Origin of the sequence: Pedobacter sp. SYP-B3415, assembly GCF_004138205.1 — a bacterium.
In the GTDB taxonomy this organism is placed as follows: domain Bacteria; phylum Bacteroidota; class Bacteroidia; order Sphingobacteriales; family Sphingobacteriaceae; genus Pedobacter.
Genome location: NZ_RXNQ01000033.1, coordinates 1 through 56,878 on the forward strand (window position 1 = coordinate 1; position 56,878 = coordinate 56,878).

Sequence of the window (56,878 nt, forward strand, 5' to 3'; positions counted from 1 at the left end):
GAATGCTTCAGCGGAATCTTTCAACGCAAAGATCAAAGCACTAAGGGCTCAATTCAGAGGTGTCAGAAACGTGGAGTTCTTCATGTTCAGATTGATGAAAATCTATGCTTAATCCAACTTGCCCCCCCAGATTATTTGCTTGATCCCTTTCTTTGTTTATGTGCTGGGCGAGAAGCCTGTGCCGAACAAACGGCGGAGCAGGTTTGGAGGTAAGCCCAGCCTCAGGAGCACAAAGCCAACTTGAAAAAGTTGGCTTTCTTTGTTTATGTGCTGGGCGAGAAGCCTGTGCCGAACAAACGGCGGAGCAGGTTTGGAGGTAAGCCCAGCCTCAGGAGCACAAAGCCAACTTGAAAAAGTTGGCTTTCTTTGTTTATGTGCCGGGCGAGAAGCCTGTGCGAACAAACGGCGGAGCAGGTTTGGAGGTAAGCTCAGCCTCAGGAGCATAAAGTCAACTTGAAAAAGATGGCTTTCTTTGTTTATGTGCCGGGCGGGAAGCCTGTGCCGAACAAACAGCGGAGCAGGTTTGGCGGAAGGCCTAGCCTCAAGAACATAAATGGATCAAGCGGAATTCTTGGGGAGTAGAGGTGTTAAGCGTAGATTTTAGCTATTCTGAACAAGAAGAACTTTACATCTCTGACACCTCTGGATGTGGCTTTGAAAGCTTTGATTTTTGCATTGAAAGATTCCGCAGATGCATTCGTGCTTCGATTCATGAAGAAGTTTAGGATGGACAGGTAGTGGTTTTCAACCGATCAATGGTATTGATTCTTATAGGAAAGATATTTCATTTTTGCTAAATAGAGATTATCAGATGTAATATTCGTTTCGAACTTGATAAATTACGACCAAATCAAGCCAAGATGAAACAGGTGAATGTTGTAGAAGCGCTTACTAAGATCTTGGATGCACACAAGAAAAATGGTCAATAAATAATAAACTGTACTCATATTTATCACAAGAAAAGGCTATTTTCTTTGGTTGATTGAAAATATTTTGAAAATATTTTTGCTGACACATTAATCCTCATATCTTTGTACTAACAGAACCCGTCTGCATACCATAAGAACTGCATTCGGGTCATTTTTTTTAAAAGTGTCCAATAACAAACCAGCATTTAGCATATCCGATCAAATTAATCTGCTTAAACAGCGAGGGATGTTATTTAAAGACGAAGCCGCAGCTCATCATTTTTTTGCCAATATAAGCTATTACCGTCTTAAGGGTTATTGGTGGGATATGCAGGATGATTTACAGAGTCATGTTTTTAAAAAAAACACCTACTTCGAAGATATACTAGACAGGTATAACTTCGATAGGCATTTAAGACTTATTCTTTTCGACGCAATTGAACGTATTGAAATTGCCCTTAGAACAAAAATGATTTACGTTCTATCCATGAAATTTGGTGGACTATGGTATCTGGATACCTCTATTTTTCAGAGTGCAACACTAGAAATGAGAGGTAATACAAAAACATTGCATTTGCACACGCTGGATGAGCTTCAAAAAGAATTTAATCGTAGTCAGGAAATATTTATCAAAGATCAAAAGCATAGATTTCCCGGGCAAGATGCTGATGCATGGAAAATATTGGAAGTTGCTTCATTGGGCACCTTATCAAAGCTCTATAAAAGTTTAAATCACCAATTGCCTGAAAAGGCACAAATTGCAAATGAAATGGGCCTAAACTTGCATAATGAATTATCTAGTTGGCTGGAAGCAATTACTTATCTAAGGAATATAATAGCACACCATTCTAGGCTTTGGAGCAGAAGTATGGTCAAGACTCCACTAATGTTAAATAACCCCTCTGGTGCTTGGTTTAATAATATTTTAACACCTGTTCAGATTAAAAAACCCTTCCTTCTCATTTCTTGTTTAGTTTATCTATGTAACGAAGTTACTCCGGGACATCAGATCAAAATTAAAATTTTATCGCTTTTTCATGACTTTCCCACAATCCAAGTTTACAAACTTGGCTTTGTAAATAATTGGAACAAGACACCAATTTGGAGCTAGAAGAATGTTTACTATTGCTTAGCTAACTTCACATTGTGTTAGATAATCAACAGCAAAAGCTAAATATTTTTAAATTATGCCAAATCATTTTCATTAAATTTTCCCATTCTAGTCCATTCATCCAACAAATTTCTTGAAAAGCACCGGCCTCAGGAGCACAAAGCCAGCTTTTTCAAGTAGTTTTTTGTTATTATCTGGGCGAGAAGCTGTGCCGAACGACATAGCGGAGCCTGTTGCAGGTAAGCCAAGCCTCAGGAGCAAAGAAGCCAACTTTTTCGAGTTGGCTTCTCTCGTTTATGTGCCAGGGGAGCCTGTGCCGAATGTAAGCCCAGCCTCAGAAGCACAAAAACAACAGCCTCAGCCCGTAATCTTAAGCGACTGAATAAGGTCTTCCCGAGTGGTCAGATGAAATTTAAGCACTGCCGGGCTTCCAGGGAAATTGCCTGAAACCTCTGCGGTCAGTACGCTCTGCTGATCAGTTTCTTCATAGCTAAGCGGCTTCATTACGCTCTGGTATTGCTGGTTTGATTGTTCAATCCATTGCCTGATCGCCGCTTTGCCGGTATGGATCTTACCTTCGTCATGGACAATTGCTGTGTATGCAAAACAGTCCGCGTACTTCTCGCTGTCATGGTTGTTCTGAGCCTCTATCAGGCTCGCTACTACATTGGGTACATTCATTTGTTTATTCTTTTAGATGTTTAAATTGTTGGGGTTGTTCCTCCGTCTATAACAAACTGGCTTCCCGTCAGGTAATTTGCCCGCGGCGAGACCAGGAAACCGACCAGTTCTGCTACCTCTTCCGGCTGCGCAGGCCTGCCCATAGGGATTCCGCCCAGGGCGTCCATTACGGTTGCTGCGGCCTGCTCTACAGTAATGTCTGCGCTTTTTGCTATTCGTTCCATCATACGTTCTGATGCATCTGTCATGATCCAGCCCGGCGAAACTGTAAGTACACGCACCCCCTTGGGTGCAACTTCGTTCGATAGGCCCTTGCTGTAGTTGATCACGGCGGCTTTCGCAGCTGCATAGGGAAGTGTGGATTCATACAAAGGAAGTTTTCCCTGGATCGACGCAATATGAACGATCACGCCGCTTCCGCGCTCAAGCATCTGGGGGAGAAAGCCACGGTCCAGGCTTACCGGCGCCAGGAGGTTTGTACGAATCGATAATTCCCAGTCTTCTGCAGTCAAAGCGGCAAATCCTCCGCCTGGCGTCTCAGAACCGCCGAGGTTATTGATGAGCAAATCCAGTCTGCCAAATTTGCCCAGAACCTGGTTCACAAGAGCAGCAGCGTTCTCTGGCCGGCTTAAATCTGCCGGTATAAAGTTGAGTGACTCATCGGGTTCTTCCGGTTGATTTCTGGCGGTGATCATAACAGTTGCGCCGGCCGCCTGTAAGCGTTTGGCGATAGCCAGGCCGGTACCTTTTGTACCTCCGGTTACGAGTGCGGTTTTTCCTGCTAGTTCGTTACTTTTTGTTTGGGTGTGTTTCATACGTGTTGTTCTTTATGCGAATTTCAGCACTACCTAAAGGACTAACAAGTACGGGGTTACGAATCAGATACGGACAAATTTATCCGTATTGTTCAGGTTCGGAAGCAATCATATCTTTGTATTATGTACGAGAGAAAAATCCAGCCGCAGCTTAACTGCGGGTTAGATCTGGTGGGCGAAGTGCTGTACGGAAAATGGAAAATAAGGATATTGTGGTTCATCAGCGAAGGACATAAACGCCCCGGCGAATTGCAGCGCAAAATTCCTGATGTATCCAGAAGGGTTCTGAATGTACAATTGAAGGAACTTGAAAGCCATGAGCTCGTTACCAGGAAGATCTACCCGGTTATGCCACCAAAGGTTGAATACGATCTGACTGAATTCGGCAGCACACTTATTCCACTCATTCACGCGATCGGTCTCTGGGGAGATGAGCACCAGGATCGTTTGCGCGATGTCATAGCGAGACAGTATGCCGGCGGCATGACGGCCGAAGCAACTGAATAGGTTCGTGACGTTTTCTTTAGATTACGAAACGGCTTTCTCAGGCCGGTAGAAATGTGTTTAACATTTTACCGTTTTTATATGCTAGCGAGTCAATCAGTTTTAGCCGGGTCGTATCTGTGAAAATCGGTAACCCACTACCAATAGCTACAGGATTGCTAAAAATATAATACTCGTCAATCAGGTTTGCATTGATCAACGAACTGACGAAAGCGGCGCCGCCATAAACAATCAGATCCTTGTCTGCCTGTTCTTTCAGTTTTTGAACAGCGGCTACAAAATCTCCGTTTTCAACTTCAACATTTTTTCCATTTACCACGGCTTGCGAGCGGCTAAATACAATTTTCCGCATTTCGACCATACGCCTGGCAAGCACATATTCATGACTTTCGGGCATGTTGGCATAGACATTTTCCCAGTGATCAATAAACTCGTCTGTCATTTTCCGGCCGAGCAAAATGGCTTCACATTGTTCTGCAAGTTCAATCACTTTATCATATACGGCGTGATCTGCCTCCGCATCAAGCCACATCCAATCCAGCCGACCGTCGGGGCGGGCAACAAATCCATCCAGCGTCATTTGTACCTGTAGTTTTAGTTTTTTCATCGTATGGGTATCTGTGTTACGGATGCCAATATCAGTAAGTTGCAGAACAGTTTGCGGGCCTGTTCGCGACAAATGACAGTGTTGTTTACGATAGACGGATATGGCTAAGGGCGTCGCTTTGAACCCAAAAGGAACTCAGACGGTATTTGAAAGGAAGTTAACGCCAAAAATGATACATCAAAGACCTTAAGATCCGTTTCGCGTTAATTTTTATCCGTTTCGCGTTGGCGACCGAATCTATCTTCTCCGCACATTTGTAAACTACTCTTCCTTAGTTTAATAATGATCAAATGCTTTCAGTACTGCGTTTAGCGCCTGACAAATTTGTTGTACCGGTCAGCATAGCGTCGTTGACCCAGGTTCTGGAACAAGCCTTATAAGGGCATCGAAATCATGGCTCTTACAGGCAACAAAGCCTGTATTCAGATCCATACCGGTTTCGTTAGCCGGCTAGGTTGAAAGCGGCCACGGCTTAATGTGCCCGACCATGGTTTTAACAGGGATCTCAGGTTGGATGGGATAGACAATATAGCTGGTGAAAAAACCAACGAAAGATGGATTTGTGTATAGTATTGAAGTTTTTGACCGCAAAGGCTGGCTCACTGTTCATTTTTTGGAATACGGAAACCGGACATTCCTAAAAGCGAAGAATAGCGTAGCATTTAAACACCTCTCAGTTAAACCGCTCATGTGCGCCCCGGTTTGCACATGAGGTATCGGCGGTGCATACCAGTCTGCATGCCCGCTCTCTCCGGCACGCATATGCGCGGCCATGTACCGAGCCAACTGCTTCGTCATGGTCGCGGCGGCCGGAATATTATTCACCAATCTTAAGCTGCTGACGACCTTTTTTGGTCGCCTTGAGCTGTACAAGCTGAACATTAATCAGTTCACGTACGACAAAGCGCGCTTTGTTATGACCAAGATGGCCATAACCATTTGGGCAACGGTCCTCATAGGTTCCCACCGCATCAATGATCACGGAACTGTTCCAGTAGCTTTCGTGAACTTTTCGGAACAGGTCTGCCATTGCCTCTGAAAATTTAGCTGAATCGATATCCAGTTCCATGTCGGGTACATGGCAAGCCCGGTTTTCGGTTCTGATACTCCAGTATTCTTCAATCCCGCTATAGATGAGCCGGGTGTAAATCAGCCTGTCTGTATGTTTTGCAGAAAAACAGCATGTAAATTCCGCGAGGCCATTGTTGAGAACCGGCGGCGGTATTACAGATCGTGTTGTTTTCTGGCCGTAAGCAAACGAAACGCAGCTGTTAATGAAAAGAAAAATGCTTACACAAATAAATAGCCAGGCCTTCATCGCGTCAAGTTATGCTTTTCTCTTCATAATAAGGCCATTGGGCACTTTAAACGCCCTGCAGGGTTTTATTGATGCAGAAATGCGTGAACTATCGGTGATTTTCGCATATTCGGAGGAAAAGATTGCGGTATTTTCGGTTGATATTCAGTCTTTTGCTTATGGATTTAACATATTCTTAAAAGTTTTTTTACCATATTTACCTAAGACAGCTAGCAGGCTGCCATCAACCTAAAACCAAACTTTAATTTCATGAAAAAAAAACTACTCCTAGTTTTTGCGGCGATGTTGTTGCTGATCATGCAAGGCATGGCGCAGCAATTAACCGTAACCGGAAGGGTAACTTCTGCTGATGACGGCAGCGGTATGCCGAGCGTTTCTGTCTGGGTTAAAGGAAGTACCTCCGGAATCTCGACAGATTCAGAAGGCCGGTATTCTATCCGGGCTAAACAGGGCGATGTGCTCGTATTTTCATTCATTGGTGCGCTGACGCAGGAACGTACCGTGACCGGTGCCGGACCAATTAATATCCAGCTGGTGTCAGATTCGAAAACCCTTGATGAGGTTGCGGTAACGGCCTTTGGCATCAAACAGGAAGTGCGCAGCCTTGGCTTTGCCACACAAAATGTAAAGGCCCGGGAAATTGTTGAATCCCAACAGCCGAACCTGGTAAATGCACTTCAGGGAAAAGTTGCCGGTGTGCAAATTACCAATTCAAGCGGTGCAGCAGGTGCTTCTGCAAATATCATGATTCGCGGGGGTAGTTCGCTGAGCGGGAATAATCAGCCGCTTTTTGTCGTAGACGGTATCCCGATAGACAACACCACGCCGGTTAGTCAGGGTAACCTGGTCGCCGGGGTTGCACCGGGTTCTAACCGGGCTATAGACCTCAATCCCGAAGATATAGCAACTGTAACCGTGCTGAAGGGACCTGCAGCAGCTGCGCTGTATGGTATCAGGGCAGCTTCGGGCGCTATTGTTATCACAACAAAAAAAGGGGCGGGCGGCGCTGCACAGTTAACTTATACCAATACGTTTTCCCTTGATAATGTAAATAAACTGCCTGAACTCCAGTCGACCTTTAAACAGGGCGAGCTGGGTGTGTACAGTCCGAATGCCCAGATTTCCTTTGGCCCGGCTTTCGCAGCCGGTGAACAGGTTTATGATAACCTGGGAAATTTCTTTAAAACCGCGTTTACACAGAGTCATGACTTGTCCGTCAGCGGGAGCTCGGAAAAAACAACGTACTATACATCTGCCTCTCTGTTTGATCAGGGATCAATCGTTGACAATATCAACTTTGGACGTAAGTCTTTCCGCCTCAATGCCGACACCAAGATCGGTGAAAAACTTACGGTAGGCGGCTCTGCAAATTATGTGCGCACAGACCGGGAATTTGTGCCGCAGGGAAGCGCCAACGGAACCATGGGTGCGATCTACTGGCCACGTAATGATGACATGAGCAACTTTCTGAACCCCGATGGTTCCCAGCGTATTCTGAGTCCGTCAGGAACAGATAACCCATACTGGACCATTCAGAATAAGCCGATTACAAGTGCGCTGAACCGCCTGATCGGCATTGCGAACATCGATTATAATCCTTTCAGTTTTCTTAACCTGAGTTACCGTCTCGGTACAGACTTTTATACCGAACATTTCAAGGCGGTGAGGATGCCCGGCACCCGCGAGGCTGATGCGCTGCGCGGCGCGATTGGCCAGAATACAAATACCAATCAGATCACTACCTCGACCTTTATAGCAACTTTCAAAAAAGACTTTGGCGATTATCACTTTAGTCTTGCCGCCGGTCAGAATCTTGAGAATCTTCGTACACAAACGCTGACCGCTTCAGCTATCAACTTTATTGACCCGACATTTCCAAGCATCAACAATACCGTGGCCACAGATCGCAGTTTGTCTGAAACAATAAGCCGCCGCCGAATTGTGGGCGTATTCGGAGATCTGAACGTAGATTGGAAAAACATTATTTATCTGAATGCCCGTGGCAGAAATGACTGGACATCTACCATTCCGGTTGAAGATTATTCATTTTTTTATCCCTCGGTCGGCGCTTCTGTAGTCGTTTCAGATCTGTTAAAAGAACTTAAGCTTAAAACAGATGATAAGGTGTTTTCATATGGCAAGTTCCGGTTCGCCTATTCAGATGCGGGCAAAGATGCCCCGCCGCACCAGACGCGTGTTTCACTGGCATCCGTTACAAATACCTTTACCATCAATCCGCGCGGCTTTATCATAAACTCAAATAACCCATTTGGCAACCCGCTGCTTGTTCCTGAATTTACGCGTTCAATTGAAGCGGGTCTGGATTTCCGGTTTTTAAAAAACCGGTTCGGGGTCGATTTTACCTGGTATAGAAGTAAATCAGATAACCAGATCCTTGCCACGCGGCTTCCGCCGTCGTCGGGCGCATTTCTCGGTTATTTAAACGGAGGGTCAATCGAAAATAAGGGTGTAGAATTCGTTGTGAATGCGCGTCCTGTTGTATCGCAGGATTTTAACTGGTCTATCGATATCAATTTCTCGAGCAACAAGTCAATTGTAAAAGAACTGCCCGGCGCGCTCGACCGCGTAGAATTGTCTGATGCCTGGGTGGCCAGTAATGCTGCGCAGGGTGCTGCTTTCGTAGGCGGAAGTCTGTTTGGTATAAACGGTAACGTCTGGAAAAGAAACGCACAGGGCCAGTTGCTCCTGGGTACAAATGGTTATCCACAGGTGCAGACAGCCCTGGCCAATATCGGAGACCGCAATCCGGATTTCATTTCCGGTATTACAAATACGTTCAATTACAAGAATTTCAACTTTTCCTTTATGGTTGATATCCGGGTAGGTGGTGATGTATTTAACGCAACTGAGAATTCGCTGGTTCGATCAGGCCTGAGTATGAAAACGCTTGATCGTGGTACACGGGTTTTCGAAGGCATTATCGAGTCTACCGGTCAGCCGAATACGCTTGCCGTTCCGCTAAACCAGAACTATTACCAGACCATCTACGCCAATCAGGGTTATGATTTTGTGGAAGACGGAAGCTGGTACCGTTTGCGTTATGCAACGCTGTCTTACGCGATGCCGAAGGCCGTGTTAAATAAACTGAAGCTGAAAGGCTTGATGTTTACCCTTACGGGCAGAAACCTGGTGCTCATTACCGACTATTCCGGAGTTGATCCGGAGGTTTCAGGAAGCGGAGCCGGCGTAGGCGGAACCGGTTCATTTGGATTTGATAATCTGGGTGTTCCGGCTACCCGCGGTTTTGATCTTGGTTTGAAGTTAACATTATAAGTATTCCATGAAAACGATACATAACAAAATAGCAGGGCTGGCTGTGGCCGCTCTGATAAGTGCTGCAGGCTGTAAAAACTATCTTGATGTAAATCAGGACCCGAATAATCCCACAAAAATAGCTGCGGCAAACCGGCTTGTGGGGGCAATTACAACGACCAATGGTGCCGCCATGTGGCGTGGAGCGCGCGAAGTAGCCGGCGTAACGCAATACGGTACAACCAAATTACTTACAGGCACGAACAGAAATGCTGAGCAGTGGCGTTTCACTTCGGGATACTTTTTCTGGCAGAATGCCTATGTATTTACGATGCCCAATTGTGTGGATCTGATCAACCTCGGGCAGGAGGAAGGCAGTCCTTACTTTACAGGGGCGGGCAAGACACTTCTGGCGTTGAACTTTGGCATGCTGACCGATCAGTACGGCGCCATCGTGGTCGACGATTTTTACAATGGCACCAGTCAGCTTAACCTTTTGCCAAAAATGCAAACGCAGCAGGAGGTGTACCAGCGCATAGACAAAATGCTTGATGAAGCGATTGCAGCCTTCGATAATCCAACGAATAATACCGGTCTGAATGCAGCGAACGGCGACATCCTGTACAGAGGCGATGTGCAAAAATGGAAACGTTTTGCCTGGGCGTTAAAGGCGCGGTATCTAAACCACCTGTCAAAAAAAGGGTCGCTTTATAACCCGGCAAAGATTATTGAAGCCTGTACCAATGCCTTCAATGCAGACGGCATGGATGCGGAATTTCCGTACCTGGCCGGCGGCATACAAACTGACGAGAATCCCTGGTTCAGCTGGGGCGGATTTGTTACAACGGGAACCGATCCGAATGCCGCCACATATGATCCGCGGTATTTTGCCTGGAGCCAGTTCTTTGTTAATATGCTGAGCTCATTCCCCGTAACCAATACAACCTTTCGGGATCCGCGGATCAGCAGAATCATGCAGCCAGCGGCTTCAGATGGCCAATACCGGGGACTGCGTTCTGGTGCCGGGCTTGCCGCGGGTCAAGGTCTTCTGGCAAACGGACAGCCCGGCGATGCGACTAAAACCAATGGAAACGATTATGGCAGGTTCAGCAACAGCGGATTTTACACCAGCCGCACTTCGCCCTTTCCGTTCATCACATATTCTGAAGTGAAACTGATCGAAGCCGAGGCCCGTCTTCGTTCCGGCGATGTTCCCGGCGCGCTGCTCGCTTATGAAGAAGGAGTAAAGTCGAACATGCGAAAACTTGGCGTAACTGCTGCTGAGATCAATACATACTGGACAGCCCAGCTTGCAGATGGTCTGGCTGCGCATTTCGCGAGCCTGACCGGCGGATTGAGCCATATTATGCGACAGAAATACATCAGCCTGTGCCTGAACCCGGAAACTTGGGTAGACATGCGCCGAAGCGACTTCAGTCAGACCATTTACGGACCATCGCTTGTACGTCCTGTAAATATTAATAATGTGGTGTTCGATCAAAATAACGCTAACCAATGGATCAGGGGGATGGTGTACGAATCAAATGAACAAACCCGTAATCCGGAGGCGGTGGGCGACAACTCTGAACGGACGAGGCTGTTGACACCCCTGTGGTGGGACAGGGAATAAATCCCGGAGTGTAGATGCTAGGCTATGGACCATCAGCTTCCCGGCTATGGTCCATAGTCAGCTCCCTGACTGGCACGCGCATTAATGCTGGCAACAGCTTCATCAAGCTCCTTGCAGGATTGGGCTACCAGTTCGGTGAGTTCCTGCACGTCGCCGCCTGTGCGGGCGGCATCGGTAAGCAGAGCTGTCAGGCCAAGCAGGTTGCTAAGCGGCCGCCTTACCTCGTGCGAATTGGTCCAGGCTATATCGCGCAGCTGTTTATTCTGCTCCAGCAGCTGCTGCTCGTAACGTTTTTGTCGGTCGATGTCCTGCATGGCGCCGATTAGCCTGACCGGTTTCCCCTCTGCATCAGACAGCAGGCAGCCTTTGTCGCGTACATATTTCCAGGTGCCATCAGCACAAATGTAGCGGTATTCGACAATCCAGTCGGGTCGGCAGTTGCTGACAATGGCACGGAATTCAGAAATGGTCTTGGCACGGTCGTCAGGATGCACACGTTCCATGCTCCAGAAGTCGGCCGGGCTTAGTGCTTTGCTATAACCGTAAGTTTCTTCGAAACCCTGCATCCAATACAGTTTTCCTTCAGCCAGATTGAATTCCCAGATCACATCGTTCGTCGCTTTGTTAACCGCTTCATACAGCGATAGCAAATCGCCGATGCGGGCTTTATCTTTTAGTGTCTGGTCTATGTCGGTAATGGTTACAAGCACGGCCTGACTGCTTGCAGGCGGCAGCCGGTGAAAGGTGTAGTTTACTGTGAAGCAGCTACCGTCTTTTTTACAATGAATGGCCTGTCCGCCCTGGTTCTCAGGCTTATTTTTCTGATTCACAAAGGCCTTAAACCGCTCGCGGTCTTCGGGTGGCCGGATATCAAGTGCGGTCATGTTCAGAAATTCGCTTTCGGTGTATCCATACAAGTTGCACATAGCCGGGTTAACGGCCAAAATGCGCAAGGTTTCGCGATGCAGTACGTATATGGGAAGCGGATTGTTGTCGAAGAGTTTCTGGTAAGTGATGCGAAGTTTTTTGAGGTTTTCGCGATAGATACCGGCAAATATGATAACAGCGATGGCCGATGCAGCAAGAAGCGTCACGAATAGTTGAGATACGTTTTCCATAGAAAGTTAATATGGTGCGGTGGCAGATAATTGGCTAAAATTAAGATTTCCTGCGAGATAGGCAGTTCTAATGACAGGAAGTCTGCTGAATTTTTTATGCACCGGCCGGTTAACCGGTAGCGTGTGTATGAGGGTGATATCCGGGGGTCAAACTCAGGTGTTCACGAGATACGCGGGTTTGATCATATTGAAAAGCAGTTCTGGTGGTACTTCGGTCAGTGCAGCCCCGCCCTTCGCTATAGCCTTCGTACCTCAGGGCTGCCGCTGCGGTCGGGTTTATCAAACGAAGGCACTGCGTATAGGTGAGGTCCGCTCCCTGCACGCGGCACTTATCTGTACGAAAATGTAAGCCCGTTAGCTTTACAAGACTTAGTATCATAGGCAGAAAGTTTGAGTCAATGATCTTCGAATAAAAGCCTGTAAATAGTTTGTAGGAGGAGTAGAGTGTTTGTCCGACCACAAACAAATTGATTTTATGTGTGTTTTTTCGTTGGCATGACCCGGGAAAATTCAGTTAATGGTAGGAGATACGATGGAGGCGCCATAGTACATGAGATCATTTGAAATCAATCTGACCGTCTATCACCTGCGCAAGCTCAGCGGTGGTAGTGTTACAAGTAGCAGGTTATTATACAGAAAGATTAAGACCTTTTTTAAACTCGAAGCCCATCAGTGGCTCGGACTAATTCACTTTTGTAGGTATGCCGGTGTAGACTATCATGATGCCTACCGGGTACTTGCAGATGATTAGACTTTTTTCATTTTTGCCTTGACAAAAATGAAAATGTCTCTATATTTGCACTCCGTTCAGGAAAAGCATATGCTTTTTACAACGGACAACCGGAATTCCTGAGTAGCTCAGCCGGTTAGAGCATCTGACTGTTAATCAGAGGGTCGCTGGTTCGAGCCCAGCCTCAGGAGCGCAAAGCCAACTTGAAAAAGTTGGCTTTTTTATTTATGTGCTGGGCGAGAAGCCTGTGCCGAACAAACGGCGGAGCAGGTTTGGAGGTAAGCCCAGCCTCAGGAGCGCAAAGCCAACTTCCAGATTTACTTTATTTATTGTTCCCGAAATTATTGTGATCAATACATTCGGGCGGGTTCTTACCAACAAACTGTATTGATGATCCAGTACCAAGCTTGTTGATATATCATAAGATAAACGAATTTTAGTCGTTTATCTTATCTAAATTTGACAAGGTTAATTTCTTTCTGTATCTTTAGTATAAGATAAACGATAGTTAGCCGTTTATCTTATAATTATTTTACAATGGATATGTACGCTGCACTAAGGAAGTTCGCAAATCAACCGCTGACTCACCAGCTTTTGGCAAATCTTCTAAAAGACTATAAACGCCCCAATGATAAAATATTAGCTTTAAAAGCAGCTGACCTCATAGAACCTATAAAAAAAGGACTTTACATTACAGGGAAGTCTCTCGGATCTGAACGGCCGGAAAGCGCATTGCTGGCTAACCATATACTTGGACCAAGTTACGTTTCAATGGAAAGTGCGCTAGCGTATTATGGACTCATTCCAGAAAAAGTTTTTGCGGTCACTTCAATGACCACCAAAGCATCAAGAAAATTTCAGACCAGCATAGGATTATATACTTATATTAATCTGCCATTACCATATTATGCATTCGGTCTTACCACAGTGAAACTATCTGAGGGTCAGCAAGCCATAATTGCAACGCAGGAAAAGGCCTTATGCGATAAAATAGCCGGAACAGCAGGCATAACTTTAAGAAGCCATTCTTCTGCAAGGGATTATGTTTTTGGAAACCTTCGAATGGAAGAAGAGGATGTCGCCAGATTTGATCCAGATGTTATTCGAAGCTGGCTCGAACATGCACCCAAAAAGGAAAGCCTGAAAATGGTAATCAAAATGATCGAAAAAATATGATAAAAGAATGGCTTGAAGATTATCATCCTGCAAACAGGGAAGAAGCGAAAGATGCGTTGAGGGAAATCATGCAGGAAATCGCATTGGCAGGACTTAATCGGGCTGGTTTTTTTGAGAAGGCAGCTTTCTATGGTGGAACTGCACTTAGAATATTTTACGGCTTGGATCGGTTTTCTGAAGATCTCGATTTTTCTTTGCTCGCTGCTGACCCACACTTTTCAATGGATAAATATCAGGATGCTATCATTATTGAATTCGCTGCCTTAGGAATGAAAGTGTCAATTTCAGAAAAACAAAAGGCAGTAAAAAGCAATATCAATTCAGCATTTCTCAAGTCGGAAACCATATGGAAGGAACTTTTACTGGAAGGAATCATCCCGCAGAACGGTCTCAAGGAAGTGGCCAATATTAAAATTAAGATAGAAGTGGATAAAGCGCCGCCGCTCGGCTTTTCAACTGAGGAGAAGTTATTGCTCAGGCCATTCTCGTTTTATGTGAAATGCCTGTCGCTTCCCGACCTTTTCGCCGGGAAGATGCATGCACTGCTTTTTCGGAAATGGGGGAAAAATGTAAAAGGGCGCGATTGGTATGATATGGAATGGTACATTAAAAAAGGGTATCCGCTAAATCTCAATCATTTCCTGCTAAGGGCGAATGATAGCGGAGACTGGAAGAAAAAAACGATCAGCAAAGATGAATTCAGGAAATTGTTGAGTGAAAGAATTGACAGTGTGAACATGGAGTTCGTTAAAGCGGACATCTCCAGATTTACAAAGGATCCGAAGGTTCTTGAAATATGGTCCAGACGTTATTTCCACGACTTAAGTGCAAAATTAAAGATCAGCGAATCCTGATCCTGATACTAAAACAAGAAGTGATCGTTTCAAATGCTACGCTCCTTACAGAGATACGCGCCAACAACCGAAGTTTGCCTATTCTCCCGCACGAACATCCATGTCTGCTTCAATAGCAATCCCGGCCCGATGCAGAACAACCTGTGCATTTTCTTGATCGGTACTGAGCTCAAGCCAGCCTGTATGATATTTTCCTGCCTGCAGCAACTGTATCGGCAGGTAGCGGCGGTCGGTTGATGAAAAGGGTCCGGTCCAGTTACCGGCTCCACCGTCCAGATTTTTTTCTGAAAGAACATTGATAATTGCCGGGTACCATTCGAAGCCTGAAAAATTATCTATGGATACCTGCTGCCCTTTCGTGAATACTGGGACCGCCTCAGTGCCCGTATTTACGGCGATCCGGCTTGTGGATGTGCTGTACACCAAAAAAGAAAACTTGACTTTGGTGTTCAGGTCGTATGCTACATGATTAACTTTAAAAAGCAAATCATTTCTACCGTCTGCATTGAGGTCAAGATTAAAATCTTTGCCATATTTCAGTGGTTTGTGAGCCAGCTCGATAACTTTGGCTGCTGAAATCCGGGGGGCTTCCGGTGTTTGTTCGGCCGGCGTCTTCTTGCAGGCTGTCATTGCTAATAAAAGCCAAGCCGGCAGAAGCAACAGAAAGTGCCGCGTAAAACCGGTCAGATAACGAAATTCCATTTGAGCGTTTCAAATTAGATCAAAAAGCCTGGTTTTGTTACAGCGGGCTGCTGATTTTACGATCTTAGCTTACACAGGATCCATTTCATGTCTTCAGGTGTCTTGGCCTGCAAAAGCCTGTATTGCTTTGATTTTGAATCGAAGGTACATGTGCGGCATTTCCCGGGCGTCTTATCTTTCAGATACCTGATCACCCGGTCTTCGCTGATGTATGACCTGTATTCATTCTTTTTAATGCAGCCTTCACAAGCTGGCCCGCCTTCAACGAATTCGTATGTAAAGATCAGTTTTCCAGCACTATAATAATAATCCTCTCGCGCGTAGACATCACCAACCGTGCCATAGTCGACAGTTATTTTTGCGATTTCTCCATCCAGATAAAAGTAATCGACCTTCATCTGCTCATCACAGGTAAATTCAAAGTGTTTCTGTTCAAGAGTGGCGGTGTTGATACCTTCTACGCGTTGTCTGATAGACGCAATGGGGTCGGCAGGTTCAACTTTGTCGGGTTTAACTGGGGTAGCCTGTTCCTTTAATACAGTATCTGGCGCGTGTGTTTTACTTTGCGGTTCGGGGCGGCTGCATGCAAGCAGCAGCGCGGTTAGAAAAAGAAAAGATAAATGTTTCATCGCAAGCCACATTGCAAGAAGCAGGCCAACCTACCTGTTTACGCCAGTTGGTCTGTACGCCATGCCGGGGGGCTTTGTATGATGCGCAGAACCATGCCACCTAAACCTGATGGGCGTGGCGGCCCGGAGGCACGACGGCCATAACAGACAGCAGGGCGGCAGTAACGGGGAAGCTTCAGGCTTTGCTTTGCAACAAAAGACCATAGCCCATTCAGAAAATTGCAAAGCTTACGCTAAATTCTCTGCCAGTACTTTGGGCTATGCGCGTATAACCCTATTTTTGGCACCCCGAAGTACACAGATAATTGCCAGACATGAAGATCGCCCTCATTACCTATCAGCCTCCTGAAGGTGCCTCATACGAAATACTGTTTAGTGAAGAAGAACATTTGGCATCGGTTATACGCGACAGGGGTTATGATGTTGTACGTACGGCCTGGGATGATGCGGCTGTGAACTGGGGTCAATTCGATCTTGGGATTATCCGGTCGCCGTGGGACTACTTTGAGCGGTATGCGGAGTTTATGAACTGGCTGGACAGGCTGCAGAAGACAGGCTTACGGTTAATGAACGATTATGAGGTGCTGCGCTGGAACAGCGATAAGCATTACCTGAACGATATCTCTCAGGCCGGCTTTGCTGTGATACCTTCTGTTTTTATCGAACAGGGCACAGTGCCTGATATTGACAAAATTTTTGAAGAGCTTGGTCGCGATAAACTGATCGTTAAACCCTGCGTGAGTGGCGGCGCCCGAAATACCCGTATCCTTACCCGGGAACAAGCCGGAGAAGCAAAAACTCAACTTAGCTCATGGCTGAGCAGCGAGAGTTATATGGTGCAGCCATTTGTGGAGGAGATTAATGCCGGCGAATGGTCCTTTATCTTTTTTAATGGAAAGTTCAGTCATTCGTTGCTAAAGGTGCCGAGGCGCGGAGATTTCAGGGTGCAGCATGTCCATGGCGGCTCAATCCTTTGTCCCGATACTGATCCCGCTCATATCAAAGAGGCTTCATCGTTGGTCAAGCATTTTGCTGCAGACTGTCTCTATGCACGGGTAGATGCTGTTGTTGTGCAGGACAGACTGCAGTTAATGGAACTTGAACTGATCGAGCCTTATCTTTTTCTCGATACTGCACCCGGCTCGGCAGAGGCCTTTGCCGATGCGTTGCAGGCGCTTCTCGGTACGAAAGCCTGATCGGAATAGCTTAGCATTTCCTTTTATTTTGGCCGGCGCATGATTAACTAACCATTGTTGTCCGTTAAACATTTGCAGAACCAAATAAGATCTTTCTGAAAATCTTAAAGCAAGATCTGCCTGAGTCTTCGGAATCAAGCCTCCTGAATTTGATGTTTGTGGGTTTTACGTACAGGCGGTGGTTTTGATGACGGTTTTGCCTGCTTACTGTCACTGATAGTTGCGAACCGGCCTTGTATCTTCTCGCCGCAGAAAAGTATTAAAAGTCTTGCACTGTTTTAAGGAGGTTGGGAAGAACCAAGGAGGGGAACCAGCCCGGAACGGAATGGCGCAGGGATAATCCGGGCCTTTTCCCGCCGCCGTCGGACTTTTGATGCTTTTATGCAAGAAGAGATACACAGCCGGAGCGGTTTGTTCGTCTCTTTTATGTTATTTCAAATGGTACGAACGCTTTCGGCTATGCCTCAGGTGCTTCTTTTCCAAGAAAAAGAAGGAGCCCACGCGGCGGTGAGCGGTCCGATACCACAGTTTCAGATTTATTGAAAACCGAAGGGCTAAGACTATCGCAAAACTTTCCCGGGACAACAATGATTCACTAAAGGTTAGTCAGAACTGCCGCCGCTTTACGTCCATAGCATGCTGTGCACTTGTCTGTTTCGCAGTAGGGGCAGGCAGCAAAACATCTTCCATATAAAAAAAACTATATAATCTACCTATTTGGTAGTTTAATATTAAGTTTTTACATTTGGCCTATCATGAAAGCAATAAACCAAGCCCAAAGAAAACATCTCCCATTAAAATTCAAAAATCTGTATTCCTCCTGTTGTCAGTTTGTTATAGAATGATGAATACTGATCATTAACATTCTTCACTGTATAGTATGCCTATGCAGCGCGAATTATAAAATAAAAAAGGGAAGCCGAAGCTTCCCGGGAATACAAATAATAAACAGGACTCAGATTGGCGTCGGGCCTGCTTACGCTTACCTATAAACCCATTCAAAAATATGCATATTCAGGAAGAAAACCGAAGGGTTTTCATTCCGGCCGTCCGCATGCCGGAGAAGATACGTGTAACCTGCTTTTTGCTGTTGCTGCTGATCGCACCAAACCTTTACGCTCAGAACCAGCCTATGATCAACGCGAATCTCAGGGGACAAGTCATAGATTCAAAAACCAAAGAACCGCTGATCGGTGCGACAGTTCGGATAAAAGGTACAACCAACGGTGCGACCACTGATGTTGAGGGCAAATTCGCCCTGGTTACCGGTCAGAAACTTCCTTTTATTTTACAGGTAAACTATGTTGGTTATGAAGCAGCCGAAGTTGAAGTGGCTACCAGTCCGGCAACGATCAGTTTACGTGAACTTAACCAGGATCTGAACGATGTTGTGGTTGTTGGTTATGGGACGCAGAAAAAAGTAAATCTTACAGGGTCTGTTTCAACTATCGAGCAAAAGACGCTGGCAAACCGGCCGATTACAAACTCGACACAAGCCTTACAGAACGTTCCGGGTGTGTTTACGAACCAGACAAAGGGCAGGCCGGGGGCTGATGGGGCAAGCATCAGAATTCGTGGGAGCGGCACGCTGAACAACAACAATCCGCTTGTGCTGGTAGACGGTATCGAGTATCCGCTTGGCGATGTGAATCCGGGCGATATTGAAAGTATCACCGTATTGAAAGATGCCGCTTCTGCAGCTATATACGGGAACCGGGCGGCCAACGGCGTCATACTTGTCAAAACGAAAGGTGGCAGGAAGGGCGTATTCAGTCTTGATTATAGTTTTTATGCCGGTTCTCAGCAGGCTACACAATTCCCGGATGTTGTCACGAATACCGTCGAATACATGGAAGGAAAAAACCGGGCATTGGCGAACGAAGGTAAACCTGCCGAAAGCAGTCAGGCGCTTATCAACGAATTCAGAACCGGAACCGATCCCTTCATTTATCCGAACACAAACTGGTTCGATCTGATGTTCCGCAACGCTGCTATACAGGAACATAACCTGCGTCTTTCAGGCGGCAGTGAAAAAACCACATTTTCTGTTTCGCTCGGGTATCTTGATCAGGAAGGTATTATGATCGAGACCCTGGGTAAACGGTACTCGCTGAACGCAAACGTAAACGCAGATATTACTAAAAAACTTCGGGTGGGAGCTGCCATAACGGGTAATTTCTGGCACAGCAAGGAAAGCGCCTACAGCGCTGACGATGGTAACGGAGAGGGCGGGCTAATGGGTTTGACGTACCGTGGCCTTCCATTTCAGACAGCATATGCGCAGGATGGCAGCTACGCTGATCAGTGGATTCGCGTACCCGGCCATAACTTTTTTCGTAACACGGTCGCTTTATCAAAAGAGGGTTTCAATAAGAGGGACCAGTTCCGCACGCTGGCCAATCTGTTTGGCGAATATCAGTTGCCATTTAATATCCGCTACAAGACAACTTTGGCGGCAAACCTGATGTACGGGATAAACAAATACAACTATCCGGCTATCAATCTGACAAATCCGAAAACAGGTGTGATAACGCCCATTGGAAATACGCCCGCACGTGGTGTAAGGCAGGCAAGTGAAAACGCAATTAATCTGACAAATTTCCATACCCTGACCTGGGAGCAGCGTTTTGGACAGCATAATTTCAATGCGTTGGCTGGCTTTAGTATAGAGAGTTTCAGGGATGCAGATTTTTCGGCCTATAATCAGGGCTATCTGGGTAACGACCTTGAAGAGCTGAATGCAGGAAGCACCTCACCGCAGGTTACCGGTCGTTCGGGTTTGTCGAAGCTGCAATCTTACTTTGGGCGAATCAATTACAATTACCGGGAAAGATACCTGTTTGAGGCAAATTTCAGGTATGATGGCTCCTCCCGCTTTGCCGAAGGCAACCGCTGGGGTTTCTTTCCCTCATTCTCTGCGGGCTGGCGACTGAGCGAAGAAAGCTTTTTAAAAGGTACCGGTATATTCGATAACCTGAAACTGCGCGCTTCGTACGGGCAATTGGGTAACCAGAATCTTCCGCTGTTTAGTTATGTCGATGCGATCAGCCTCGGGCAGAATTATAATTTTAACGGTTCGGTTGTAAGTGGCGCAGCCATTACCCAGGTTGCAGATCCAAATATTACCTGGGAAACCACAGCGATGACCGATGTAGGGATTGAAGGCTCATTTCTTCGCGGCCGGATGAATTTTGAATTCGATTGGTTCAGTAAACAGACGACCAATATTCTTCGCCAGATCAGCATTCCCGGACAGGTAGGGAACCTTGCCGGACCGGTACGAAACATAGGAGCGGTGTCTAACCGTGGTTTTGAACTCACGCTCGGCTGGAAAGATGCATTTAAGCACTTCAGATACAATATTGATGCGAACATTACGAAGGTTACAAACCAGGTAACCAATCTGAACGGGCAGCGCTACTTCAGCGGAAACACAATTATCCAGGAAGGTTCACCGATTGATTCTTTTTTTGGTCTTGAAGCCGAAGGTATATTCCAGTCGGCCGCCGAAGTGGCTGCCAGCCCGTTTCAGAACACCGGCACACAGCCGGGCGATCTCAGGTACAGGGATGTTGACGGAAACAATATCATTGACAACAACGACCGTGTCGTGATCGGCAACAGTATTCCAAAGTATGTGTACGGTTTTTCGGGTGGAATAGGCTGGAAGAACTTCGACTTCAGTTTCATTTTTCAGGGTCTGCAGGATGTTGATACCTACCTGACCGGAAACCTGGCACAACCATTTAAAAACGGTGCCGGCGTAACACGCGACTGGTTAACAGATTCGTGGACGCCGCAGAACCCCTTTGCACGGCTGCCGCGGCTCACAACCTCGAATGGATATCCTCAAAATTTTCAGACCTCGGGGTTCTGGGTGCGCGACGCATCTTACCTGAGACTTAAAAATGTTCAGCTGGCCTACACACTCCCGCAAAAATGGACCTTAAAAGCCGGCGTGAGTTTGCTGAAAGTTTTTATGAACGCGCAGAATTACCTGACTATCACCAATTTTAAATTCAGCGATCCGGAGCGGAATTTAACCCGTGCTGATCTCATTGAATACCCAAACGCGAAAACCATTACTGCCGGTCTTAATCTATCTTTAAAATAACATGAACATGAAAAAATATCTGTACCTGCTGTTCCTGTTGCCTGTGTTGCCGGCCTGCCAAAATTTTCTCGATGTTACGCCAACAGACCGGTTTACCCAGGATACGTATTGGCGAACAAAAGACCAGGCCGAAGCTGCGCTGAATGCAACTTATGCCGCGCTGTTTTATAACGTATATGCAGCCGGCTCGGTTTATACCGATGCACTTACCCCCAATTCTTATCAGTACAATAACGAGTACAACCTTATCTCACGCGGATTGCACAACGCGGCAACCGGATTCTTTAATGACGCATGGAATGGCTCCTACCGCGGAATCGGCCGGGCAAACAACCTGCTGGCAAACATTGACCAGGTGCCTATGGATGTGGCACTTAAAGAACGCTTTAAGGCCGAAGCTAAATTTCTCCGGGCACTATTTTATCTGCCCCTGTGGAACTATTTTGGCGGCGCGCCACTGATTACCTCAGCGACTGATTTTGAAAACCAGGCATCATTACCGCGAAATAAACCCGAAGAGCTGCTCGCACAGATTCTGAAAGACCTCGATGAGGCAGGCAGCGGCACTGCACTTCCGTTGAGTTATTCAGGAACTGACAAAGGCAGGGCAACCCGGGGTGCAGCGCTTGCCCTGAAAGCACGGGTATTATTGTATGCTTCGCGCTGGGCGGAAGCAGCTGATGCGGCGAAACAAATGATGGATTTGAAGTCGCATAACCTGTTTCCCGATTATCGCGGTATTTTTTTTCTGGAGAATGAAGGCAATACCGAGGTGATCTTCGATTTACAGTACCGCTTCCCGGAGTTTACCCACTCGCTTGACATCAGCCTGGACCAGCAGTTGGGTTCGGCACCGCTGCCTGACCTGCTGAATGATTATTACGCAACAGATGGCAGGCCTATTTCCAGCTCGGCGGTTTACAATGCACAGCGCCCATATGAGAACCGCGATTCACGGCTGCAGGCAACCATCATCGTGCCTGGGAGCCAGTTTAAGGGCGCTACCGTAACGCCTGTCCAGTACCCCAGTACCGGTCTTGGAATGAAAAAATACACTATATTTAAGGACAATGAGCGGCCGGTAGCAGCACCCACCAGCGGAACCTCTGAGCTTAACTATATTCTGTTGCGTTATGCAGATGTCCTGCTTATGTATGCAGAAGCAAAAAACGAGGCCACCGGACCGGAGCAAAGCATCTATGATGCGCTGAACCTGATCCGTACACGTGCAAAAATGCCGGCTGTATCTGCCGGTCAGAGCCGGGACCAGTTGCGTGAGGAAATCAGGCATGAACGCCGAATTGAGCTTGCCGGGGAAGGTTTATACTACAATGATCTGCGCCGCTGGCGGAAGGCTGACCAGCTGCTGAACGGTGACGTACGGAACCTTGCCGGTAACCGCATCGACAGCCGGCAGTTCAATGCCGCCCGGGATTACCTGTGGCCTGTCCCTTCAATAGCAATTCAAAATAATCCGGCGCTTAGTCAGAATCCCGGCTATAATAAATAAAACCATGAAAAATCTTACACTCCTGATTCTCATTCTTCTTTTTGCCACCGCCGTTCCGGTTGCAGCCCAGCAAGGCAAGAAGCCAAATATCATTTTCATCCTGGCAGATGACCTCGGTTATGGCAACCTGACCAGTTACCAGTCTGATTCAAAGACACCCACGCCGAATATTGACCGGCTGGCGAAAGAGGGCTTAAAGTTCACCCGCTTTTACTCAGGCAATACGGTTTGTGCACCCTCGCGCTGTGCACTGATGACCGGAAAACACATGGGGAATGCATGGGTTCGCGGTAACGCCAAGGCCAAAGATGGCCTCGCCGCGCTCCGCCCTCAGGATACTACACTGAGCCAGCGTCTTAAAGCGGCAGGTTACGCCACCGGCATGTATGGTAAATGGGGTCTTGGCGATGAGGATAGCCAGGGTGCTCCGCATCTGAAGGGTTTTGATTCCTTTTTTGGATATTTAGACCAGTCGCACGCCCATGATTACTTTACGAAACGCCTGTACGAAACTGCCAATGGAAAGACCTTCAAAGTACAGGTAGATTCGGCATCTTACGCTCAGGATCTGATTATGAACAAGGCTCTGCAGTTCATCGGCGATCATCGTGATGAACCATTTTTCTTATACCTGCCGCTGACGCTCCCGCATGCCGAACTCCGGGTAACTGATAGCCTGATGAAACGTTTCCGCAATGCTGACGGATCCAGCAAGTTTCCACCTGAAACACCATTCGAGAAGAAAAACAATTACGACAGCCAGGCTCAGCCGCATGCTGCGTTCGCCGCCATGATTCACCGCCTGGACGCTGATGTAGGACGGGTGCTGGAACAGGTCAAAAAGCTCGGACTTGACGATAACACCTATATTTTCTTTTCGAGCGACAATGGGCCGCATGCGGAAGGTGGAGCAGATCCGGAATTCTTTAACAGTGCCGGCGGTTTACGTGGTATTAAACGGGATCTCTATGAAGGCGGTATCCGTGTGCCGATGCTTGTGCGTGCGCCCGGTAAGATTGCTGCTGGTAAAGTGACTAACCAACCCTGGGCTTTCTGGGATGTGCTGCCCACTTTCACGCGGTTAGTTGGCACAACCACACCGGCAGACATTGATGGTTTGCCTTTCAATGCTGTGCTTCAGGGGAGGCCAGCTGAAAAAACACACGATTACCTTTATTGGCAATTTAATGAGAAGGGCCTGAAAGAGGCAATTACACAGGGCCCATGGAAACTGATCCGTTTCAAACAGCAGGGCGAACCTGAAAGATTTGAACTTTACAACATTCAGCAGGACCGGGCGGAAGCACGTAACCTGGCGGCGCAGGAGCGTGAAAAAGTGACCGCCCTGCGTAAACTGATGCTCGCTGCCAAAACACCGGCAGAAAACCCCAGGTTCCGCTGGGATGATGTGGAAAAATAGCACCGATGATGAAAACCCAAACGAATTTTGTACAGGGATGAGTACGATACTTGATACGGCCACCACAACGGCTACCCGGAACGACCGGATATTAGTAATAGGCTATGATCAGGCAGTAGCTGCTCTGATCAAAGGCCTTAGCGACCAGGCTGCTGCTGCAAGGATTGATGTGCTTGCGCAGGATGCTCCTGAAGATTTACGTGAGCTTGAAACGGTCAATGAAACGGTAAAAATTGTGCCCTCGGGGTATGAAAGCCGGACAATTGACCGTTACGCGCTGATTATCGTGTCTGCCGGTGAGCCGGAGGCCGCGCGTATTTTCAAAGAAGCAAGCCTGGCGGGAAAGTTGGTCTTCAGTCCGGAGCGCCCTGCATTCAGCAACATCAGTCTGCCATTGCCGCCTGCTGCCGAGCCGGACCGCATCAGGCCCGAGCAGAAATGGAGAAGGCTGGCAAACTGGTCGCTTTTTGGATTGGCCTGCATGTTTATCGGTCATGCGCTATTTAGTTATATCGGCCTGAACCCCCTGCTTTACGGACTTGCCGATGTCTGGAACCGTACAGAGCCCGCATTCTTATGGATGCTTGCCGCCGGATTTTTTGCCCAATTGGTAGATGGGGCTTTGGGTATGGGTTATGGGGTCATTTCGACCTCTGTTTTATTGACAGCCGGGGTAAATCCCGCTGCTATAAGCGGCAGTATCCATACTGCTGAAATGTTTTCGAGCGGGGCCTCAGGCTACAGCCACTATAAATTTGGAAATGTAAACAAGAAGCTCTTCAGACACATGCTGATTCCGGGTGTGATTGGGGCCATTTTAGGTGCAGTGCTGTTGAGTTTACTGGGTGAAGCTCAGGCCTGGTTTATCAGGCCCCTGCTTTCCGTTTATACACTGTTTCTTGGTATCAGGATCCTGGTTAATGCGTTCCGCAAACTGTCGAAACCAAAAAAGGTAAAAAATGTAGGTCTTCTGGCCTGGGCTGGCGGGTTCCTTGACTCGTTTGGCGGGGGCGGGTGGGGACCTTTGGTAACAAGTACCCTGATCTCAAAAGGCCGGAGCCCTAAATATGTGATCGGTTCTGTTAGCGTAACCGAATTTTTTGTAACGCTGGCAAGTGCGGTTACTTTTTTTATTATGCTTGGACTGAGCCACATTCAGGCTATTGCCGGTCTAATTATCGGCGGTCTGATTGCCGCACCGCTCGCCGCCCGGCTGGTTGGCAGGCTCCCGGTTAAGAAAGTTTTTATTGGCGTTGGTGTGATCGTGATTTTATCAAGCATCCGTACACTTTGGAGCGTCGTTTCAAAACTATAAGCAAATAAAAAAGTGACAGTTTTTGCTGTCACCTTCAGATCACCTGCTGCATCAGATCCCTTCGCAGATCGTTACAGGTATATTTTAGCGGGCTGCAACCTTTTGTCCGTCTGCCTGAATCGGATAAGCACTTGAGCGCAGAGAATTGAACTTGTCCATTGTAATGCTTGCTATGCTGCTCATATTCAGGCTGTGGTCGCGGGCAGTACCGCTTAATTTCAATGAAGAACTGTCCTGCAGCATGGTAAAGAGACCCTCGACATTTGCACCGACTTCAGCTTTTGCGTCATCTTTGAGAATGATCTGCAGGAACTGCATGTTCAGATCACGTGGTGTTATCACTTTTACAGAGCCTGATGCCTGAATCCGGTAAATGTCTTTTACGCTCACTTCAATACGTTCAGGTGTGGCCTGCGTTGAAACAATATGTAATACATCACCTTTTTGCGTAACCCGCGCCCTGCAGGTCTCCTCACTCAGGTTCTTCACGCTTTCTGATTTTCCCTGCACAAGTACGATCTCTACGTTGCCTTCTGCGACGATTTTTCTGACGCCTTTTGGATGTGCGGCTTTTTCAATTTTTAAGAGTTTTGCATCTGCAGTTGCGGCAAAGGCGCCTGAAGTACAAATGATGGCTGACATGGCAGCAACAAATAAGGTTTTAATCGAGGTTTTCATGATTTTATAATTAAAGTTTTCTTGTTCCTTGTTTTGCTATTAAGACGCCCTGTACCGGGAAACGTTGCAGGGCTTTCGACGCTTTTATACCACCCGGATGTACACATCGACCAACGCCTGATAATTCCAGACGAACAGCCTGCTCAACTTTCAGGTGGTTCAAGTGGCTGATAAACAGACAGAAAGATGATGTCGGTGTATGGTCAGCTGTTGAGTTTGAATCGTTTACGGACGTGTTCCACCGCTGATTAACAAGTGTCAATTGAGTGGTATTCGCATATCAATCCGGTGCGTTCCATCTGACACATGACCGCACAATACCTGCGGATCGAGGGCTGGGCGCCAGTCGTAGTTTCTGTCGTTCACTGAAAATCTTTAATTTTAAGCCATTCATGAAAAACTATGTTTTGGCGGGACTGATGTTTATGCATCTGGCTGTTTTCGCTCAGCACAAAACCGGCATCAGCGTGCCTCAGCGGTTTAACAGCAGGCAAGCTATGGTGCGGCCGTATGTTATTCTGATCTCAGCAGACGGCTTTCGCTGGGACCTTGCCGAGAAATTTCAGGCCAGTAACCTGCTGGCCCTCCGAAAAAACGGTGTTCACGCCAAATACCTTCAATCCGCTTATCCGAGCCTGACCTTCCCGAACCATTACAGCATTGTGACCGGGATGTATCCTTCCCGGCACGGCATTGTAGACAACAATTTTTTTGATCCGAAACTGAATCGCTTCTATGCCTCGAACGACACTGCAGCCGTTCGCGATGCGAGTTTTTATGGGGGTGTACCACTATGGACACTGGCCGAACAGCAACAAATGCTTGCTGCCAGTTATTTCTGGGTCGGTTCGGAAGCGCCTGTTGGCGGGATGTTCCAAACGTATTATTATCCGTTTACCACCGCCGGTTCGATCGCTCAGCGCATAGCCGGTGTTAAGGCCTGGCTGCAGTTGCCGCCACCTCAAAGGCCGCATTTGCTTACCTTCTATTTTCGCGAGGTAGATCATGCTGCCCACTATTACGGGGCAGATTCGCCGGAAACCGGGGCTGCGGTACATTTTGTTGATCAGGCCGTAGGCGATCTGGTTCGCACTGTCGACTCGCTGAAGCTTGATGTCAATTACATCTTTGTGTCAGACCATGGAATGACCTCGGTATTAACAGACCGCTCGCTCGGTTTACCATCAGCAGTAGACACAGCACAGTTTATCGTACCACCGGGCGAGGCGCTCGTGCACCTTTACGCAAAAGACCCCAAAAATGTTCAGCCTGTTTACAGTAAACTGAAGGCAGAGGCGCGGCATTACAAGGTCTATCTGGCAGGGGAACTTCCACGACGCTGGCATTACGCGAAACAAGACGACACCTACAACCGGATCGGCGATATTGTGCTGGTACCTGATCATCCGTACATATTTAACCTGAGCGGAAAAATGGTTACACCGGGCAAACATGGTTACGACCCTGAATTGCGCGATATGCGCGGCGTTTTTTACGCCTGGGGGCCGGCGTTCAAAACCAAAAAACGTATTGCGGGGTTCGAAAACATACATATCTATCCGCTCATTGCCCGGATTCTTGGCCTTACAATTTCTCAGCCTGTAGACGGACGGATTGAGGTTCTGAAATCAATTTTACGTTAATAGCACTTCTCGGTCCGGCTATACAACATGCACCCTGCCACTACGTGTAAGACGATGTTTTGGCCAGGAACCGATGGTAATAAACCTGTTATCATCGCCCTTAAAGCCGGTATAAATTTGCCCACTTTCACGTTTTTTCGAATCTTTAGACACTAAACCAAACCGACATGAAAAAAGGATCCTTGTTCCTCTTGCTGACATTGTTTGCAACCGGCGTAATTGCCCAGGAAGGTGGACGGCAACGCAATGCCGGCACATCAACAGCAGCTCAGCCACAGCAAAAGGAAAGTTTGAAAGAAGCGTCTCCCAGCCGCAGCATCCAGACAGAAAGCGCGACGGTTACGCAGCACACTGTAAATATCAACGGAAAGTCTGTGCCGTATAAGGCTACCGCCGGAACATTGCCTGTATGGGATGAGGAAGGCAAACCGATCGCCGGTCTGTTCTATACATATTACGAGCGTTCTGATGTCCAGAACAAGGAAAAACGGCCGCTGGTTATCTCTTTCAACGGGGGTCCGGGATCTGCATCCGTATGGATGCACATTGCCTATACCGGCCCGGTCGTACTCAAAATTGATGATGAGGGTTATCCGGTTCAGCCCTACGGCTACAAGGAGAACCCGTATTCAATTCTGGATGTGGCTGACATTGTTTACATTGATCCGGTAAATACCGGTTATAGCCGGGCGGTTTCGAAAGATGTTCCTGGCAATAAGTTTTTCGGCGTCCGGGCAGACATAAAATATTTGGCCGAATGGCTCAATACTTTTGTAACCCGCACAAACCGCTGGGCTTCACCAAAGTTTTTGATCGGTGAAAGTTACGGCACCACGCGTGTTAGTGGTCTGGCGCTCGAGCTTCAGAACTCACAATGGATGTACCTGAATGGGGTAATCCTCGTATCGCCCACAGAGCTTGGTATTGAGCGGGGCGGCCCGGTCGATGCTGCCCTGCGCTGGCCATACTTTGCGGCGGCAGCCTGGTACCACAAAGCATTGCCTGCAGATCTGCAGAATAAAGACCTGACAGCCATGCTGCCGGAAGTTGAAGAATTTACGATGAACGAGTTGATCCCTGCCATTTCCCGTGGCAGCACGCTTGATGAAACAAAGCGCAAAGCGATTGCCGCAAAAATGGCGCGGTACTCGGGGCTGTCAGAAAAGGTCATCATTCAAAATAACCTTGTCGTATCTACCAATCTTTTTTGGAAAGAACTGCTCCGTGAGCGTGGTTACACAATCGGGCGTCTCGATTCTAGATATCTGGGCATAGACCGTCAGGACGCAGGCGATAGCCCTGACTACAATGCGGAGCTTACATCATGGCTGCATTCGTTTACACCGGCCATCAACATGTATCTGCGAAACGAACTGAATTACAAAACGGACCTTAAATACAACATGTTCGGGTCTGTACATCCCTGGGACAACAGCGGAAATAACACTGGCGAAAACCTGCGACAGGCTATGGCACAAAACCCATATCTGCATGTACTTGTGCAATCGGGGTATTACGACGGGGCCTGCGATTACTTTAACGCAAAGTATAACTTATGGCAGCTTGATGCATCAGGGCGACTTAAAGACAGGCTAAGCTGGGAAGGATACAGAAGCGGCCATATGATGTATTTGCGTAAAGAAGATCTGAAGAAGGGTAACGAGAATATCCGCGCGTTTATTCAGAAAGCGCTGCCTAAAGAGGGCCAGGCTGCTAAATTTTAAATAAGGCATTGAACAAAAAAGCCGGCCTTAATAAAGCCGGCTTTTTTGTTTAAATGAGGTTGCTTTTGATGTAATTGCAACTTGTTTTTATCGAATCCAGCTCAGTGGGCTGATAATTGCTTTCCTGTTCTACAAAAAAATGCTCAAGACCAGCCTCGCGCGATTTTGAAAATATCGCCTTGAAATCAATATCTCCGTGTCCGATCTCGGTGTTGTCCTGCGGTTTGCCTTTAGCCATGTCCTTTACATGCCACATGGGGAAACGCCCGGGGTGCGCAGCAAATAGTTTTGACGGATGATTGCCTGAACGTACAGCCCAATAAAGATCAAGTTCAAACTTCACCAGCTGGGGATCGGTTTCTCCGAGCATAATATCATAACCGGTGGTATCGCCCAGTTTATGAAACTCGAAGTCATGATTGTGATAAGCAAAGCCAAGGCCTGATGCCTTTGCCAGGCGGGCAGCCTCATTGAATTTAGCTGCGATCTTTTTAAAGTCATCTGCCGATTTGCGCACCTGCTCACCAAGCCAGGCAACGGTTACATAATTGGCATCAAGTGTGCGCATCGCCTCTATGTTGGCCTTTAACTCATCACTATTACCGCTTTCAATGTAACTGTCAAAACCCATATGACCACTCACTGCCTGTAAGCCATTGTCTGTAAGCAGGCTTTTAAAGTCTTTTACAGAAAGGCCCCAGAATCCCGTCTTTGGATCAAAACCATAGGTTTCTACCTCTTTATATCCGGCGGCTGCAACCCGTCCGATTATGCCTTTCACATCTTTCGGCAACAGATCCCGTAAGGTATACAGTTGCAGACCGACTGCCTTTTGCGCAGCGGAGCACGCAAATGACGGCAACAGGAGGGTTCCCGCGCCGGCAACACCTGCCTGTTTAATAAATGTTCTCCTCGTACTCATATATTCTCTTCGTTTATAACACTCCTAAACGTCGCAGATCATGATCCCTTGCTTCAGTGATGCGAGTTTATCTGATGCTTTAGGGATAAACTCCTGTGCTACATATCCTTTAAATCCTGTAGCCACAATAGCTTTCATAATGGCCGGATAATTTAGTTCCTGCGTATTGTCAATTTCATTTCTTCCGGGTACGCCTGCCGTATGGTAATGACCCAGGTACTTATGGTGTTTACGTATTGTAGCAATCACGTCACCTTCATCTACCTGCATGTGGTAAATGTCATAAAGCAGTTTGAAATTTTCTGAACCGAGGCGTTTTGCAAGCTCAACGCCCCATTCAGTGTGGTGACACTGGTAATCGGGATGATCTACGCGGCTATTTAATAATTCCATCACCAAAATAACGCCATGTTTTTCAGCTAAGGGCAATACCTGCTTCAAACCGGTCACGCAATTTTGCCATCCTTCTTCATCAGTTTTTCCCCGGGTATTGCCGCTGAAGCAGATCAGATTTTTATAACCCGCTTCTGCCACCTTCGGAATCATATCGGTGTAGTTTTTAATCAAGGTAGCATGGAATTTCTGATCATTCCAGCCATCGACCAGGTTAATTTCCGCGCCGTTACACATAGAAGAGTCTATGCCGTGCCTCTTCAGCACCGGCCAGTCTTTAGGGCCTGCAAGGTCAATTGCTTTCAGACCCAGTTTTTTTCCCTCGATGCACAGTGTGTCGAGGTCGAGTTCTCCATAACACCAACGGCATACGGAATGATTGATATTTCCTTTCAATGTAGCTGTTTTTGTTGAATCAGATGCAAATACGGGCACCTGCGAAAGCGGACCGATTGCCATAGCACCTACAGTGAGTTGCCTGACAACGGTCCGCCTGCTGATTTTCTTTTTCACCGGTCCGGTTTAAATGGTAGCGGGAATTTCTTTAGTTTTTTTGTCGTTGAAGAGCAGGGCAAATAACAGGAACACGACTGCAGCGATACCGGCAGGAATAAGCCATACCATTTCCCATTGTACAGCCCCGTCTGCAGCCTTATACGTATCAGTGATCTTTCCGGCAACTTCAAACCCGATGAGCATACCGACACCATAGGTTGCAAGCGTGATAAGTCCTTGAGCCGAACTCTTGTAACGATCGCCTGCTTTCGAGTTGGTATAGATTTGTCCGGACACGAAGAAGAAGTCGTAGCAGATACCGTGAAGCGCAATCCCGATCAGCAGCATAAACGCAAGTTCACCCGCGTTGCCATATGCAAATAGCACGTAACGAACTGCCCAGGCAAGCATTCCAACAAGGATGGTCTTTTTGAAGCCATACTTTTTGAAAAAGACTGGAATAAGCAGCAGGAAAGCAGCCTCAGAAATCTGGCCGATTGCCATTTTGCCAGTCGGGTTACCAACGCCGATGCTTGCCAGATACAAACCTGCATTCTGATAGTAGAAAGCGAGTGGTATGCAGATCAGAATAGCGGATATAAAGAATATTGCAAAATTCTTGTCTTTCAGAAGTTTTAGCGCATCCAGGCCAAGCAGTTCGCTCACTTTCACTTTTTCGCCTTTCACTGCTTTAGGCGGAGTAGCGGGAAGTGCAAAGCTAAACAGTCCGAGCAGGGCGGAGGCCACGCCTGCAAGGAGGAACGTATTTTTCAGCATGCCGCCCTGAATATTTTCCGGGGAGTCCCAGTGAAACAGGAAACTGATAGATAAGCCGGCTATGATCCAGCCTATGGTACCGAAAACGCGGATATTAGAGAACTCTTTCTCAGGGTCTTTCATTTGATTAAAAGACACAGAATTAACCAGCGCAAGCGTAGGCATATACAGGATCATATACACCAGTACATAAGGATAAAATACGCTCACATCTGTGGCCTGATACATCTGGTACATCAGGAAGGCGCCTGCAAGGTGCAGGATACCTAAAATCTTTTCAGCGTTGAAGTACCGGTCGGCGATGAGCCCGATAATGAACGGGGCAATGATAGCTCCCCAGGATTGTGTCGAAAATACGGTTGCACTCTCGGATCCTGTCGCCTTCAGATTATTGGCCAGGAAAGTTCCCAGAGTAACAAACCAGGCTCCCCAGATAAAAAACTCGAGGAACATCATAAATGACAGTTTGAAACGTATTGAAGAATTCATTTGGTTTGTAGAGTTAGGTTCTAAAAATAAAAAAAAATGGACAACAATCGTTGTCCATTTTCTTAAAACTTTGGCTGCTTAAAGCTCTTTAATTACGATGTTGCGGTACCAAACCTTGTCGCCGTGGTCCTGCAGCGCAATCTTTCCGCTTTTGTAAGCGCCGAAACCTTCCCATTTTGCAAACTTGCTGCCTGCAATAAGAGCCTTCCAGTTGTCATCCCACATCGTGGTTTTCACAACACTTTTGCCATTCAGTTTCAGTTCGAGTTTGCCGTTTTTGGCAATGATCTCTGCCAGGTTCCATTCGCCTACCGGTTTTACAGCACGTGTACTGCTTTTAATCAGGTCATAAAGGTCGCCTGAATTGTGTTTGTTGATTTTTCCGTCAGGATGACGTTCATCATCCAGAACCTGCATTTCAGGGCCGGTTGCATACGTTGCACGGTACTTCGGTTCTTCATGCACGAAGAAGATGATGCCGCTGTTTGCACCTTCAGCAACTTTCCATTCAAGTTTCAGGTGGAAATTGCTGTATTCTTTGTCTGTAACCAGGTCTCCGCGGCCTTCTTTAGTTTCAGAATTCATCATCAGGGCGCCATTATCGACAACCCATGCGCTTCCCGCTTCGGTTTTGTTATAGGTGTGCCAACCTGCAGTGGTTTTTCCGTCGAAAAGAGGTTTAAAACCCTTCTGAGCCTGCGCACCGAAGGTTGCAGCCATTAAAAACGCAGCTGCTACAAATGATTTTTTCATATTGATAGTTCTTAAAACCGGTTGCACAAAGGTTTTAGCTCAGGCAACCGGTAAATTTTATTACAATTTCAGATCGTTCCAGCCCTGTCTGTACTGACGTTTTACAAACTGGTTGGCAGCGTCCAGGTTGGTTACTTTCATGTTGTCATTATCCCACAACAATTTAACGTAACGGCCAGGGTATGTATCTCTGCCATTTTTGGTTTCTTTGATATCAAAGCCGCGGATAGCCAGGTTGGCCATAAGTAACGCTTCGGTAAGCGGGCCGGCAATCTCGAACGGAGAACTGACTTCCTGTTTACCATAACCGGCAATAGCAGCCTCAACCCATTGAGCATAGTGACCATCTGCACCGCCCGGTACGCGTTTGTATTTCGCAGGAACTTTGATGTCTTTGTTACGCGTAAGCGGAAGCAACTTAGGGTTCGCACTATAGGTTTCAGACATCATTTTGCCTTTTGTACCGATAAACAGCGTTCCGTTACCACCATCGCCGAAGGTCTCGTTAGCCTGCAGTTCTTCAGGGCGTTCAGGCTGTATACCGCCGTCCATCCAGTGTACGGTTACTTCGCCTTTTGTTTTGTTTGTTTTCGGGAATTTCAGGGTTACGTGGCTCGACGGCGGGCAGCTTTCAGGGAAATAGCCGCGTTTAAATTCGTCAACATATACAGAGCCAACGCTGGCTTCCACTTCACTTGCGTATTTCAGGTTTAACACACTGAAAGGTGCTTCGAGCAGGTGACAGCCCATATCGCCAAGAGCGCCGGTGCCGTAATCCCACCAACCGCGCCAGTTGAAAGGTACAAGCTTGTCTACATAATCTCTGTAAGGAGCGGTGCCTAACCACAGATCCCAGTCAAGTTCTGCAGGGACCTGTCCTTTAGTTGTCGGCCATGGAATACCCTGTGGCCACACGGGCCTGTTGGTCCATGCATAAACCGTATGTACATCGCCGATCAGGCCGGCATCATACCATTCTTTCATCTGGCGGGGACCGTCGTTAGAAGCTCCCTGGTTACCCATCTGCGTAACAACCTTGTATTTTTTGGCTGCTGCTGTCAGGATACGAGCTTCGTAGATATCGTGCGTAAGCGGTTTCTGTACGTAGACGTGTTTACCGAGCTGCATGGCTGCAAGTGCCTGAACGGCGTGGTTGTGATCCGGCGTTGATACAGAAACAGCGTCAAAGTTTTTGTGCTCTTTGTCGAGCATTTCGCGGTAGTCCTTATAAAACTTAGCTTTCGGGAAGTTTTTCACGCTGTTTGCAGCGCGGCGGGTGTCAACGTCGCAAAGAAAAGCGATATCCGCTTTTCCGCTTTTTGCAAACATGGCAATGTCTGACTGGCCTTTGCCACCGGCACCGATACCTGCTACGAGCAGTTTATCGCTGGGTGCAAGAAAACCCGGACCGCCCAGCACATGCCGGGGTACGATCATAAAAGCGGCTGCCGCTACTGCTGTAGTTTTGAGGAAGTCGCGCCGGCCACTGGTATTGGCCTTTTGTGGTTCTTTTTCCATGATTTTTTTTGGTTATAAGAGGTGTTCTTTGGGTGTTTTACTTCTTCAGGGAAAGGATATACTTAACCATTTCTTTCGCATCATCCTGGCTAACGGTCGGGTGCGGAGTCATCGGGATTTCGCCCCAAACACCTTTGCCGCCCTTAATGATTTTGCCTGCCAGATCATTGATGTTTTTGTCATTGGCTTCATACTTCGCCGCAACATCCTGATATGATGGCCCGATCACTTTCTGGGTTTTGTTATGACAGCCGATACAGTCTGATTTCGCAATCAGTTTTTCGCCCGGCATAGCAGGACCAGATGGTGCGGCGCTTCCTGCAGCCGAACTCTCTGTAGAGCCTGAGGTTTGTTCTTCCTGGCCTATGGCCGTCGTTTCTTCTTTTTTCTCTTCCCCACCGCCACAAGCATACAGCGAAATGGCGACAAATGATATCAGGGTAAAAATTGTCTTTTTCATGTGTTGTCTGTTTTTGGTCTTCTGCCTGCGCTTACAGACCGAGTACTTTTCTGTTAAATGCATCGTCACCGCCCGAAGCTGCAAAGTCGTCGAATGCGCGCTCGGTCACTTTGATGATGTTTTTCTTTATAAATTCTGCGCCTTCTCTGGCACCGACGTTTGAATCTTTAATACTGCATTCCCACTCCATAACGGCCCAGCCCTGATAATCGTACTGGGCAAGTTTGCTAAAAATGGTTTTGAAATCAACCTGGCCGTCGCCGGGAGATCGGTAACGCCCCGCACGGTTTGCCCAGTTCTGATAACCGCCAAAGGTTCCCTGTCTGCCAGTCGGATTAAACTCTGAATCTTTCACATGGAAGGCTTTAATGCGTTCGTGGTAAAGATCGATATACTGAATATAATCCAGTTGCTGAAGCACGAAGTGAGACGGGTCATACAACAAACAGGCCCTGGGATGTTCATTTACTTCTTCGAGGAACATTTCATAGGTCTGGCCGTCGAACAGATCCTCGCCGGGATGAATTTCGTAACAAACATCGACACCTGACTCATCAAAAGCATTCAGGATCGGTGTCCAGCGTTTGCCAAGTTCCCTGAAACCTTCTTCAACAAGCCCCGCCGGGCGCTGAGGCCAGGGATGAAAATACTGCCACAGCAGCGAACCGCTGAATGTAGCATGCGCTTTCAGACCAAGGTTTTCAGATGCTTTTGCGGCGTATTTCATTTGCTGTACCGCCCACTTTTGACGCTCGGCAGGATTGCCATGAAGACTTTTTGGCGCAAAGGCGTCAAACATATCATCGTACGCCGGGTGCACAGCAACCAATTGTCCCTGAAGATGTGTCGACAGCTCGCTGATCTCCAGCCCGAAGCCGGCAATCTTTCCTTTAAGTTCATCCGCATAGGTCTTGCTTTCTGCAGCAAGCTGCAGATTGATGAACCGTTCATCAAGTGTAGGCATCTGGATGCCTTTAAAGCCCAATTCGGCTGCCCAGCCACAAATACCCTCGAGCGAATTGAACGGGGCGCTGTCGCCAATAAACTGCGCAAGAAATACGGCAGGTCCTTTTATTGTCGTCATTTCTTAAATTTTATGGTCGTACCATTTCTGATCTGAATGATTCGAAGCTACAACATTGTCTATAAATGCCATACCGCGAATACCGTCATCTACAGACGGGAAGTCAAGCATCTCAGCAGTCGGTGTATTGCCTGCGGCTTTGGCCTGGAGGGTAAGTGCAAAATTGCGGTAAATATTAGCGAATGCTTCGAGGTAACCTTCAGGATGCCCGCCGGGTACCCGGACGTTGTGTTTTGCCACGTCAGACAGGTAAGCCTGCCCTGCGCGGTAAATCTGTGCCGGTTCGTCCAGCCATTTCACGATCAGCGTATTTGGTTCCATCTGGTGCCATTCCAGGCCGCCATGTTCGCCATATACTTTGATCTTAAGTGCGTTCTCTTCGCCGGCGGCAATCTGAGTAGCAACCAGTACACCGCTTGCTCCGTTATCAAACTTCAGCAATACATTGCCGTCGTCATCGAGCGCGCGACCGGGAACAACGATATTCAGATCAGCGCATACCTGCGTAATCTGTAAGCCGGTAATATATTCGGACAGGTGAGCGGCATGTGTGCCGATATCGCCCATGGAACCGCTTTTCCCGCTTTTGGAAGGGTCGGTACGCCATGCTGCCTGGGCATTTCCCTCGCGTTCGCTCAGCCGGCTCAACCAGCCTTGCGGGTATTCGACCATCACCTTACGGATCTTGCCGAATTTACCGTCTTTTACCATCTGCCGGGCCTGTTTCACCATCGGGTAACCCGAGTAGGTATGGGTAAGGCAGAGAGTCAGTCCGGTTTCTTCGACCTTTTGTTTAAGCTGTTTTGCCTGTTCAAGGTTTAGTGTAATCGGTTTTTCGATCACTACGTTGAAGCCCTTGTCAAGCGCCATCATAGCAGGTTCGAAGTGCGCGAAGTTCGGCGTAACGATGGTAACAAAGTCCATCCGGTCTTCTGCCGGGCGCTGGCTTTCTTTTTCAAACAGCTCCTGGTAAGTGGTATAAATGCGATCAGCAGGGAGATACAGTTCTTCCCCTGATTCTTTTGCAATGTCGGCATGTGCGCTCAGCGCGCCGCAGCATAATTCGATCTGTCCGTCAATATTGGCCGCAATGCGATGCACCGCGCCGATGAAGGCATCTTTGCCGCCACCGATCATGCCCATTCTGATTTTTCTTCTCATAGATATAAAAGAAAGGCAAACAGCTTGTGGCTCTTTGCCTTCCGGTAACTTGCTTTAATGCTTAGACATTCATTTTCTTGAGTTCGCTTACAGCGTGGTCTGCCGCACGTGCGGTCAAAGCCATAAATGTAAGTGATGGGTTCTGCGCTGCGATAGATGGCATACATGATCCGTCTGTAACGTAAACGTTCTGAACCTCATGCATGCGGTTCCATTTATCAAGAACTGATGTTTTAGGGTCTTTACCCATGCGTGCGGTACCCATTTCATGGATTGCCATACCCGGATAAGATCCATTGTCGTAGGTCTTGATATTTTTTACACCTGCTGCCTCAAGCATCTCAGCCGCATCATCGACCATAGCTTTACGCATTTTAGTTTCGTTGTCTTTGAATTCTGCGTCGATTGCGAGGACATACTGACCCCACTTGTCTTTTTTCGATTTATCAATATACACACGGTTCTCGTAATAAGGAAGCGTCTCACCAAAGCCGCCAAGACCCATGGTCCATACGCCTGGTGTGGTCATCTGGTCTTTGAAGTCGCCGCCGAATGCAAGTTCAGCAACGTCTTTATGCCAGCCGCCGCGGCTGCCGCCGCCCTGGTAACCAAAACCGCGCAGGAAGTCGCGTTTGTCGCTGCCGATATTCTGGTAACGCGGTACGTAGATACCGTTAGCCCTTCTGCCATATGTATACTTGTTGTCAAATCCTTCTACCTCACCCGAGGCACCGCAACGGAAATGGTGGTCCATCAGGTTGTGACCGAGCTGCCCGCTGCCGTTTCCAAGGCCTTCAGGATGCTCGTTTGAAGTCGAATTAAGCAGCAGGAAGGTTGTTCCAAGCGTAGAACCGTTCAGGAAGAACACCTTTGCATAGAACTCCATAGTTTCGTTGCTTTCCGCATCGATCACACGAACACCTTTTGCTTTTTTGGTTTCCTTGTCGTAGATCACTTCAGTTACGATTGAGAAAGGACGAAGCGTCAGGTTGCCGGTTGCTACCGCTGCAGGCAGGGTAGAAGACTGGGTGCTGAAATAGGCACCGAACGGACAACCACGGCTGCACAGGTTACGGTACTGACAGTTGCCGCGGCCATTGTGCGGTTTGGTCAGGTTGGCAACACGACCAATGGTAATGATACGCTGCTTTTTATAATGTTCCTCAACACGTTTTTTTACAGACTTTTCAACGCAGTTCAGCTCCATTGGCGGCAGGAACTGTCCGTCAGGAAAGTGCGGAAAATTCTCAGCCTGTCCGCTGATGCCTGCAAACTTCTCTACATAGTCATACCATGGCGCGATATCTGCATAACGGATTGGCCAGTCGGTGCCGTGACCGTCTTTGGCATTATCTTCGAAGTTCAGATCGCTGAGGCGGTAACTCTGGCGTCCCCACATGAGTGACTTGCCACCAACGTGGAACCCGCGGTACCAGTCAAAACGCTTTACCTCGGTATATGGGCATTCCAGGTCATTCACCCAGAACTTTTCGTTAAATTCAGAATATGGATAATCGCGTTTCTGCACAGGGTGCGAAGCGATCTGCTCCTGGGTAAGCCAGCCGCGGTGTTGAAACTCCCATGGCTTCTTCATAGCGGTATCATAATCCTTCACATGCTCGATGTTCCGGCCGCGCTCAAGTAAAAGTACCTTCAGTCCTTTTTCGGTCAGCTCCTTTGCTGCCCAGCCTCCGCTGATACCTGAACCGACTACGATGGCGTCGTAGGTGTTCTCAGCTGTTGCTTTGATATTTAAATTCATATGTTTTGTTCGTTTGTGTGGTTATGCCCAGAGTTTCTGACCAGGTTTCAGGTCTGTACAGCCATCGTAGCGGCCGGGAATGTCTACATACGCAAATGCTTTGGTTGCGCCAAGCTCAGATGTTTTGAAACCAAGAATGGTCAGGTCGCGCATCATGGCAAAGAAATAAGACTTTTTCTCTTTTTCTTTTTTTGTAGCGTTATCTCCGCTTGCTTTCTCTTTTTCTTCTTTTTCCTTATCAGCAGCGATAACTTTCACCGTCTCATCGCGCAGCGCGGAAATGATATCGTTCCGTTCTTTGGTGCCCAGATCAACAAATTTTTTGTTGTGTGCTTTTTCAGCTCTGGCATCGACATCTTTAAGACCTTCCACAAAAACTTTCTGAGCCGCTTCAGGGAAACAGTCTTTAATCATCATAGCCACAAACGGACCTACGCCGGCTTCTTTTGCTCCCGGGCTTGAAGTTTTTGGCAGGATCACGTCAGTGATCTCTGTGATCAGTGCCTGGTGGTCTGCCGAGATGAGCTTGTCCGAGTCTTTGGAAGGCGCGTTACAGCTGTCAAAAATGACGCTGAGGGTTGTAGCCGAAAGGGCGCCGCCCATCAGAATGGCTACATTTTTTAATGCTTCTCTCCTGTGCATTTTGTTGTTTATTTTGGTATTACTCGTTTTATTAGTTGTTCCCGCTGGCTACAGCATGGCTGTAATTTCGGCGGGTAATGATAAATAATAATACCGAAGAGTGTGTAAATTGTACGCTAAGTATCTTTCCTGAAACAGGATTGTTACGGTTCAGAGCAGCGTCGGCAATACGTAGATAAATGGTTTTAGAATAGTTCGTTCTCGGCTTTTGCTCTGGCTCTCCGGTTTTATTAGTTTGCTAAATGTAACAAGAAAACGTATCACAGTGCAAATAATTATGAATAAACCAGATGTACTTTTTTTATTACGCGGTCTTTTTCGGGAACGTTGCCATTTCCCTTGCCACCATGTGTCTTTCGGTGAAGCAGCGCAGCCCACAGCGGGCAGGGCCTGTCCCCGCTTGCAAGTCGCGACGCCCGGTCATTGCATCCTCCGGGGCAATCGCTGCACCGGCTTTAACCGCTAAAAGCTGCGGTGAATTTGCCGTTGCGAACGGCATACACTAAGAAAAATGAAAGTCATTAGCGCCATAAGGCCCAAATTTATACCTTTGCTCAAATTCAGATATACATGCAGGAAACTATACTTGTTCTTGGCTCAAATGGCCAGATCGGTACCGAACTGGTGCATACCCTTAGAAAGGCCCACGGCGAAAGCAACGTGGTTGCCTGTGATATTCGCCGGCCGGACTATGACATAAAAAACGCGGGACCCTTTGAATTTGTAAACGTTCTTGAAAAAGACACGCTCGCAGACCTCTTCGCCCGCTATAAACCCACACAGGTTTACCTTCTGGCCGCCCTACTGTCAGCTACAGGGGAGCAGAATCCCAAACTCGCCTGGGACCTGAACATGAACGGGCTGCTTAATATTCTTGATCTGGCCCTCACCTATAAAACAGCAAAAGTTTACTGGCCAAGCTCAATTGCTGCTTTCGGACCAAACTCTCCGAAATCTCAGACTCCTCAGTTCTGTATCATGGATCCGAATACGGTTTACGGTATCAGCAAACTGGCCGGCGAGCGCTGGTGCGAGTATTATCACCAACGTTACGGTCTTGACGTAAGAAGTATCCGTTACCCGGGTCTGATTAGCTGGAAGGCGGCGCCGGGCGGGGGTACCACCGATTATGCCATTCATATTTTTCATGATGCGCTAAAAAAGGGGAGTTACAGCTGTTTTCTGAACGCAGAGACCGAACTGCCGATGATGTACATGGATGACGCCATTCGGGGTACGATTGAACTTATGGAAGCACCTGCAGACCGGATCAGCATTCGGTCCAGCTACAACCTGACAGGTTTCAGCTTCACACCTGAAGTGCTTGCAAACGAAATTCGTAAACATATTCCAAAATTTACCCTGCAGTACACCGATAACGATCCGCGGCAAGCTATCGCGAACAGCTGGCCGAAATCTATTGATGACCAGGTTGCAACAAAAGACTGGGGCTGGAAGCCGGAATTCGATCTGCAAAAGATGACAGCAGATATGCTGCAGAACCTTACAAAAAGTTAACTTAGATTTTTATCCATACCTATATAAAATATAAAGATGGGAAGAGCATTCGAATTCAGAAAGGAAAGAAAGTTTAAACGCTGGGCCAAGATGGCCGTTCAGTTTACCCGACTGGGTAAAGAGATCGCAATTGCGGTAAAAGATGGCGGACCTAACCCTGAATCAAACTCAAGACTGCGCACAGCAATACAAAATGCCAAGGCTGTAAACATGCCGAAAGACCGTGTCGATGCTGCAATCAAACGCGCTTCGAGCAAAGACGAGAAGGGCTACGAGGAGCATGTGTACGAGGGATACGCCCTGCATGGTGTAGCCATTCTTATTGAGACAGCTACAGACAATACAAATCGCACGGTAGCGAACGTTCGCAGTTACTTTAACAAAACCGGGGGCACGCTCGGTAAAACCGGTTCGCTGGATTTTATATTTAACAGGAAATCTGTTTTCCGCTTTAACCCCGGAGACATGGATCTTGAAGAACTTGAGTTCGAACTGATCGATGCCGGTCTGGAAGAACTTTATGTGGAATCTGACGAAGAGGGGAACGATGTCGCTGTTGTTCAGACCGCTTTTGAAGATTTCGGCAAGATGCAGAAAACGCTCGAAGAGAAGGGCATCGAACTGACAAGCGCTAAACTAGAGCGGATCGCGCTGTCGACGACCGAAGTAAACGAAGAACAGGCTGCTGATGTGTTTAAACTGATAGACAAACTGGAAGAGGATGATGATGTTCAGGCGGTATACAATAACATGGCCGGATAGTCCACCCTTACTGAAATATGAAGCCCTGGCCTGTGCCGGGGCTTTTGTTTTTTCAGCGTTAAACTTTGCGTTGTCTATCTTGTACTGTTTTGGTTTTCGGTATATTTTATTATATTGCCTGCGATAAAGCAAATAGTCATGACTCAGGAAACCTTAGAAACCAGCGTTTATATAGACCAGAAGTTTGATATTGCATTTGAATTTCTCGAGCATATTCCCCAATGGCTCTTACATCTTTGCGATAACCTGCTCGGGTTAGGGTCCGGCGAGTAGCGATAGCCGTTTGTTTTGGCAGGGCCATCGGCTATCAACGTTCGGACTTGGTTCTTAGACTGCCGATAATAGCCTCTAACTATCTCATTCGAAAATCAACCTGCATGTCCGTATATTTGCAGCCTCATGAGAAAAAAGAATACCGAGATCAGGATCATTGAAGGGATAGAGATCATTGATATCGCAGAAGAAGGAAAAGGGGTTGGAAAGGCTGACGATATGGTCTACTTTGTTGAAAAGGCCGTTCCCGGCGATGTGGTCAGCATCCGCCAGCTGCGAAAAAAGAAAAACTTTGCAGAAGGAGTCATTGAAAATCTTGAGCGTGCTTCCGAATTCCGTACCAAACCATTTTGTGAGCATTTCGGAACATGCGGAGGTTGCAAATGGCAACATATGGATTATGATGCACAGCTGCGCTTCAAGCAGCGATCTGTCGGTTCGGCGCTCGAACGGTTGGGCAAGGTTGATACGAGCAGAATGGAGCCCATCCTTGGCGCGCCGCAAAACACGTATTACCGGAACAAGCTAGAGTTTACTTTCTCAAACAAACGCTGGCTCGACAACAATGATATGGGCAGTGATCAAGCGCTGCAACTCAACGCACTTGGTTTTCATGTTCCGCTTCGCTTTGATAAAATTCTTGACATTAACCATTGCTGGCTGCAGGATGAGCCGTCAAACAGCATTCGGAACAAGGTTCGGGCTTACGCGCTTGAGCATGAACTTAGCTTTTATGATCTGCGCAACCATGAAGGTGCATTACGAAACCTGATTATCAGAACGGCCAGTACCGGCGAAGTTATGGTGGCTGTTGTTTTTGCCTATGCATCGCCCCAACAGATCGACGGACTGATGGCTTTCCTGAAAGCAGAGTTTCCGCATATTACATCACTTCTTTACATCGAGAACCAGAAAAAGAACGATACCATTTTTGACCAGGAAGTTGTGCTCTACGCCGGTCGGGATCATATTTTTGAAAAAATGATTGCGGGCCAGGGCAATACAGCGCGGGAAATCCGTTTTAAAATTGGGGTAAAGTCATTCTACCAGACCAATTCAGAGCAAGCCTGGGAACTCTATAAGATTACACGGGAGTTTGCCGGCTTTACAGGTAACGAACTGGTGTATGACCTGTACACCGGTGCCGGAACTATTGCCAACTTTGTCGCTGCCGATGTAAAACATGTGGTTGGCATTGAATATGTGCCAACGGCGATTGAAGATGCTAAATTTAATTCCGCGCTGAACGGTATCGACAACACGACCTTCTACGCCGGAGATATGAAGGATATCCTCACTAAAGATTTCATCAGTCAGCATGGTAAGCCTGATGTGGTGATCACCGACCCGCCGAGGGCAGGTATGCATGCCGATGTCGTAGCAAGGTTATTGGAAATGGAGTCTCCGCGCATTGTTTATGTGAGCTGTAATGCTGCGACTCAGGCGAGGGATCTTGCATTGCTTGCCGAAAAATATGACGTTGTGCGCATTCGTCCGGTAGATATGTTTCCCCATACACAACATGTGGAAAACGTGGTGTTGCTTGAATTAAAAACAGGAGAAGTAATCGCTTAACTATGGATAGAGAAGAATTGCTGGGTACCGGGGCTCCCGGCGAAGAAAAACCAAAAAGTCCGCTGATCAGCCTGGAAAAGGATCTTGACTTTTATACAGAATCGATCAAGGAAGTGGCTGTGGAAATTATGGTCGAGGGAATATCCGCTCATCCGATCTTCATCGCTCACCAGCACCAGGTAAACCTTGGCGAGATGATCCTTGATAAAGATGAGCTGAATACCAACTGGACCATTCACGCTTCTACGCTTGAAGAATTTATTGAAAAAGGTGTTATCGATCCGAAACGAAAAGAGCAATTTCTTAAAAGCTATAAAAAGCCGGAAGACTATATGTGTCTGTTTGTGATTGTTCCGGAAGGTGCAAATTTCGTGTATTACCCATACAAAGCATAAAAAACGCCGGATGCATCCACATCCGGCGTTTAACTAAAAACTAACCTAAATTTATTTTGCTCTTCTAACGTCTCCACTTTTTGAAGACGATGTTTTCTTTAGAGTCGCGTTTCCTTTAAATGTTACATCGCCTCCGCCACTTGCACCTGCTTCGAGTGCTTTATTCACCTGGGCGTTTACATCAGAACCGCCTGTGGCACGAATCCGCGCATAATCAGAAGCTAGATTGAACGCATCAATATCGCTACCGCCGCTGGCATCGAGCGCCATATTGGTTGCTCTTCCGTTCAGTTCTGCGTCTGAACCGCCTGATACCTGAACTATGAGCTCCTCGCAGGCCAGCGACAGCTTCAGGTCTGAACCTCCTGAGGCTTTCAAAGACAGGCTGTTTGTTTTTATTGCATTCTGGCTATAGACATCGCTTCCGCCTGAAGCACTGACCACATTCAGATTTTTATATGTGGCATAGATCTTAATCGGCTTGTTATTAAACAGATTTTTCCAACTGAAACCGTTCCTGAACCGGATGCTGAGCGAGCTGCCTTTTTGTTCGACAACAATATTGTCAGATATTTCCCGGTCGGCCTGGATAACAATCGACTCGCTGCTACCTTGTTTCAAATAAAGATCCATCCCGCTTGAAACAGAAATGCTGTTGTAATTCTTTACCTGAACCTGGCGTGATTGTGCCGAAGCGGTGAACGCAAGCAGTCCCAGCGTCAGGATGGCGAAGCTGTATCTGGAAAATAAGTTCTTCATGTCTGTATTGTTTGTTGATTAGACGCCAGGCACGGTGCAAACGTTGCATGACGTGAATAAAATTTTATTACTTGATTTTCCAGCTCAAAATTGTTCTTTTTGCAATTCAAACACAGCGCCATGCCAGCATCGCAGTTACTGATTCTCAATAAAAAACAGATCCAGCAGAAAATAGACCGGATTGCCTACCAGATTCTGGAAGATAATATGGACGAAACCGAAATCGTACTTGCCGGAATATGGGACCGCGGTTACCGGGTTGCCCTGCGGCTGCAGCGCGTGCTGGAAAAGATTGCAGACTTCCGGGTTACGATGATGCGCATTGATCTTGAGAAAGAGAGCAGCAGGCTGATCGCAGGTTCAGACCTGAACGCCGAACAGTGGGCCGGTAAGGTGATTATCCTGGTAGATGATGTGCTGAACAGCGGAAAAACGCTCGCTTACGGTTTCGGACTATTTCTGAACACCCCGCATAAAAAGATCCGCACCGTTGTGCTGGTTGACCGCAGTCATAAAATTTTCCCGATCGCTACAGACTATGTTGGGCTTGAGCTGGCTACTATTCTGAAAGAACACGTGGATGTTGTCATGGATGTAGAAGGTCAGGAAGACGGCGTTTATATCTCGTAGCTTCCCCCGCATTCGGCCGGCTTACCTAGCTGGCCAGTTGTTTAAACCAATCGGTCATTGAAATGACCCGGCCATTTCCGGCAGATTTCTGCCTGCGCAGATACCGGGCGTACAGGCCGATTATGAGTAAGCCGGTCAGTCCTTCAAACAATACCGTTGCCTGTGTGCCAATAAAATGTGCAGCCGTCGCGATCAGCAGCGTACCCACCGGCAAGACGCCCTGAAAAGCCATGATATAATAACTTATTGCCCGCCCGCGCATTTCAGGTGCAGCATGCGTTTGTATATAGGTATTGATTGCGGCGTTTTGCGTCATCAGGCCGGTACAGGCAAGCGAGGTAAATATCAGCGCGAGCCATACGCTTGGCGAGAAGGACAGGAAAATCACGCCCAGGGCAAAAATCACATTGGCGCCAATAACAATAACCGGAAGATTTTTTGCACCTTTCAATCTTGCCATGTAAACAGCACCGATCAGAGCGCCCAAACCTCCGGCACTTTCAAACCAGCTGAAGGTTGTTGCATCACCATGAAAAATGTCTTTGGCAAAGACGGGTAACAGGGTAGAGAAGGGGATCACGAGCAGGCTGGACAAGGCAAGTACCACAATTAGTGAGGAAATATCGCGCGTGCGTTCCAGGTAATGGAAGCCTTCTTTTAAGCCTTCCCAGGCATTTCCGGTGGTTACCTGCGGCATGTATGGCCGCAGTTTCATAAACAGCAGACAGGTAATAACAGGAATGAAACTAAGGAAGTTGATGAGAAAACATGCGTTCTCACCAAAGGTACTCAATACGATACCGGCCAGCGCGGGTCCAAGCAGTCTTGCTGCATTGAACGCCGATGAGTTTAGTGCGAGTGCATTCGGCAGATCCTCGCGATCATCGACCAGTTCGGCAACGAGCGACTGGCGGCCTGTTGTCTCGAAGGTACTGATGATGCCCTGCAGCAAACTGAGTATCGATATCAATACCATGTTATAATTTCCGCTAAACGTAAGCAGGGCGAGCATGCCGGCCTGGGCCATAAAAGCCACCTGACACCACAGTACAATTTTGTACTTGTTGTTCCGGTCCGCAAACGCTCCGGCAAACGGCGCTAGTATTAATGATGGAATGAGGCCGAGGAAGCTGACCAGACCGAGCATAAACGCTGAGCCCGTAACACGGTAAACCAGCCAGCTGATTGCAACCCGCTGCATCCAGGTCCCGATGAGGGACAATGCCTGACCGCTAAAATGCAGCCTGTAATTATAATATTTAAACGATCTGAACATTACTCTTCTGTTGTTAATTTATGAAGCAGCGGTGCAACTGCAAGTAGTTGTTCCCGCTCCTCAGCTGTTAGTTTTTGCTCCATGGCCCTGAGAAGCCATATATCGCGCTCATGTTTGACCTTGTCAAGAATCTCAAGACCGGTTTTACTTAAACTGATAACCGTTTTTCTGCGGTCTCCCGGGTCTGTCTGGCGGGAAATCAGCCCCGCCCGCTCCATTGTATTCAGGTTTTGAGAAATTGCCTGTGCAGAAATCTTCTCTTCCTGCGCAATTTCTGACGGCAGGAGGTTCTTTCGCCTGCCAAGGAGTCCGAGGATATTAAATTCTGTTTGAGAAAAGGACAGATCGAGATTCTGTCTTCTCAATAGCCGTGCAAGCCTGAATAACCCCAGTCTGAGTGCTGATACTTTGTCTTCGCTAACCATGATACAAAAATACTAAAGTAAATTTATTAATTAACTTTAGTATGTGTCATCTTTATGTCGCAATCAGGTGCTTCAAAATGAAGCTGTATAAAATGATATGGCTATGTTTGCAGAGGTTTAGCACAAGCGGCCAGCCAGGAAATGATCAGATTAAATCAGGAGACCACTCAGGAAGTGCTTCAGTCGGTAAAAGAAGGAGACATGGTTACGGATACATTTTCGAAAACAGGTTTAGTTGAATCTATTGAAGTGATTGATGAAGGCATTTTCAGGGTGTTTAAATTCAGCCTTGTGACGGGGCGGGAAATCGTAATTAAAAAGTAGCTGGAGTTTATGCTGCCTGACATCCGTAATTTATATGTGCCGGTTCAGCCAACCGTGAGTGCGCATGGTGGGGCGGTCAGCTACAGTGAATTTCTCCCCGCACCGGCGCTTCAGCCTTATATCTATTGTTACTGGCAATTGAAGACTTCGGTCCGGTTGTCTGAGCCTTTTGTGTATCGGGTAGTTGCAGATGGGTGTATTGACATTTATATGGAACGGGCCAATCCGGCAGCGGCTTTTATCATGGGGTTTTGCAGACAGTACACCGAATTTCCGCTTGAACCCAGCTTTGATTATGTGGGAATCCGGTTTCTTCCCGGCATGCTGCCGCTGCTGTTTGGCATTCATGCAGCAGAACTGAGCAACAGGTATGCTGCTCTTGCTGATGTGCTGCCGGAACTGGCGGCCCTGTTTCGTGAATGCGCAGATCCGACAGCACCCCTCAGTTCGCTGCTTGAAGTTTTTAACGATTCCATACGCGCATGCCTGTCGCGCCAAATCGTGCCTGATACACGCTTCTACGGCGCGCTGGCCCTGATTCTGCAACGTTCGGGTGTGCTTGATGTAGAAAAAGATCTTGACACCGGCCTGAGCGGCAGGCAGCTCAGGCGTGTCTTTTCGCATTACATCGGCGATACGCCCAAGACGTTCAGTAAAGTGGTGCGCTTTCAGCATGTGCTCCGGGCAAAACCCTCTGTGCAAAGCCTGAAACAGAATAAACTGTTTTTTGATGCCGGTTATTATGACCAGGCGCATTTTATAAAGGAGTTTAAAAGCTTGTATGGGGTAACCCCGGGAAGGGCTTTCGGCAGGTAATTGTCCGATTTTTACAATAACCTGCCGGCAAAAGCAGTCAACTTTGTCATAAAGATACAGACATGAAACAGTTACTGTTGCTGCTCCTCTTCCTGGCCGGAAGTGCGCAGGCACAAAAATCTGCTAATCCTAAAACCCAAAAGAAGATGAAATTAAACGCAGGCATTGTTACGAAAAAACTCGCAGAGAGTAAAGCTTTTTACACAGAGACGCTGGGCTTCGGTGTGACCTTTGAAAACGAATTTTACCTGTTGCTGCATACGCCGGGGCAGGAGGCCGAACTCAGTTTCCTGTTTCCCGACCACCCGTCACAGCAGCCGCTCTTTCAGTCAGCATTTTCCGGCAGGGGAATGTACCTGACTATCGAAGTGGAAAACGTGGACAAGCTTTATGACGAAATCAAACGGAAAGGCGTACCTATAAAAATTGAGCTGCGCGATGAACCTTGGGGCGACCGGCATTTCGCTATTGAAGATCCGAATGGGGTAGGCATTGACATTGTTACTTACGCTCCGCGTGATTAGCAATCGCCCGCGCCGGCGCAAGGGGCAGGCATTACCGACAGGCACAGGCCCTGGGTTTTAAACCGGATGGAAGCGGTAGCCCCGAAGCATGAGGGCTACAGCGTACAGCCGGAAAGGCTTTGTTCCCTGCAGCGGCCCTGCTTTTCAGATCATACGCAAAAAGGTTTATAAGAAACTGTCTTTTAGCCGGTGGCACGGATGCCTCCGGCTTTTTGTATGCTGCGCAGGTAAGGCAGAATGATCTGATCGTGAATTTTTCATAACATCTTGATTTATAAAAAGAATTGTTCTACTTTTGCAGTCCCTTATTGTAGGGGTAAAGTTTTTAGATAAAAAAGAGAAAAAAACAAAAAGAGCAAAATGCCAACCATTCAACAATTAGTTAGAAAAGGTAGAGTAGCACTGGAGTTCAAGAGTAAGTCTCCGGCGTTGGACAGCTGTCCACAGCGAAGAGGTGTATGTACACGTGTGTACACCACTACCCCTAAAAAACCAAACTCAGCCATGCGTAAAGTAGCCCGTGTTCGTTTGACGAACGGCAAAGAGGTGAATGCTTACATCCCTGGCGAAGGTCACAACCTGCAGGAGCACTCGATCGTTCTGATTCGCGGTGGTCGTGTAAAAGACTTACCGGGTGTACGTTACCACATCATTCGTGGCGCATTGGATACATCAGGTGTGAATGGCCGTAACCAACGTCGTTCTAAATATGGTACTAAACGCCCTAAACCAGGACAAGCAGCTGCGGCTCCTGCAAAAGGCAAAAAGAAATAATTAAGGGAGGAAAATAACGATGAGAAAGTCAAAACCAAAAAAGAGAATTATTCTTCCTGACCCGAAATTTAACGATGTTCAGGTTACCCGTTTTGTGAACAACATGATGTTCGACGGTAAAAAGTCTATTGCTTATTCTATTTTCTACGATGCTGTAGACCTGGTAGAGAAAAAAGCGAACGAAAACGGTCTTGAAGTATGGAAACGTGCTTTGAGTAATGTTATGCCAGCTGTAGAGGTTAAATCACGCCGTGTGGGTGGTGCAAACTTCCAGGTTCCGACCGAGGTTAGGCCTGAGCGTAAAACTGCACTGGGCATGAAATGGCTTATTTCTTTTGCACGCAGACGTGGTGAAAAAACCATGAAAGAGAAACTGGCGGGAGAAATCGTTGCTGCTGCCAAAGGTGAAGGTGCCGCTGTGAAAAAGAAAGAGGATACGCACAAAATGGCTGAAGCCAACAAAGCATTCTCACATTTCAGATTCTAGTAAAATGACTGAACGGCAGCAGCCGGTTGCGGCTTAAATATCTGCTAACCTGTTACGGCCGTTCTTTCGAAATAAAAAGAAAATGTCAAGAGACTTAAAATATACCAGAAATATAGGTATTGCCGCTCACATCGATGCCGGTAAGACAACAACCACCGAGCGTATTCTTTATTACGCGGGTGTAAACCACAAAATTGGTGAGGTTCACGAAGGTGCTTCAACAATGGACTGGATGGTACAGGAAGCAGAACGTGGTATCACCATTACCTCTGCTGCTACTACCGTAAACTGGAATTACAGAGGCGATAAATACCACATCAACATCATCGATACCCCGGGCCACGTGGATTTTACCGTAGAGGTAAACCGCTCGCTGCGCGTACTGGATGGTCTGGTGTTCCTTTTTTCAGCTGTAGACGGTGTTGAGCCGCAGTCTGAAACCAACTGGCGTCTTGCCAACAATTATGAGGTTCCGCGTATCGGTTTCGTAAACAAAATGGACCGTTCAGGTGCAGATTTCCTTAAAGTTGTTAAGCAGGTTCGTGAGATGCTGGGCAGCCACGCTGTGCCGCTTCAGTTGCCGATCGGTTCTGAAGATGCATTCAAAGGTGTGGTAGACCTGATCAACAACCGTGGTATTGTTTGGAATGAGCACGATAAAGGGATGACCTTTACCGAAGTTCCAATTCCTGATGATATGGCTGACGAGGTTGCTGAATGGCGTGAAAAACTTCTTGAAGCAGTAGCTGAATACGATGAGAGCCTGATGGAGAAATTCTTCGAAGACCCGGCTTCAATCACCGAGCGCGAAATTCTGAACGCTTTGCGTCAGGCTACGCTTGATGCGAAGATCGTACCTATGGTATGTGGTTCTTCGTTCAAAAACAAGGGTGTACAAACCATGCTCGACCTCGTTATGGAATTGCTTCCTTCGCCGCTTGATTCAACCGGCGTAACCGGAACGAACCCTAACACAGGTGAAGAAGTTAGCCGCAAACCTGATGTAAAAGAGCCATTCTCGGCACTTGCATTCAAAATTGCTACTGACCCGTTTGTAGGCCGTCTGTGCTTTATCCGCGTTTACTCAGGTAACCTGGATGCTGGTTCTTACGTGTACAACACACGTTCTGAAAACAAAGAGCGTATCTCGCGTATCTTCCAGATGCACGCAAACAAACAAAACCCGATCAATAACATTGGTGCCGGTGATATCGGTGCGGTGGTTGGTTTTAAAGACATCAAGACAGGTGATACCCTGTGTGATGAGAAAAACCCGATCATCCTTGAGTCAATGGTATTCCCTGATCCGGTTATCGGTCTGGCCATTGAGCCAAAAACTCAGGCTGACGTTGATAAACTGGGTATCGCATTAGGTAAACTTGCTGAAGAGGATCCTACCTTCCGTGTACAGACTGACGAGGAAACTGGTCAGACTGTTATCTCAGGTATGGGTGAGCTTCACCTGGACATCCTGATCGACCGTCTGAAACGTGAGTTCAAGGTTGAAGTAAACCAGGGTGCGCCACAGGTTGCTTATAAAGAGGCAATTACCGGCACAACGCAGCACCGTGAAACCTATAAAAAACAAACTGGTGGTCGCGGTAAATTTGCCGATATCCAGGTTGTTATTTCTCCGATCGATGCTGACTTCGAAAAAGGTGGTCTGCAGTTCGTAAACGAAATCGTTGGTGGTTCAATCCCACGTGAGTTTATTCCATCTGTTGAGAAAGGTTTTGCTGCAGCGATGAGCAATGGTGTTCTTGCAGGCTTCCCGCTTCCGGATATGAAAGTTCGTCTGATCGATGGTTCATTCCACGCGGTCGACTCTGATGCTCTTTCATTTGAGATCGCTGCCCGTTCAGCGTTCCGCGAAGCGTTGCCAAAATGTAAACCTGTTCTGATGGAGCCGATCATGAAGATCGAGGTACTTACTCCTGAAGAAAACATGGGTGATGTAATGGGCGACCTTAACCGTCGTCGTGGCCAGCTGCAAGGTATGGACACCCGTAACGGTTCACAGGTAATCAAAGCCCTGGTTCCACTTTCTGAAATGTTTGGTTATGTAACTCAATTGCGTACCATTACTTCAGGTCGTGCAACATCTACCATGGAGTTCGATCACTACGAGCCGGCGCCTAAAAACGTTCAGGACGAGGTGATTGCAAAATCAAAAGGTAAAGTTAAGTCGTTAGACTAAACCATACATAAACCGGATTCGGGTTTTCCGAATCCGGTTTTGCATTGAATTTACACCCGGCCGTTGTTATAAATAGCTCTAACCACGGCCACATTAATACATATCATGAGCCAAAGAATCAGAATTAAATTGAAATCTTACGATTACAACCTGGTTGACAAATCAGCAGAAAAAATCGTAAAAACAGTAAAGCCTACTGGCGCAGTGGTTAGCGGTCCGATTCCGTTGCCAACAGAGAAGAAAGTGTTTACCGTTTTGCGTTCACCACACGTAAACAAAAAAGCGCGTGAGCAGTTCCAACTGTGTGCCTACAAAAGGCTGCTGGATATCTACAGTTCAAACTCTAAAACCGTAGACGCCCTGATGAAACTTGAATTGCCTAGCGGTGTTGAAGTTGAAATCAAGGTGTGATTTCACAAAAGGTTAAAAAAAATCCTGGCTTCGGCCGGGATTTTTTTTTGTTCGCCCCGCGCGAACGGTCGCAGTTGCCTGTTCGCAGGGGATCCCTCGCCGTTGCGATCAGGTCAGATAGGAGTTACATAACGCGCTTCGGGATGACGGCGTGGGGTGACGGAGTGAGTTAAGGAGATTTGAGATATGAGATTTGAGTCTTGAGACATGGAATAGTATATAGGTATTCGTAGTTCGTATTTAGACGTGGTGCAGAAACTCCTCGACCGGTTCTGGCGTGTTGAGGGGTGCGCCGTGGTCGTTCGTCCCGGTTCTTCGTTCCTTGCTCTCCCGGAGGGGTATAGTATATAGGTATTCGTAGTTCGTATTTAGACGTGGTGCAGAAACCCCTCGGCCGGTTCTGGCGTATTGAGGGGTGCGCCGTGGTCGTTCGTCCTGGTTCTTTTATCTTTTAGTCTCATTGAGGGGTTAGACGCCGTGGTCGTTCGTCCCGGTTCTTTGTTCCTTGCTCTCCCGGAGGGGTATAGTATATAGGTATTCGTAGTTCGTATTTAGACGTTGTGCAGAAACCCCTCGGCCGGTTCTGGCGTATTGAGGGGTGCGCCGTGGTCGTTCGTCCTGGTTCTTTTATCTTTTAGTCTCATTGAGGGCTTACACGCTGCGGTCTATTGTCCAGGTTCTTTTTTCCTTGCTCTTCTTAACGGCTTTCGTCCGGAGCAAATCCATCACCTTCCCCGCAAATCGTCCATTTTGTTGCGCTCGTCCTGCAGTTCGCGGGCCAGCTTTTTTTCCTTTTCGTTCGCCTTGATCTTGTACTGCTGGTACTCTTCAGAAACCTCCTGGAAAAGCTGCACCCGGTATCGGGCCTCTTTTCGGTAGCTGGCCGACCGGAAGATAATAAATGCCAGCGCCGCACCCAGCACGATAATGATTGACCAGACCAGTGTACTGTAGGTTCCTTTATTAAACGGGATGCCTAAGAACCGGATTTCATCCACCCGGGTGGTGGCCTCGTTCAACGAACTTTCTTTTCCGCTGATGTCTTTGTTAAGCGAAGCGATGGTAGCCGCTTGTTCCTTAATCTTTGTTCTTGCTTTGGCCAGCTGGCTACGTTCGGCGCGGAGACTGTCGTTGACATTTTTCCAGAGACCTGACAACCGGTTCGGATTAATCAACCGGTAACCATTCATGTTCCGGGACTTTGACAGCATGAAATTATACTGTCCGCGAAGTGAGGGATCTGTGTTGCGGCTGGTATCGCGTACCTGGGCACCGGCACCAAAGAATGTTAAACACAGGACAATGAGCAGGAGCGGGGAAAAAGTAGTTTTTATGTTCATGATTTAATTTGAGGCACTTTAAGTAAGTTAACAAAAATCGGACAAAATTATTGTGCAAGGCGATTTTTAGCTTTTTCAACCAGGCAATTTTACCGCCTAAAATCTATTAAAACCAGCAGTAAACTAGATTTTAATTTGTCTGTTTATATTCTTTGAACGATCTGCCGGACTGTATATTTGCCGGATGACCGTCATCATTTTCACGCTGATTGTGCTTTTCGGATCGCTATTAGCGGGTTTCTTAGGGTCACTCACCGGTCTTGGCGGCGGGGTGATCATCATTCCGCTGCTTACGCTTGTACTTGGTGTAGATATCCATTATGCCATTGGGGCCTCGATCATTTCAGTTATTGCTACCTCATCGGGCTCTGCTGCCGCCTATGTTAAAGAAGGCATAACCAACATCCGCATAGGCATGTTCCTTGAGATCGCGACAACAGTCGGTGCCGTGCTTGGCGCCGTTCTGGCCGTCTACCTGAATCCGGGTTACATCGCGGTGGTTTTCGGTTGCATCCTCATTTTCTCTGCGCTTGCCGCCCTGCGAAAAAAGGCCGATCATAGCGATAACCTCGCTGTCAGTGGTCTTGGAAATAAATTTAAACTTAATGGAAGTTATCCGGACTGTGGCAGGCAGCATCCCTATACGGTGAAACACGTTCCGGGCGGATTTTTCATGATGCTGTTTGCCGGAACGCTTTCCGGTCTGCTCGGCATAGGCTCAGGGGCTTTAAAGGTTATCGCCATGGATAATATCATGCGCATTCCATTTAAAGTTTCTACCACCACCAGCAATTTTATGATGGGTGTGACCGCTGCAGCCAGCGCCGTTGTGTACCTGCACAGGGGGCAGATCGACCCGGGCATTGCTATGCCTGTTGCGCTCGGGGTGCTTACGGGTGCACAGATCGGTTCGCGGGTTTTGCTGCGCACGCAAACCGGAATGCTTAAAAAAGTGTTTGCTGTAGTAATTATATTCCTCGCACTTCAAATGATCTATAACGGTCTTTCTGGCAAGATATGAGTAAAGAGCCGAGACATTATACAGGAGATAAAGATATCCAGGTGATCATAGGTACCCTGCTTCGTACGGGTGTTTACACCTCATTGGGTATCGTATTGCTTGGCGGAATCATCTTCATGGTGAGCCATGCGAGGCAGCCGGTAGACTACAGCATCTTCCGTGCCCAGGGGCCCAGGCTTGCTTCTATAGGCGGTATACTGCGGGGCGTGCTTACGCTGGATGGTATGGCCGTCATCCAGTTTGGTATTCTGCTGCTCATCTTTACGCCCATAGCCCGGGTAGTTTTTTCGATATTCAGTTTTCTGATCGAGCGCGACTACCTGTACGTTGCAATCGGCCTCCTCATCCTGACCATTATCGGTATCAGCATGAACGGCGGGTTTACACACTGATCATAGCGGCTGCGCAAGAGGCTCAGACACGGCCCGTTCCTGTGGCCGGATTATTTGCAAAAATAATTCGCTAACTATTTGAAAATTAAGAATTCTTTCCTATTTTTGCCGTCCCTTTTAGGGGGATGTACAACCACCTTGAACGAAGCCCTACTGCTTCGATGGGTGTTAAATTAAAATAGAAAATGTCAGGAATTATTGGAAAAAAAGTAGGAATGACCAGTATTTTCGATGCAGAAGGTAGAAACATACCTTGTACTGTAATCGAAGCTGGGCCTTGTGTGGTAACACAGGTAAAGACCGCTGAGACAGACGGTTACTCTTCAATTCAACTCGGTTACGCCGACGCGAAAGAAAAAAACACCACCTCTCCTTTGAAAGGTCACTTCGCTAAAGCGAACACCACGCCAAAACGCAAACTGGTAGAATTCACAACCTTCGAATCTCAGCTTAACCTGGGTGATGTTGTTACTGTGGATCTGTTCCAGGAAGGCGATTTTGTCGATGTGGTAGGAACCTCAAAAGGTAAAGGTTTTCAGGGTGTTGTGAAACGCCACGGATTTGGTGGTGTTGGCGGACAAACCCACGGTCAGCACAACAGGATGCGTGCACCTGGTTCACTGGGTGCGTCGTCTTATCCTTCACGTGTATTCAAAGGAATGCGCATGGCGGGCAGAACAGGTGGTGACCGCGTGAAAGTTCAGAACCTTCAGGTACTGAAAGTTTATGCTGAGCAAAACCTGTTGGTAGTTAGTGGTTCCGTACCGGGAGCTAAAGGATCTTACGTAATCTTAGATAAGTAAGCAAGATGGAAGTTAAAGTAGTAAACATTTCAGGAAAAGAAACAGGTGCCAAGGTGCAACTTCC

At 47.5% G+C, this 56,878-nt stretch carries 55 protein-coding genes, 1 tRNA gene and 1 pseudogene (1 of these 57 cut by a window edge); 34 read left to right on the forward strand and 23 right to left on the reverse strand.

Annotation, left to right across the window (positions count from 1 at the left end; translation table 11 throughout):
* On the forward strand, positions 1-112 hold a 112-nt coding region (locus EJV45_RS13395), incomplete at its 5' end, for a transposase (RefSeq protein ID WP_165305061.1).
* 475 nt (positions 113-587) lie between these two features.
* Here EJV45_RS13395 and EJV45_RS13400 read toward each other — a convergent pair.
* Positions 588-752: pseudogene (locus tag EJV45_RS13400) on the reverse strand (transposase); the annotation flags it as partial.
* A 403-nt stretch (positions 753-1,155) separates the two neighbouring features.
* On the opposite strand from EJV45_RS13400, the gene EJV45_RS13405 reads away from it, so the two are divergent.
* The gene (locus EJV45_RS13405) at positions 1,156-2,019 is read left to right on the forward strand and encodes an Abi family protein (protein WP_129716208.1); all 864 of its coding nucleotides are present in this window, start codon (positions 1,156-1,158) and stop codon (positions 2,017-2,019) included.
* A gap of 357 nt (positions 2,020-2,376) precedes the next feature.
* On the opposite strand, the gene EJV45_RS13410 is transcribed toward EJV45_RS13405, so the two are convergent.
* Positions 2,377-2,700: a nuclear transport factor 2 family protein gene (locus tag EJV45_RS13410; RefSeq protein ID WP_129716210.1), complete on the reverse strand. Its 324-nt coding sequence runs from the start codon at positions 2,698-2,700 to the stop codon at positions 2,377-2,379.
* Positions 2,701-2,720: 20 nt separating this feature from the next.
* Positions 2,721-3,515, reverse strand: a complete 795-nt coding sequence (locus EJV45_RS13415; protein WP_129716212.1) for an SDR family oxidoreductase — start codon at positions 3,513-3,515, stop codon at positions 2,721-2,723.
* Positions 3,516-3,638: 123 nt separating this feature from the next.
* On the opposite strand from EJV45_RS13415, the gene EJV45_RS13420 reads away from it, so the two are divergent.
* On the forward strand, positions 3,639-4,022 hold the full coding sequence (locus tag EJV45_RS13420) for a helix-turn-helix domain-containing protein (RefSeq protein ID WP_129716215.1): 384 nt from the start codon (positions 3,639-3,641) through the stop codon (positions 4,020-4,022).
* Positions 4,023-4,059: 37 nt separating this feature from the next.
* Here EJV45_RS13420 and EJV45_RS13425 read toward each other — a convergent pair whose 3' ends face one another.
* Positions 4,060-4,626, reverse strand: coding sequence for a dihydrofolate reductase family protein (locus EJV45_RS13425; RefSeq protein ID WP_129716217.1), 567 nt, complete (start codon positions 4,624-4,626; stop codon positions 4,060-4,062).
* A gap of 384 nt (positions 4,627-5,010) precedes the next feature.
* Here EJV45_RS13425 and EJV45_RS19780 point away from each other — a divergent pair, with 384 nt between their 5' ends.
* A complete protein-coding gene (locus tag EJV45_RS19780; protein ID WP_370291426.1) occupies positions 5,011-5,085 on the forward strand; it encodes a hypothetical protein in 75 nt (24 codons plus the stop codon).
* Positions 5,086-5,443: 358 nt separating this feature from the next.
* Here the strand turns inward: EJV45_RS19780 and EJV45_RS13435 are convergent, their stop codons facing one another.
* Positions 5,444-5,944 carry a hypothetical protein gene (locus tag EJV45_RS13435; protein ID WP_129716219.1) on the reverse strand — a complete coding sequence of 167 codons (501 nt, stop codon included), beginning with the start codon at positions 5,942-5,944 and terminating at the stop codon, positions 5,444-5,446.
* 249 nt (positions 5,945-6,193) lie between these two features.
* On the opposite strand from EJV45_RS13435, the gene EJV45_RS13440 reads away from it, so the two are divergent.
* Positions 6,194-9,238, forward strand: coding sequence for a SusC/RagA family TonB-linked outer membrane protein (locus EJV45_RS13440; RefSeq protein ID WP_129716221.1), 3,045 nt, complete (start codon positions 6,194-6,196; stop codon positions 9,236-9,238).
* A 7-nt stretch (positions 9,239-9,245) separates the two neighbouring features.
* Positions 9,246-10,847, forward strand: a complete 1,602-nt coding sequence (locus EJV45_RS13445) for a SusD/RagB family nutrient-binding outer membrane lipoprotein (RefSeq protein ID WP_129716223.1) — start codon at positions 9,246-9,248, stop codon at positions 10,845-10,847.
* Positions 10,848-10,891: 44 nt separating this feature from the next.
* Here the strand turns inward: EJV45_RS13445 and EJV45_RS13450 are convergent, their stop codons facing one another.
* Positions 10,892-11,965, reverse strand: a complete 1,074-nt coding sequence (locus EJV45_RS13450) for a PAS domain-containing protein (protein WP_129716225.1) — start codon at positions 11,963-11,965, stop codon at positions 10,892-10,894.
* Positions 11,966-12,515: 550 nt separating this feature from the next.
* Here EJV45_RS13450 and EJV45_RS13455 point away from each other — a divergent pair.
* The 4 genes from EJV45_RS13455 to EJV45_RS13470 all read left to right on the forward strand — a co-directional run bounded on the left by EJV45_RS13455 (position 12,516) and on the right by EJV45_RS13470 (position 14,725).
* A complete protein-coding gene (locus EJV45_RS13455; protein ID WP_129716227.1) occupies positions 12,516-12,716 on the forward strand; it encodes a hypothetical protein in 201 nt (66 codons plus the stop codon).
* Between the two features lie 96 nt (positions 12,717-12,812).
* A tRNA-Asn gene (locus EJV45_RS13460) sits at positions 12,813-12,886 on the forward strand.
* Between the two features lie 346 nt (positions 12,887-13,232).
* On the forward strand, positions 13,233-13,871 hold the full coding sequence (locus EJV45_RS13465) for a hypothetical protein (RefSeq protein ID WP_129716229.1): 639 nt from the start codon (positions 13,233-13,235) through the stop codon (positions 13,869-13,871).
* The gene (locus tag EJV45_RS13470; RefSeq protein WP_129716231.1) at positions 13,868-14,725 is read left to right on the forward strand and encodes a nucleotidyl transferase AbiEii/AbiGii toxin family protein; all 858 of its coding nucleotides are present in this window, start codon (positions 13,868-13,870) and stop codon (positions 14,723-14,725) included. Before EJV45_RS13465 ends, EJV45_RS13470 begins: the two co-directional genes overlap by 4 nt.
* Positions 14,726-14,803: 78 nt before the next feature.
* On the opposite strand, the gene EJV45_RS13475 is transcribed toward EJV45_RS13470, so the two are convergent.
* Complete coding sequence (locus EJV45_RS13475; RefSeq protein ID WP_129716233.1) at positions 14,804-15,427, reverse strand: hypothetical protein; 624 nt, start codon at positions 15,425-15,427, stop codon at positions 14,804-14,806.
* A gap of 56 nt (positions 15,428-15,483) precedes the next feature.
* Complete coding sequence (locus EJV45_RS13480) at positions 15,484-16,056, reverse strand: hypothetical protein (RefSeq protein ID WP_129716235.1); 573 nt, start codon at positions 16,054-16,056, stop codon at positions 15,484-15,486.
* Positions 16,057-16,370: 314 nt separating this feature from the next.
* Here EJV45_RS13480 and EJV45_RS13485 point away from each other — a divergent pair, with 314 nt between their 5' ends.
* From EJV45_RS13485 to EJV45_RS13505, 5 genes are all read left to right on the forward strand, one after another.
* The gene (locus tag EJV45_RS13485) at positions 16,371-17,252 is read left to right on the forward strand and encodes a RimK family alpha-L-glutamate ligase (protein WP_129716237.1); all 882 of its coding nucleotides are present in this window, start codon (positions 16,371-16,373) and stop codon (positions 17,250-17,252) included.
* Positions 17,253-18,258: 1,006 nt separating this feature from the next.
* Positions 18,259-21,366, forward strand: a complete 3,108-nt coding sequence (locus EJV45_RS13490; protein WP_240755286.1) for a TonB-dependent receptor — start codon at positions 18,259-18,261, stop codon at positions 21,364-21,366.
* A gap of 7 nt (positions 21,367-21,373) precedes the next feature.
* Entirely contained in the window at positions 21,374-22,876 is a 1,503-nt protein-coding gene (locus tag EJV45_RS13495) for a RagB/SusD family nutrient uptake outer membrane protein (RefSeq protein ID WP_129716240.1), read from the forward strand.
* Positions 22,877-22,880: 4 nt separating this feature from the next.
* The gene (locus tag EJV45_RS13500; RefSeq protein WP_129716242.1) at positions 22,881-24,296 is read left to right on the forward strand and encodes an arylsulfatase; all 1,416 of its coding nucleotides are present in this window, start codon (positions 22,881-22,883) and stop codon (positions 24,294-24,296) included.
* A 37-nt stretch (positions 24,297-24,333) separates the two neighbouring features.
* The gene (locus tag EJV45_RS13505; RefSeq protein WP_240755287.1) at positions 24,334-25,611 is read left to right on the forward strand and encodes a sulfite exporter TauE/SafE family protein; all 1,278 of its coding nucleotides are present in this window, start codon (positions 24,334-24,336) and stop codon (positions 25,609-25,611) included.
* Between the two features lie 84 nt (positions 25,612-25,695).
* Here EJV45_RS13505 and EJV45_RS13510 read toward each other — a convergent pair whose 3' ends face one another.
* Positions 25,696-26,289, reverse strand: a complete 594-nt coding sequence (locus tag EJV45_RS13510; protein WP_129716244.1) for a GIN domain-containing protein — start codon at positions 26,287-26,289, stop codon at positions 25,696-25,698.
* A gap of 392 nt (positions 26,290-26,681) precedes the next feature.
* Between EJV45_RS13510 and EJV45_RS13515 the strand changes: the two genes are divergently transcribed.
* Together EJV45_RS13515 and EJV45_RS13520 are read left to right on the forward strand one after the other, a co-directional pair.
* Positions 26,682-27,932, forward strand: coding sequence for an ectonucleotide pyrophosphatase/phosphodiesterase (locus EJV45_RS13515; protein ID WP_129716246.1), 1,251 nt, complete (start codon positions 26,682-26,684; stop codon positions 27,930-27,932).
* A 167-nt stretch (positions 27,933-28,099) separates the two neighbouring features.
* Positions 28,100-29,656: a S10 family peptidase gene (locus EJV45_RS13520; protein WP_129716248.1), complete on the forward strand. Its 1,557-nt coding sequence runs from the start codon at positions 28,100-28,102 to the stop codon at positions 29,654-29,656.
* A 49-nt stretch (positions 29,657-29,705) separates the two neighbouring features.
* Here EJV45_RS13520 and EJV45_RS13525 read toward each other — a convergent pair whose 3' ends face one another.
* The 10 genes from EJV45_RS13525 to EJV45_RS13570 all read right to left on the reverse strand — a co-directional run bounded on the left by EJV45_RS13525 (position 29,706) and on the right by EJV45_RS13570 (position 40,112).
* Complete coding sequence (locus EJV45_RS13525) at positions 29,706-30,578, reverse strand: sugar phosphate isomerase/epimerase (RefSeq protein WP_129716250.1); 873 nt, start codon at positions 30,576-30,578, stop codon at positions 29,706-29,708.
* 24 nt (positions 30,579-30,602) lie between these two features.
* Positions 30,603-31,484, reverse strand: a complete 882-nt coding sequence (locus EJV45_RS13530) for a hydroxypyruvate isomerase family protein (RefSeq protein WP_205942388.1) — start codon at positions 31,482-31,484, stop codon at positions 30,603-30,605.
* 9 nt (positions 31,485-31,493) lie between these two features.
* On the reverse strand, positions 31,494-32,732 hold the full coding sequence (locus tag EJV45_RS13535) for a nucleoside permease (RefSeq protein ID WP_129716252.1): 1,239 nt from the start codon (positions 32,730-32,732) through the stop codon (positions 31,494-31,496).
* A 78-nt stretch (positions 32,733-32,810) separates the two neighbouring features.
* Positions 32,811-33,485: a DUF1080 domain-containing protein gene (locus EJV45_RS13540; protein WP_129716254.1), complete on the reverse strand. Its 675-nt coding sequence runs from the start codon at positions 33,483-33,485 to the stop codon at positions 32,811-32,813.
* A 60-nt stretch (positions 33,486-33,545) separates the two neighbouring features.
* A complete protein-coding gene (locus tag EJV45_RS13545; RefSeq protein ID WP_129716255.1) occupies positions 33,546-35,003 on the reverse strand; it encodes a Gfo/Idh/MocA family protein in 1,458 nt (485 codons plus the stop codon).
* Between the two features lie 37 nt (positions 35,004-35,040).
* Positions 35,041-35,463: a c-type cytochrome gene (locus EJV45_RS13550; protein WP_129716257.1), complete on the reverse strand. Its 423-nt coding sequence runs from the start codon at positions 35,461-35,463 to the stop codon at positions 35,041-35,043.
* Between the two features lie 31 nt (positions 35,464-35,494).
* Positions 35,495-36,547 (reverse strand): sugar phosphate isomerase/epimerase, encoded by a 1,053-nt coding sequence (locus tag EJV45_RS13555; RefSeq protein WP_129716259.1) that lies wholly within the window; start codon positions 36,545-36,547, stop codon positions 35,495-35,497.
* Positions 36,548-36,550: 3 nt separating this feature from the next.
* Positions 36,551-37,708: a Gfo/Idh/MocA family protein gene (locus EJV45_RS13560; protein WP_129716261.1), complete on the reverse strand. Its 1,158-nt coding sequence runs from the start codon at positions 37,706-37,708 to the stop codon at positions 36,551-36,553.
* A 61-nt stretch (positions 37,709-37,769) separates the two neighbouring features.
* Positions 37,770-39,470, reverse strand: coding sequence for a GMC oxidoreductase (locus tag EJV45_RS13565; RefSeq protein WP_129716263.1), 1,701 nt, complete (start codon positions 39,468-39,470; stop codon positions 37,770-37,772).
* Between the two features lie 21 nt (positions 39,471-39,491).
* Complete coding sequence (locus EJV45_RS13570) at positions 39,492-40,112, reverse strand: gluconate 2-dehydrogenase subunit 3 family protein (protein WP_129716265.1); 621 nt, start codon at positions 40,110-40,112, stop codon at positions 39,492-39,494.
* A gap of 570 nt (positions 40,113-40,682) precedes the next feature.
* Here EJV45_RS13570 and EJV45_RS13575 point away from each other — a divergent pair.
* The 5 genes from EJV45_RS13575 to EJV45_RS13590 all read left to right on the forward strand — a co-directional run bounded on the left by EJV45_RS13575 (position 40,683) and on the right by EJV45_RS13590 (position 44,635).
* Complete coding sequence (locus EJV45_RS13575) at positions 40,683-41,630, forward strand: NAD-dependent epimerase/dehydratase family protein (protein WP_129716267.1); 948 nt, start codon at positions 40,683-40,685, stop codon at positions 41,628-41,630.
* A 36-nt stretch (positions 41,631-41,666) separates the two neighbouring features.
* Positions 41,667-42,392, forward strand: coding sequence for a YebC/PmpR family DNA-binding transcriptional regulator (locus EJV45_RS13580; RefSeq protein WP_129716269.1), 726 nt, complete (start codon positions 41,667-41,669; stop codon positions 42,390-42,392).
* A gap of 138 nt (positions 42,393-42,530) precedes the next feature.
* The gene (locus EJV45_RS19695; protein WP_255466224.1) at positions 42,531-42,665 is read left to right on the forward strand and encodes a hypothetical protein; all 135 of its coding nucleotides are present in this window, start codon (positions 42,531-42,533) and stop codon (positions 42,663-42,665) included.
* Positions 42,666-42,791: 126 nt separating this feature from the next.
* Positions 42,792-44,240, forward strand: a complete 1,449-nt coding sequence (gene rlmD / locus EJV45_RS13585) for a 23S rRNA (uracil(1939)-C(5))-methyltransferase RlmD (protein WP_129716271.1) — start codon at positions 42,792-42,794, stop codon at positions 44,238-44,240.
* 2 nt (positions 44,241-44,242) lie between these two features.
* Positions 44,243-44,635 (forward strand): hypothetical protein, encoded by a 393-nt coding sequence (locus EJV45_RS13590; RefSeq protein WP_129716273.1) that lies wholly within the window; start codon positions 44,243-44,245, stop codon positions 44,633-44,635.
* 51 nt (positions 44,636-44,686) lie between these two features.
* Here EJV45_RS13590 and EJV45_RS13595 read toward each other — a convergent pair whose 3' ends face one another.
* Positions 44,687-45,394 carry a head GIN domain-containing protein gene (locus tag EJV45_RS13595; protein ID WP_129716275.1) on the reverse strand — a complete coding sequence of 236 codons (708 nt, stop codon included), beginning with the start codon at positions 45,392-45,394 and terminating at the stop codon, positions 44,687-44,689.
* Positions 45,395-45,514: 120 nt separating this feature from the next.
* Between EJV45_RS13595 and EJV45_RS13600 the strand changes: the two genes are divergently transcribed.
* Complete coding sequence (locus EJV45_RS13600) at positions 45,515-46,024, forward strand: phosphoribosyltransferase family protein (RefSeq protein WP_129716277.1); 510 nt, start codon at positions 45,515-45,517, stop codon at positions 46,022-46,024.
* A gap of 25 nt (positions 46,025-46,049) precedes the next feature.
* Here the strand turns inward: EJV45_RS13600 and EJV45_RS13605 are convergent, their stop codons facing one another.
* Together EJV45_RS13605 and EJV45_RS13610 are read right to left on the reverse strand one after the other, a co-directional pair.
* Positions 46,050-47,300, reverse strand: a complete 1,251-nt coding sequence (locus EJV45_RS13605) for an MFS transporter (protein ID WP_129716279.1) — start codon at positions 47,298-47,300, stop codon at positions 46,050-46,052.
* Complete coding sequence (locus EJV45_RS13610) at positions 47,300-47,725, reverse strand: MarR family winged helix-turn-helix transcriptional regulator (RefSeq protein WP_129716281.1); 426 nt, start codon at positions 47,723-47,725, stop codon at positions 47,300-47,302. The genes EJV45_RS13605 and EJV45_RS13610 overlap by 1 nt, the downstream gene beginning before the upstream one ends.
* 141 nt (positions 47,726-47,866) lie before the next feature.
* Between EJV45_RS13610 and EJV45_RS13615 the strand changes: the two genes are divergently transcribed.
* The 7 genes from EJV45_RS13615 to rpsJ all read left to right on the forward strand — a co-directional run bounded on the left by EJV45_RS13615 (position 47,867) and on the right by rpsJ (position 53,258).
* The gene (locus tag EJV45_RS13615; protein WP_129716283.1) at positions 47,867-48,049 is read left to right on the forward strand and encodes a hypothetical protein; all 183 of its coding nucleotides are present in this window, start codon (positions 47,867-47,869) and stop codon (positions 48,047-48,049) included.
* 9 nt (positions 48,050-48,058) lie between these two features.
* Positions 48,059-48,865 carry a helix-turn-helix domain-containing protein gene (locus tag EJV45_RS13620; RefSeq protein WP_129716286.1) on the forward strand — a complete coding sequence of 269 codons (807 nt, stop codon included), beginning with the start codon at positions 48,059-48,061 and terminating at the stop codon, positions 48,863-48,865.
* A gap of 62 nt (positions 48,866-48,927) precedes the next feature.
* Positions 48,928-49,389 (forward strand): VOC family protein, encoded by a 462-nt coding sequence (locus tag EJV45_RS13625; protein ID WP_205942389.1) that lies wholly within the window; start codon positions 48,928-48,930, stop codon positions 49,387-49,389.
* 360 nt (positions 49,390-49,749) lie between these two features.
* The gene (gene rpsL / locus EJV45_RS13630) at positions 49,750-50,163 is read left to right on the forward strand and encodes a 30S ribosomal protein S12 (RefSeq protein ID WP_107214527.1); all 414 of its coding nucleotides are present in this window, start codon (positions 49,750-49,752) and stop codon (positions 50,161-50,163) included.
* Between the two features lie 19 nt (positions 50,164-50,182).
* Positions 50,183-50,650, forward strand: a complete 468-nt coding sequence (gene rpsG, locus EJV45_RS13635) for a 30S ribosomal protein S7 (protein ID WP_129716288.1) — start codon at positions 50,183-50,185, stop codon at positions 50,648-50,650.
* Positions 50,651-50,732: 82 nt separating this feature from the next.
* Positions 50,733-52,847: an elongation factor G gene (gene fusA, locus EJV45_RS13640; RefSeq protein ID WP_129716290.1), complete on the forward strand. Its 2,115-nt coding sequence runs from the start codon at positions 50,733-50,735 to the stop codon at positions 52,845-52,847.
* 105 nt (positions 52,848-52,952) lie between these two features.
* Positions 52,953-53,258 carry a 30S ribosomal protein S10 gene (gene rpsJ, locus EJV45_RS13645; RefSeq protein ID WP_084237698.1) on the forward strand — a complete coding sequence of 102 codons (306 nt, stop codon included), beginning with the start codon at positions 52,953-52,955 and terminating at the stop codon, positions 53,256-53,258.
* A 725-nt stretch (positions 53,259-53,983) separates the two neighbouring features.
* Here the strand turns inward: rpsJ and EJV45_RS13650 are convergent.
* Positions 53,984-54,598 (reverse strand): hypothetical protein, encoded by a 615-nt coding sequence (locus EJV45_RS13650; RefSeq protein WP_129716292.1) that lies wholly within the window; start codon positions 54,596-54,598, stop codon positions 53,984-53,986.
* Positions 54,599-54,782: 184 nt separating this feature from the next.
* Here EJV45_RS13650 and EJV45_RS13655 point away from each other — a divergent pair, with 184 nt between their 5' ends.
* The 4 genes from EJV45_RS13655 to rplD form a co-directional block, all read left to right on the forward strand.
* Positions 54,783-55,619 carry a sulfite exporter TauE/SafE family protein gene (locus tag EJV45_RS13655; protein WP_129716294.1) on the forward strand — a complete coding sequence of 279 codons (837 nt, stop codon included), beginning with the start codon at positions 54,783-54,785 and terminating at the stop codon, positions 55,617-55,619.
* Positions 55,616-56,011 carry a DUF1634 domain-containing protein gene (locus EJV45_RS13660; RefSeq protein ID WP_129716296.1) on the forward strand — a complete coding sequence of 132 codons (396 nt, stop codon included), beginning with the start codon at positions 55,616-55,618 and terminating at the stop codon, positions 56,009-56,011. Before EJV45_RS13655 ends, EJV45_RS13660 begins: the two co-directional genes overlap by 4 nt.
* 185 nt (positions 56,012-56,196) lie before the next feature.
* On the forward strand, positions 56,197-56,814 hold the full coding sequence (gene rplC / locus EJV45_RS13665) for a 50S ribosomal protein L3 (RefSeq protein ID WP_129716298.1): 618 nt from the start codon (positions 56,197-56,199) through the stop codon (positions 56,812-56,814).
* A gap of 5 nt (positions 56,815-56,819) precedes the next feature.
* Positions 56,820-56,878 carry the 5' portion of a 50S ribosomal protein L4 gene (rplD, locus tag EJV45_RS13670; protein ID WP_129716299.1) on the forward strand. Its footprint extends 571 nt past the window's final position, so the window shows 59 of its 630 coding nt (coding positions 1-59); the start codon lies at positions 56,820-56,822; its stop codon lies off the right edge, out of view.

What these genes read in the sequence shown, in the direction of transcription:
- EJV45_RS13405 (WP_129716208.1), top strand. Translation starts at nt 1,156, where the DNA reads ATGTTATTTAAAGACGAAGCCGCAGCTCATCATTTTTTTGCCAATATA.
- EJV45_RS13410 (WP_129716210.1), bottom strand. Translation starts at nt 2,700, where the DNA reads ATGAATGTACCCAATGTAGTAGCGAGCCTGATAGAGGCTCAGAACAAC.
- EJV45_RS13415 (WP_129716212.1), bottom strand. Translation starts at nt 3,515, where the DNA reads ATGAAACACACCCAAACAAAAAGTAACGAACTAGCAGGAAAAACCGCA.
- EJV45_RS13420 (WP_129716215.1), top strand. Translation starts at nt 3,639, where the DNA reads ATGTACGAGAGAAAAATCCAGCCGCAGCTTAACTGCGGGTTAGATCTG.
- EJV45_RS13425 (WP_129716217.1), bottom strand. Translation starts at nt 4,626, where the DNA reads ATGAAAAAACTAAAACTACAGGTACAAATGACGCTGGATGGATTTGTT.
- EJV45_RS13435 (WP_129716219.1), bottom strand. Translation starts at nt 5,944, where the DNA reads ATGAAGGCCTGGCTATTTATTTGTGTAAGCATTTTTCTTTTCATTAAC.
- EJV45_RS13440 (WP_129716221.1), top strand. Translation starts at nt 6,194, where the DNA reads ATGAAAAAAAAACTACTCCTAGTTTTTGCGGCGATGTTGTTGCTGATC.
- EJV45_RS13445 (WP_129716223.1), top strand. Translation starts at nt 9,246, where the DNA reads ATGAAAACGATACATAACAAAATAGCAGGGCTGGCTGTGGCCGCTCTG.
- EJV45_RS13450 (WP_129716225.1), bottom strand. Translation starts at nt 11,965, where the DNA reads ATGGAAAACGTATCTCAACTATTCGTGACGCTTCTTGCTGCATCGGCC.
- EJV45_RS13455 (WP_129716227.1), top strand. Translation starts at nt 12,516, where the DNA reads ATGAGATCATTTGAAATCAATCTGACCGTCTATCACCTGCGCAAGCTC.
- EJV45_RS13465 (WP_129716229.1), top strand. Translation starts at nt 13,233, where the DNA reads ATGGATATGTACGCTGCACTAAGGAAGTTCGCAAATCAACCGCTGACT.
- EJV45_RS13470 (WP_129716231.1), top strand. Translation starts at nt 13,868, where the DNA reads ATGATAAAAGAATGGCTTGAAGATTATCATCCTGCAAACAGGGAAGAA.
- EJV45_RS13475 (WP_129716233.1), bottom strand. Translation starts at nt 15,427, where the DNA reads ATGGAATTTCGTTATCTGACCGGTTTTACGCGGCACTTTCTGTTGCTT.
- EJV45_RS13480 (WP_129716235.1), bottom strand. Translation starts at nt 16,056, where the DNA reads ATGAAACATTTATCTTTTCTTTTTCTAACCGCGCTGCTGCTTGCATGC.
- EJV45_RS13485 (WP_129716237.1), top strand. Translation starts at nt 16,371, where the DNA reads ATGAAGATCGCCCTCATTACCTATCAGCCTCCTGAAGGTGCCTCATAC.
- EJV45_RS13490 (WP_240755286.1), top strand. Translation starts at nt 18,259, where the DNA reads ATGCATATTCAGGAAGAAAACCGAAGGGTTTTCATTCCGGCCGTCCGC.
- EJV45_RS13495 (WP_129716240.1), top strand. Translation starts at nt 21,374, where the DNA reads ATGAAAAAATATCTGTACCTGCTGTTCCTGTTGCCTGTGTTGCCGGCC.
- EJV45_RS13500 (WP_129716242.1), top strand. Translation starts at nt 22,881, where the DNA reads ATGAAAAATCTTACACTCCTGATTCTCATTCTTCTTTTTGCCACCGCC.
- EJV45_RS13505 (WP_240755287.1), top strand. Translation starts at nt 24,334, where the DNA reads ATGAGTACGATACTTGATACGGCCACCACAACGGCTACCCGGAACGAC.
- EJV45_RS13510 (WP_129716244.1), bottom strand. Translation starts at nt 26,289, where the DNA reads ATGAAAACCTCGATTAAAACCTTATTTGTTGCTGCCATGTCAGCCATC.
- EJV45_RS13515 (WP_129716246.1), top strand. Translation starts at nt 26,682, where the DNA reads ATGAAAAACTATGTTTTGGCGGGACTGATGTTTATGCATCTGGCTGTT.
- EJV45_RS13520 (WP_129716248.1), top strand. Translation starts at nt 28,100, where the DNA reads ATGAAAAAAGGATCCTTGTTCCTCTTGCTGACATTGTTTGCAACCGGC.
- EJV45_RS13525 (WP_129716250.1), bottom strand. Translation starts at nt 30,578, where the DNA reads ATGAGTACGAGGAGAACATTTATTAAACAGGCAGGTGTTGCCGGCGCG.
- EJV45_RS13535 (WP_129716252.1), bottom strand. Translation starts at nt 32,732, where the DNA reads ATGAATTCTTCAATACGTTTCAAACTGTCATTTATGATGTTCCTCGAG.
- EJV45_RS13540 (WP_129716254.1), bottom strand. Translation starts at nt 33,485, where the DNA reads ATGAAAAAATCATTTGTAGCAGCTGCGTTTTTAATGGCTGCAACCTTC.
- EJV45_RS13545 (WP_129716255.1), bottom strand. Translation starts at nt 35,003, where the DNA reads ATGGAAAAAGAACCACAAAAGGCCAATACCAGTGGCCGGCGCGACTTC.
- EJV45_RS13550 (WP_129716257.1), bottom strand. Translation starts at nt 35,463, where the DNA reads ATGAAAAAGACAATTTTTACCCTGATATCATTTGTCGCCATTTCGCTG.
- EJV45_RS13555 (WP_129716259.1), bottom strand. Translation starts at nt 36,547, where the DNA reads ATGACGACAATAAAAGGACCTGCCGTATTTCTTGCGCAGTTTATTGGC.
- EJV45_RS13560 (WP_129716261.1), bottom strand. Translation starts at nt 37,708, where the DNA reads ATGAGAAGAAAAATCAGAATGGGCATGATCGGTGGCGGCAAAGATGCC.
- EJV45_RS13565 (WP_129716263.1), bottom strand. Translation starts at nt 39,470, where the DNA reads ATGAATTTAAATATCAAAGCAACAGCTGAGAACACCTACGACGCCATC.
- EJV45_RS13570 (WP_129716265.1), bottom strand. Translation starts at nt 40,112, where the DNA reads ATGCACAGGAGAGAAGCATTAAAAAATGTAGCCATTCTGATGGGCGGC.
- EJV45_RS13575 (WP_129716267.1), top strand. Translation starts at nt 40,683, where the DNA reads ATGCAGGAAACTATACTTGTTCTTGGCTCAAATGGCCAGATCGGTACC.
- EJV45_RS13580 (WP_129716269.1), top strand. Translation starts at nt 41,667, where the DNA reads ATGGGAAGAGCATTCGAATTCAGAAAGGAAAGAAAGTTTAAACGCTGG.
- EJV45_RS19695 (WP_255466224.1), top strand. Translation starts at nt 42,531, where the DNA reads ATGACTCAGGAAACCTTAGAAACCAGCGTTTATATAGACCAGAAGTTT.
- rlmD (WP_129716271.1), top strand. Translation starts at nt 42,792, where the DNA reads ATGAGAAAAAAGAATACCGAGATCAGGATCATTGAAGGGATAGAGATC.
- EJV45_RS13590 (WP_129716273.1), top strand. Translation starts at nt 44,243, where the DNA reads ATGGATAGAGAAGAATTGCTGGGTACCGGGGCTCCCGGCGAAGAAAAA.
- EJV45_RS13595 (WP_129716275.1), bottom strand. Translation starts at nt 45,394, where the DNA reads ATGAAGAACTTATTTTCCAGATACAGCTTCGCCATCCTGACGCTGGGA.
- EJV45_RS13600 (WP_129716277.1), top strand. Translation starts at nt 45,515, where the DNA reads ATGCCAGCATCGCAGTTACTGATTCTCAATAAAAAACAGATCCAGCAG.
- EJV45_RS13605 (WP_129716279.1), bottom strand. Translation starts at nt 47,300, where the DNA reads ATGTTCAGATCGTTTAAATATTATAATTACAGGCTGCATTTTAGCGGT.
- EJV45_RS13610 (WP_129716281.1), bottom strand. Translation starts at nt 47,725, where the DNA reads ATGGTTAGCGAAGACAAAGTATCAGCACTCAGACTGGGGTTATTCAGG.
- EJV45_RS13615 (WP_129716283.1), top strand. Translation starts at nt 47,867, where the DNA reads ATGATCAGATTAAATCAGGAGACCACTCAGGAAGTGCTTCAGTCGGTA.
- EJV45_RS13620 (WP_129716286.1), top strand. Translation starts at nt 48,059, where the DNA reads ATGCTGCCTGACATCCGTAATTTATATGTGCCGGTTCAGCCAACCGTG.
- EJV45_RS13625 (WP_205942389.1), top strand. Translation starts at nt 48,928, where the DNA reads ATGAAACAGTTACTGTTGCTGCTCCTCTTCCTGGCCGGAAGTGCGCAG.
- rpsL (WP_107214527.1), top strand. Translation starts at nt 49,750, where the DNA reads ATGCCAACCATTCAACAATTAGTTAGAAAAGGTAGAGTAGCACTGGAG.
- rpsG (WP_129716288.1), top strand. Translation starts at nt 50,183, where the DNA reads ATGAGAAAGTCAAAACCAAAAAAGAGAATTATTCTTCCTGACCCGAAA.
- fusA (WP_129716290.1), top strand. Translation starts at nt 50,733, where the DNA reads ATGTCAAGAGACTTAAAATATACCAGAAATATAGGTATTGCCGCTCAC.
- rpsJ (WP_084237698.1), top strand. Translation starts at nt 52,953, where the DNA reads ATGAGCCAAAGAATCAGAATTAAATTGAAATCTTACGATTACAACCTG.
- EJV45_RS13650 (WP_129716292.1), bottom strand. Translation starts at nt 54,598, where the DNA reads ATGAACATAAAAACTACTTTTTCCCCGCTCCTGCTCATTGTCCTGTGT.
- EJV45_RS13655 (WP_129716294.1), top strand. Translation starts at nt 54,783, where the DNA reads ATGACCGTCATCATTTTCACGCTGATTGTGCTTTTCGGATCGCTATTA.
- EJV45_RS13660 (WP_129716296.1), top strand. Translation starts at nt 55,616, where the DNA reads ATGAGTAAAGAGCCGAGACATTATACAGGAGATAAAGATATCCAGGTG.
- rplC (WP_129716298.1), top strand. Translation starts at nt 56,197, where the DNA reads ATGTCAGGAATTATTGGAAAAAAAGTAGGAATGACCAGTATTTTCGAT.